Genomic DNA, 57,671 nt, shown 5'->3' on the forward strand with positions numbered 1-57,671 from the left:
CCAGTAAAAACTGAAGAACCAGTAAAAACTGAAGAACCAGTAAAAACTGAAGAACCAGTAAAAACTGAAGAACCAGTGAAAGCTGAAGAACCAGTGAAAGCTGAAGAACCATTGAAAACTGAAGAACCAGTGAAAGCTGAAGAACCAGTGAAAGCTGAAGAGCCAGTGAAAACTGAAGAACCAGTAAAAACTGAAGAACCAGTGAAAACTGAAGAACCAGTGAAAGCTGAAGAACCAGTGAAAGCTGAAGAACCAGTGAAAACTGAGGAACCAGTAAAAACTGAAGAACCAGTAAAAACTGAAGAAGTCGCTGTTGAAGCAGAAACCGCACCGGTTAGTGCTACTGAAACACCTGTAGAAGCTAAAGAAGCGCCTTTAGTTGAAAGTCAGCCTGAGAAAGTGTCGCAAGCTAGCTCAGCTAATGTAAACGCTAAAACAGTGATTACAGCTGGACATGCAAGTGCGCCAATGGCACAGCCAACACCTGTAGCTGATAGCGAAATCAAGCATACATCAGTTGCAATGGCACATGACAAACGTGAGTTAATCCCTGACAGTGGCCTTCGCCCTGGCTCAGTAAAACCTGCAGGTCGTGCTAGCTCAGCAATGACTAAAACACTTAATGCTGAATAAGCACTAAGTTTAGTTAAAAGCTAAAAAAACCGCGTTAATTGATTTTAACGCGGTTTTTTATTGCCTGATATTTATGTAACTCGCAACGGGGTTCGGGTAAAGTCGAAAGTTAGCGGGCTACGGGGATCGGGCTTCGAGCCTGCTCCCTAAACCCTTAGCTCGCAACTTGCTGTGAGCAAGATCTACGTCTACAGCTATTCCTAACACCTAAAACATGCGCGAGGTAAACTCCCGCCTACGGATAAGGTCAACATCGAGGTTTATTGTCGGCGGGGCTTTATGCCGCGCAAAGGAATTATTCACAAAGAGTACTATGAGACGCTGCGCTTTTAGAGGGTAAAGTTACAATCGAAGGTTAACGGACTGTGAGGATCGGGTTACGAGCCTGAGCCCGAAACCCGTAGCTCGCAGCCCGCCGTGAGTTTAATCCTGCTCTTGTTCCATGAAACGTTGTAGTTGGTCTTTAAGGTTTGGCGGAATGCCCTTGATCACTAAGGTATCAGTGGCTTCATTATAAGTCACACGCTCACCTAAATGCTTACGCTCAAAGCTAATGCTCACACCGCCACCTAAGCCTGAAAACTTCACCATACTCGTTACTGTTTTCTTATCGACTGGGAATGACTCTTCTAGGTCATAGCTTTGCTCTTTACAAAAGCTCTCAAACGGGTTGTCGTCGCCTTTAGTCAGCGTTGCTGAAAGTTCACTTACATTAGCCTCTTCTCCAGTAGTGACACAGTCGTTACAATAATCAAATACTTGCTTACGTAAATCGTCTTTTTCAGACTTATCAAATTCTTGCTCTGATAAGTAGTCTTCTACCGCGTTTAGCATTACTTGGCTTTGTTGCTTAGGATCAATGCCCTCTTCACAACCTAAGAAATCTAAAAAGAAGTCAGCCACTTTTCGCCCCGCACGACCTTTAATAAACGAAATATAACGATTGTCGTCTGCTTGGGTATCCCATGCGGTTAAATCAATGCGAGCAGCCAATTGCATACGCGAAATATCTAAATGGCGCGATGCGGCTAAATCAAGCTCTGAAGTCATGGAGTAGTGCTCTTTAATGTTGATCATGGCAATCAACATATAATCAGTAGCCACGTACTGATAATGACAAAATACTAAGTAGCCAGTTTCATTAAAGGCGTATTTATCTAACTCTTCTTTTAATACCGTTGATGCCTGCTCGGTCATATGCCAAAAGCCAAGCTCATTATTACGATAGCTTTGCATAGTAGAGGCAACAATACTGTTTTTTTCACCACTAAAAGCACAAAAACCTTTGCCTGGCTTGCCGTTGTAGGCGTGGTGTAATTGCTCAATGAATACAGCAACTTTGTCGTTGATCATCATTTCGTCGTTGCGAAGGTGAATTTGGGTGTCGTCATCTTTTTTGTCTACATAGTGCACGACTAATTTTTTAACATCTATTGCCATCTTTGTTTTTCACGCCTCTGGTGTTAAAATACGGGAATATAACTATTTTTATTGAACCAACTGATGCCAATCTTATCAAAATACTCTAATGAAGAAGTAGAACAAATCGTCGATCAGCTTATTGATGTTTTATCAAAACACAATGCGCCGGTTGATTTAAGTCTTATGTGTTTAGGAAATTCTATCACGCATATCTTAAAAGAGCATGTACCAACAGGGAAAAGACAAGCTGTTACTGAGAACTTTGCAAAAGCACTCGCTCAGTCGGTTAAATAAACTCTATGAATTTATCGCAGCATAACCAGTTTTCATCGAAAGCAAGTCAATTATTAAGTTGGGGCCATTGGTTTACATTTGCCAATATTGGTTTAGCGCTTTTAATTAGCTTAAGCTATTTATTTGCCGACTCACCGCCCACTACTTATATAGGTATCACTTATATGGTGGTTACGTGGCTAAGCCACACCAGCTTTATTGCCTTTTTAGCGTTTGTGCTGACAGTTTTTCCTTTAAGTTTAGTGTTTCCCTACCCGCAGCATATTCGTGGTATGGCGGCAGTGATAGCAACAATAGGTGCTTCAATACTGACTTTGGACGCTTATGTGTATTTTAACTTGGGCTATCACTTAAATGCCTCGGCGCTGCCTGAAATTATTTCGTTGTTGTGGCACCGCTTAACAAATTCACCTGCGCTTACTACCTTGCTTGCTGGCAGTATTGTGTTACTTATTTTAGGCTTTCAGCTTACGGTTAGTAACTTTACTTGGCACCATTTAGGGCGTTTAAAGCAATTTAAATTTGCTCGTTATGCCGGTTCTTTTTTAGTTATCTGTTTTGCCTTAAGCCACAGTATTCATATTTGGGCTGATGCAAATTTAAAATTTGATATCACAAAACAAGATAACGTATTACCGCTTTCGTACCCGACTACGGCAAAGAGCTTACTCGCTAAAAACGATTTGCTGGATGTTGAAAGCTACGAGCAAGCCCATAATGTTAAAATTAATAACCAAGGTATTAATTACCAAATACCTACCCCATTAGCAAAATGTGAAGATTACAACGCAGCTAAAGTTGATATTTTAGTGTTTGATAATGACGAACAGTTAGCAAAATTTGTTGCTAGCAAAAAAGGCATTTATAAAAATCAGCAGTTTTTACAACCCACAGATCATAGCGACATGCTATTTGGTTTGGTGTATGGCCTGCCTGCATTTTATAAAACCGACATTATTGAGCAACAAACCTTACCTGTTTGGCAAAGCCAACGCCGTAGTGTAGAAGTATTTGGTATTGATGAGCTGAGCTTTATTAACGAGCAAGCACACAAAGATGGCGCAATCAGGGTTATTAAAGCGAATGAAAATACGACTGTACGCGATGACACTACTGAGTTTTTTGCATTTAGTGTGTCTCAAAACAGCAATGAAATAGTGACCACGTCAACCTTGTATAGCTCAGATAAGTTTATTTCTAAAGTGAATGGCTTAATTCAACCTAGTGACATTCTTGCTACTAGCCTTGGCCAATACTTAAACTGTAATACGCTTGCAGAGCAGACAATGTTAGGGAAAAACTTATACAATAAAAGTAATAACATTGGCGTTAATTACTCACAAGGCGTCGTAATTGCTTATAAAAAAGATAGAATTACGCTGATTGATCGTGATGGAAACTTTAGAAATATTTCCGCAGCTGAAGGGTTTTCAATTGAGCAAGGACTTGATATTCCGTTTTTAGTGCACAGTATTAAAAAGCTTAAAACATTTTCTCAATAGCACCTCATAATACGAGCGAGTCATTAAAACTGACTCGCTTAGTTTCTGTTATTACTCCTTTGCACTTGCTATCCCCCCAAGCTAGGTTATAGTTTTTATCATTAAAAATTATTAACTCGATCAGAATATACAAAGGATAATCATTATGTTCAGCGTTATTAATCTGATCATTACTGTCTGTATTTTATGTTTTAGCTCTTTTGCATTAGCTCAAACCACCTATTACAAATGCGTAACCCCAGAAGGGACTACCTTTTCACAATTACCTTGTAGTAACAATGCAACCGTTCATAAAATAACTGCCACCGAGCCAAAACAAGCAGGTGAAGAAATAAACTACACTAAGCAGTTAAACGAACTTGAACGCGACACCATAATTACTAACTTAGAGGCGGAGCTGCGCAGTAACCAGCATAAACTCGCTATACTTTCGCGAGAGAAAGATAGAGCTGATTTTAAACAACAACAACGCTTGAATCATATATTAAGTGCCGATGATAAAAAACGAATTAGAAAAGATATTAAAAAAACGCAAAAAAGCTTAGATAAGCAATATAAAAAAGATAAAACAGTAATTGAAAAACGAATTAAGAAATTACAAAAAAAGATTGATGCCTACCAAGCAGAGTCTAATTAACTTAAATAAATATCATCTTAATTAGCTTGGTTTTAAACATAAAATAACATACCCTTAACAACCGTAGAGTACGAACTCTAATACGTGTTTAGTGATGCAATTTCCTTTGACCCGCTTTTACAAATTAAATGGTATCCACCGGCACTTTGCTAAACACCTAAAGGCGTCAATTAAGGAGTACTGATGCAACCACGCCAAATTGCTGAGTTAATTTTAACCGGATTTAAAAAACATTACCTGCTGTTTCAAAGAACAACAGCAAAAGCACCTTATGCGTTTGCTAAAAGAGATTGGCAAGCAATCAATGATATTAGCCGCCTACGTATTAGCTATTATGATGATCGAGTTAACGAAACCACAAAAACCTTACGTGAACGCCAACAAACAGACCAGCTAAACGAAAGTTTATGGCTTGAAGTAAAAAAAATTTACCAGCATTTTTTATGTTTTCACCCGCAGGCTGAGCTTGCCGAAACATTTTATAACTCTGTATTCTGCCGCTTATACCACCGCCGCTATTTTCATAATGACTTTATTTTTGTTGAAGCGACACTCAAAGATGCGCCATCAGTGCCTGTAGAGGCTGAATATAGAAGTTACTTCCCCGTCGTGGATGGTTTAAAACCAACAATTAAACGCATTATTAACCACTTTGATTTTAAAGCCGATTTTGTCAACCTTGAGCGTGATATTCGTTTATTAGTAAAAGCGTTTTATAAGCAAGCTCCCGATACTCACCACCAGCATTGGCAAATGCGTTTTGATATATTACACACGCCGTTTTACCGCAATAAAGCCGCATACATTGTGGGGCGCGTTGTATCGCAAAGTGGCGTTCAGCCTTTTATTATTGCCGTGTTACACCATGAAGATAAAGGCCTTTATTTAGATGCCTTACTTACAAAGTCGTCGCAAATGCGGGTTATTTTTGGCTTTGCGCGAGCTTACTTTATGGTAGAAACTCATGCTCCTTCAGCGTTAGTGCGGTTTTTAAATCAACTTATGCCGAATAAAACCCTCGCCGAGCTTTACAACGCCATAGGCTTTCATAAACAAGGTAAAACTGAATTTTACCGTGAGTTTTTGAATCATTTAACTCATTCTAATGATCAATTTACCATTGCTCCAGGTACACCGGGTATGGTGATGATGGTATTCACCCTGCCCTCATTTGGTTATGTATTTAAAGTCATCAAAGATAAATTTGGCGAAAGTAAGCCATTTGGTCGCGAAACGGTATTAAAACGCTATCAACTGGTTAAAAGCCACGACCGTGTTGGCCGAATGGCTGACACCATAGAGTATTCAAACGTCGTATTTCCTTTGGCACGATTTGATAGTAACTTGTTAGCACAGTTGCACAAAACCATTGGCTCATCAATGGTAATTGAGGGTGACTGGTTAATTATAAAACACTTATATATTGAAAGACGGATGACACCGCTGAATCTGTTTTTAGAAAATGCAGACGAAAAAAGTGCCGCCGATGCCATTGAAGAGTATGGGCAGGCGCTTAAAGAAATGATTGCCGTGAATATTTTCCCTGGCGATATGCTGTTAAAGAACTTTGGTGTAAGTAAGCACAAACGGATTATTTTTTATGATTACGATGAAGTGCAATATTTAACAGACATGAACTTTAGAGCGCTACCTAAAGCAAAAAGTTATGACGATTATTTAATGGACGAACAAAGTTACTCGGTTGCACCTCAAGATGTATTTCCAGAGCAGCTATGTACCTTTGTAATGCCTAATCCAACATATAAACAATTTTTAACTAGCACGCACCCTGAATTACTTGATGTTAACTTTTGGAAACAAGCACAACAAAATATAAAAAATGGAAAGGTGAGTCATATTTATCCCTATCCTACAGCACAGCGTTTTATCCATTATTGGTAAACGTTAAGGACACACAATGAATATAAGTAAAATAGATTTAAATTTACTGGTTTACCTCGATACATTACTGCGCGAATGTAATGTTACTCGTGCTGCAAACCAGCTTAGCATTACTCAACCGGCAATGAGTAACGGACTTAAACGCCTACGCAACCTTTTTAATGATCCTATTTTAGTGCGTACCAGCGATGGTATGGTACCGACTGAGCGTGCTATTGAGTTGCAGCCTGTGATTCGTGGAATCTTGATGACCCTTGAAGAAACGCTGGCACCTAATCGTGAGTTTGAAGCTAAACAAAGTAAGCGAGTGTTTAGGATCATGGCCAGTGATTACGCGGCCAGTACCATGGCACCGCGTTTATTAGGGAAACTACACGAAGAAGCGCCCGACACCACCTTAGATATTTTAACTCCTAGTGATGTTACCTTTCACGATGTTGAAAACGGTAAAGTTGATATGGCGATTAACCGCTTTGAAAATTTACCACAATCGTTTCACCATAAACGTATTTGGAAAGATAGCTTTTGTTGTTTAGTAAAATCAGATAACCCCATTATTGAAAACTTTAGCCTAGACAGCTATTTAAAAGCTCGCCATATTTGGGTAAGTAAAACAGGCTTTGGTGTTGGTGTGGGGATGGACCCTAAAGATGTGCAAAAGCTGGGCTGGGTTGATGAGGCACTGGCGCATTTTGGTAAACACCGTAATATTGCCACTTTTACTCGTAACTATCATGTGGCTGTTCACTTAGCCAAAGAGAAAAATTTAGTTGCGACTTTGCCCTCAAAAGCGGCCAATATTTATTTAGACGATCCTGGGCTTAAAATACTGGAGCCCCCCTTTCCTATCCCGCCATTTGAACTTGATATGATATGGAGCCCTTTATTACACAGAGATGCTAGTCATATTTGGTTACGCCAAAAAGTAGCTGAAGTAGCGGATGAGCTAAAATAACTTTCTTACATACCTTAATGTAAAATTTGCTTGCTAACGCCTAGTTAGCAAGCATACCAAACTATAAAAAATAATTAAAAACCATCAAATACAAAAGCTTAAAAAACAAAACCTACTTGGAATAGCACTTGCTTGATAATGACTGTATTTTAAATTAACAGAGGTCATTATTATGAGCACCCATCAAGGACAAGAAATAAATCATATTACCGACATTATCCAAGTAATGAATAGCGGCATCGACTTTTACCAAACAGCACAAGATAAAGTACAAGACCCCGCTATAGGAGCCCTATTCCAACGTATGATTGACGCTCGTAAAGTCAGTGTGGAGAGTTTACAACCTTACGCAATTAATCAACAAGGTGAGCGCGAAGATGGCTCGTCGTTTGTTGTAGAAGCACGCCGTGCATTTACTACTTTGATTAGTAAATTTGCTAACGATAACGATCAAACCTACGTTAAAGAGCTTGAGGAAGTAGAAGACAAAACCTTAGAAGAAATTAAAGTAGCGTTGAAAAAGCCTCAGTCTCATGATTGTGAAGCAGCGTTATCAAAAGTATTACTTACTATGCAGAGCTGCCATGCTGAAATGAGTAAAATGCAAAAACATTAAGTTTAAAAACGATAAAAGGGCCTTACGGCCCTTTGGTTGTTAAATAACAATAGGAGAGTTATTCATTAAAAGCGATACTCTGCACCTACGTAGTAGTAAGCACCGTTGAAGCCAAATGGCGCTGAACGACGTGAGTACTTAAATACACCATCGCTGCTGACAATGGTGTTACCTTGAGCATCTACAATTGTGCCTGAACGTGAATTACCTATGGTGTTTTCATCTGGGTAAACATCAAATAAGTTATTTGCGCCAATATTTACTGATAAATCGTCAGTCACAAAGTAATTTACTTTGATGTCAGTTAAAATTTCAGCACCATAAGTCTGGCGGCCGCCATCTTCCACTGTGTATTCACCAAAGCGATTAAGCGATAGGTTTACGGTCCAGTCGTCGCGACGATAAAGTGCACTTAAGTTAATTCGATCTTCTGGTTGCCATTCTTCAATAATAGAAATTTCTTGATCAGAAAACACATCATCAACTGGCACGGTCTCAAGCCCAGAACCTGCAGGTGTAAATAACGACACGACATCGGTTTCTGTAAAGTTAGCCGCTAAAGTAAAATCAAGCGTGCCGCCAAGGCCTTCTGTATTCCATGTAGCCACAAAGTCGATACCTTGTGTCTCAGTGTCAGCGCCATTTAAGAAAAACTGCCCTGCACCCGCACCTGAACTTAATAACGCAGCATCAAGACTGCTTGATAAGCCTTTACCTAAGCGATTACTAATTACAATACGGTCGTCAATATCAATTGAGTAGTAATCTAGGGTTACATTAATATTATCGCTTACGTTATAAACGATACCTAAACTGCGGTTTTGAGATTTCTCTTCTGTGAGCTTAGGAATACCTAAACTTTGCGCAAGGGTTGAATCGTTTCTAAAGGTGCCCACTTCTTCAGCCACTAAGTTACCATTAGGGCCTACAACAAACTGTGTGCTGATGTTGTTAAAATACAACTGCTGCATTGAAGGTGCTCTAAAGCCTGAGCTTAGCGCACCACGAAGTGAAATATCTTCAGTTACTGACCAGTTACCGGCTAGTTTAAAGTTAACTGTATCGCCAAACCCTTTGTAATTGTCGTAACGTAACGCCCCTGAGATAATTACATCTTCAATAACGTAAGCTTCAGCGTCTAAGTAAAACGAGATCACATCACGCGACTCATCAACCGACGACGCTGGGGATGAACCACCAAAGCCTTGTGTGCCACCGGATGCGTTTTCGCTGCCAATACCACCGCTTAGCCCATCGTAAATATTAACACCGTTGTTGGTATCGTAATCGCGATATGCATATTCACTACCCTCTAAAATTCGGTACTCATCGGTACGAATTTCAGCACCCATTGCCAATGAGTAGTCATCAAAATTTTGAGTAAAATCAAGATTGATCGTTTGCAGTGATAGCTCCATGCCATAAGCATAACCTTGACGTGGAATCGTGGCGCGAATATCTGCTGCACTTAGGCCTTGATCATAACGTAAAAAATTCGCGTAAGAGCCGTTAATAGTATCGCTAGTCGTGTAGTCAATACTGTTTTCACCATAGGTGTACGATAAATCTAAGCTTGAGTCGTTATCAAATTCAGTTTTATAACCAAAGTTATATGAAATATCGTCAATCGTGGTGTTTATTTTAGGTAAAAAACCAGCTGGGATAGTTGCATCGCCATCTTGAAGTACCGGGTTACCACCTGCATTGGCATTATGGCGGAAAAATGCTGCTGATTCGTTATCACGAGTTGAATAGGTAATAAAACCGTATAGTTCACCCGCTCCTAATTCGTAGCCGGTGTTAACTGTTAAACCAAATTGTTGTGAATCAGCATCACCAATTCTGAATGTATCACGCGGTGCGGTTAATTCGCGTGGTTCACCTGCAAGCAAGGTACCATCAGAAAGTTCAGTACAGCCATAGAACTGACATGAGCCATGAAGGCCTGCACGGTTAGTTGGTGCACGATCACGGTAGTTAATAGTTGTATTTAAATAACCGTTATCACCTAAAGCAAAGCCTTTATTAAAGTCGATATTAACGGTTTCGCCATCACCTTCAGAGTACTCACCGTAGTTAACGGCCGCTTTACCACCTTCGCTGCCATCTTTTAGCACGATATTAATAACACCGGCAATTGCATCCGAACCATATTGAGCCGCAGCGCCGTCGCGCAGTACTTCAATACGTTTAATAGCTGAGGCTGGAATCGCATTCATGTCAGTACCCGCAGTACCACGACCAACGGAGGTATTAATGTGGATAATACTGGCTTGATGACGACGCTTACCATTGATCAATACCAATGTTTGATCCGGGCCAAGGCCACGTAAGGTTGCGGGTCTTAATGCATCAGTACCATCACTAATAGATGAACTTGAAAAGTTAAAAGAAGGTGCGATAGCTTGAAGCATGCGGCCAACTTCAGTTTGACCGGTATTTTCGAGTGCTTCTGCACTTAAAATATCAACGGGGACAGGTAAGTCTTCAACTGAGCGTCCTGCGACACGACTACCTACAATAGCAATTTTTTCGATGTTTTGTTCTGCGCTTTGTTCAGCGGCATTTATTCCTTGTGAATTAACTGCAAGTAAAGCAGGTAATACAGCAGCACTAACTCCTGAAAGCTTCATCATGTTGTTATCTTTCCTATTGATTTGTTTGAGTTTAATACTCAGTAAACCATTTTGATCAACAACCGCATCGAGCTCAGTCTCAGCTAACAATGCGTTTAACGCATCGAGTTGAGAATAAAATCCATATAACGAATTTGCCTGGTACTGTTTAGCAAGTTCGTACGAAAAAACCACTGTTTGTTCAGTTTGCTTGGCAAATTCAATTAAGGCTTTGTCTGCTCGTTGCGCTTTTATATCAAACTGCATCATTTGCCCCTGGATTTGATTCGCATGCACACTGATACTAAAAAACAGCGGTGCAACGAGTCCCAGCGGACTTAAATAACACGTATGGTTACTGCGCAACTTATATAAACAGTTAGCAAACAAAAATCCTCTATAGGTTTTTATCATTTTTTTAATCTTTAAATTACTTTTTACACCCTTATGAGTAACATTGATTAACAATGGCGTGATTTTCATTACCATTACCTATGATTTTTTTTGATATTTTAAACTAACAACATGCTCGCCTAAACGTTCATGCTCAATTGAAAAATTATTTTGTAAGCTCTCTAACAGCCCTGCAACATCACCTGCTTTGAAGACGCCAGCCACTTTAATGCGCGCTAATTCATCAGATGATAATTCAAACCGCGTGGCGGTATAACGGCTAACCTCGTTTAAGGCATCAACCAACTGTTCACCATTAAAAATCAACATGCCATTTTGCCAAGCTAAATCACGTTGTACGTCATCAACCGATAACTGTGTGATTGGTTTTGTAACGCTTTGTTCAATAACTGCTTTTTCACCTGATATCACAATGTTGGCATTGATTTTGCGGATTTCTTGGTTACTGTTGCTCGCTTGCTGATACGCTTTAAAATCGTCAGCATTAACAGCAACACTGGGATCGGTGATCATCACTTTACCTTCAGTGACTACCAATTCGAGATCAGAAGAGGTATTGCGCTGCACATTAAATACGGTACCAAGAGCGGTAAAGCTTTTATCCCCCGCCATAACACTAAACGGGCGTGATGCATCTTTAGCTACATTAAAACGCCCTTCTCCACGGCTTAGTAATAACTGTCTACGTCCTTGGCTATAAGCGACTTCCAATGAACTATTGGTATTAAGCTGAACTATTGTGCCATCTGGTAAAACATAGGTTGCTTGCTCGCCAACCTTTGTTTTATAAATTTTTGTGTAATTTACTTTAGCTAAATTTTGGTTAAAGTTGCTCCCCATGTTCAGCAAAAAGTAGCTGCACATCATTAAAGCTGCAACAACACTTGCCGCAATACCATATACATAGGAAGGCTTTGTTTTAATGCCTGCAGAGTGCTTATTAGGAAACAATACGCTGAGCTCGTTAAGCACACTTAAGTCATCCCATAATTGTGCTAATTCATATACCGCATTCTGATGAGCCGTGCTTTGTAACATCCAAAGTTTGAATTGCTCTTGCTCTTGTATATTTAAGCCACGATCAATCGCACTTATCCATTGCGATGCTTTTTCTAAGATTAATTCTTTTGAAGTAAATTGATGGATGTTACTCATTTTACTGCCCTCACTATGTTCGCACTTTGTTGGCAATGCTCACTCTCATCTTGCACTTGATCGCGCATATATAGCATGGTGTTTAGTAGCCCCTTAGCAATGTGCTTTTCTACCGTACTTTGACTTAGCTGCATTTGCTGTGCGATCTCTTTTTGGCTCATCCCATATACTTTTTTTAATATAAAACATTTTCTCACTACAGGGCTTAGCTGCTCAGTAGCACGACAAAATAGTAAAAAACGTTCTTTGGAGGTGTATTCATCTTCTAATTGCATTGATTTAAGCAATTTAGGAAGTTCAGTTTCGTGATTTAAAGGAGTACTAAATTTATTATCCCATTTAGCTATATGATTTAGGGCGAGATGTTTAGCTGTTTTCAACATATAGCTGCGGGTGTATTGAATATCTTGTTTTAGCTCTGCTTCATAACTTTTAACAAAGGTTTCTTGAACAATATCATCAACATCGTCAGGTAACACAATTTTAGACACAAAGCGCCGCAGTTGCGTGGATATATCTGAGAATGTACTGGCTAATTTAATTCCTCGAGCCACGTGGGTAGTCCCTTGTTATTATTATTACGGTAAGATTACGAGTTTTATGGTTAATTACAAGGCATTTTGTTAATTATTGGTTATTTATTAGTTGCGAATATACGTACTCAGTATAAATGTATTAATATTTATTATATTCTTAATCATTATGGCTGTATTAAAAGTAGCACCCCTAGCGTTTTTATAGTGAAGCCAAACCCTTATTTAGCTTAATTTTTATTGGGTTGCTGTGTAGTAATTTAATAACCGCAACGCTACTATTAACGGATAGAGGCTAGGAGTTAAAAATGAATAATCAAAAATTAGCTGATTTTGAGCTTTACTTTCAAATTGAAGAGAGCAATCGCGTCAATCTATTTGCCGTAGATGACGCAGTGGTACCAAAAAGTTTGGCTGAACTAGACGCAGATATTCCGCCTTTATTTAAACTTGCTAACGAAGTCAGTAGTTTAGATCAAAGCGCTTTAGGCCCTTTGCGTAACTTAGGAGATATTGCCCAAGAACTGACGACGTTTTTACAAGCCCAGTCGCGTAAGATAGATTTGATCATGAGCCATATTTTAGCTTCAGAACAACCTGAAGATAACTCAATTTATTGCGATAGTTATGGCGGCGGCGGAATTAAGTTTACCAGTGAACATTTGTACACATTAGGTCAGAAATTTCGTACCAAACTGTTTTTACAGCATGAAGCCTCTGCGGTGTATTGTTATAGCGAAGTTGTTGCTATAGAAAAACAAGACAATGAGCATTACCAGTATACCCTGCTATTCGTATCAATAAGAGACAGTGATCAAGAGTTGGTTGTTAGAGCCAGTTTACATGCGCAAACACGCCAACTTAAAAAGCGCCAACAACTTGAAAAAGCGAAAGAGAGTTCAAACGAGTAACACGAGTGTTTATTTACCTGTTTAAATCGCTTTAAATTGTAGTTCAAACGTTTATTTAAAAGTGACTTAGCTGTAATTGAACTGCTAAACTAGCCCCATCTTTATTTGTATTAAAAATCCATGAACTTTAGACTTTTACCTGAATGGGCCGAGCAAGATGCAGTTATGCTTACATGGCCTCATAAAAATACCGATTGGGCTGATAATTTAGCACGTGTTGAACCCGTTTATATTGAACTTGCAAAACATATTACCGCGCAACAAGCCTTAGTGATTGTAGCTCATGATGAAATATTAAAAACCCACATTAACTCATTACTAAATGATGCTGGTATTGAGCAGACCCGTGTATATTTTGTTATTACTCCCACTAACGATACGTGGGCGCGCGACCATGGCCCACTTACGTGCAGCGCTATAGAAAAGCCAGATCAACTAAAAGTCTACGACTTTACCTTTAATGGCTGGGGTAATAAGTTTGAAAGTGCCCTTGATAATCAAATAAATCACATATTAGTTAAACAGCTAAGCAATATAAACAACCAGTATCAAGCCCTCGATATGGTACTTGAAGGCGGTGGTATTGAAATAAATGAACACGGTGTATTGCTAACAACCAGCGAGTGTTTACTGAATAGAAATCGTAACCCTAATTTAACGCCAAGTGACATAGAAGTTCTTTTAAAAGCGCACTTAGGGGCAACACGTTTTTTATGGGTTGATCATGGTTATTTAGCGGGTGACGACACCGATAGCCACATTGATACGCTAGTGCGCTTTGCGCCTAATAACACCCTTGTGTATGTAAAATGTGACGATGAAAGCGATGAGCATTTTAGCGCGCTAGATGCCATGGAAAAACAACTAAAAAGCTTTAAAACAGCTGATAACACCCCATATAAGCTAATTGAGTTACCGTGGCCAAAAGCCGTGTATGATGATGAAAATACGCGTCTACCCGCCACCTATGCAAATTACTTAATTATTAATAATACGGTATTAGTGCCTACTTATGACGATGCAAGCGACCAACGCGCTTTAACGCAAGTTCAAAAGGCATACCCAGAGCACACAATTATTGGTGTAAATTGTTTACCTATTATTGAGCAATTTGGCAGTCTTCACTGCATTACAATGCAATTACCCCGTGGATTTTTAGCTGGAGCAGCACAATGACAAGCCCTGCACATTTATCAGTTGCCTTAGTGCAACAAAGCAACAGTGACAACGCTGAACATAACATTGAAAAGTCAATTGCGGGCATTCGCGATGCAGCAAGTAAAGGCGCGCAACTTGTTGTACTTCAAGAATTACACCGTAGTTTATATTTTTGCCAAACCGAAGACGTTGATGTATTTGATTTGGCCGAAACAATACCAGGCCCAAGTAGTAATATTTTAGGTGAACTCGCCAAAGAGCTTGGTATTGTGATTGTAGCGTCATTATTTGAAAAACGTGCTACGGGCCTTTACCACAATACCGCCGTGGTGCTTGAAAAAGACGGCAGCATTGCAGGTAAATACCGTAAAATGCATATTCCAGACGACCCTGGGTTTTATGAAAAATTTTACTTTACTCCTGGGGACTTAGGCTTTGAGCCTATTCAAACCTCTGTAGGTAAACTAGGTGTACTGGTATGTTGGGATCAATGGTTTCCTGAAGCCGCGCGCTTAATGGCAATGGCCGGTGCTGAGCTTTTAATTTACCCAACAGCTATTGGCTGGGATCCTCGCGATGATAAAGACGAGCAAACCCGCCAAAAAGAAGCTTGGGTTATTTCACAGCGAGCGCATGCGGTTGCTAATGGCGTTCCGGTGATTAGTTGTAACCGGGTTGGTCATGAAAGCGACCCGAGCGGTCAAAGTGACGGTATTCAATTTTGGGGTAACTCGTTTATTGCAGGCCCTCAAGGTGAAATGTTGGCAGAGGCTGATAACCAAAATGAACAAATATTAATGGTAAAACTTGATCAAAAACGCAGCGAGAACGTAAGACGTATCTGGCCGTATTTACGCGACCGTAGAATTGATCATTATCAAGATTTAACAAAAATTTACCGTGACTGAATAATAGTGTGGCTCTTACTCGTTAAGAGCCTAATTTAATGGAGTAATTAATGGCGTTTGAGCAATGGGCAGCCTTGCCTTGGGTAAAATCTCAAAAAGATAAAATTCAATGGGGCGAACTTTTAGGCAGTGGCTTAAGCATTGCTATTGCACAAGGTGTAAAACAGCAAGATAACTTGGTGTTAATTGTTACCCCTGATACACCAAGTGCTCTGCGCCTTGAAACAGAATTAGAGTACTTGCTGCCTGATAACCCAGTAATGGTTTTTCCAGATTGGGAAACATTGCCTTATGATCACTTCTCTCCCCACCAAGATATTATTTCAGCACGTTTAGCAACACTCAATACACTGAAAAAAGAGCAACAAAGCGTGCTCATTGTGCCGGTATCAACCTTGATGCTGCGTACTGCCCCAGCATCATTTATATACGGCTCAACGCTGAACTTTAAAGTAGGCGATAGATTAGACACCCATGCCCTGCGAGAAAATTTAGAGCAAGCGGGTTACTTACATGTGCAACAAGTCATGGAACATGGCGAATATGCCATACGCGGCTCTATTGTTGATTTATACCCCATGGGGAGTAAGCATCCATTTAGGCTCGACTTTTTTGATGATGAGCTAGATACCATCCGTTTATTTGATGTGGAAACTCAGCGCTCAGACGAAAAAGTAGACAAAATTGAGCTACTGCCTGCTCATGAGTTCCCTACTAACGAATCAGATATTGAACGTTTCAGAATAAGCTATCGTGAAAAATTTGGCGCAAGTGCTGAGCAAGACTCAGTCTACATGCAGGTCAGCAAAGGCAATTGGCCAGCAGGTATAGAATATTACATGCCGCTGTTTTTTGAAGGCTTAGCAACCATTTTTGACTACTTGCCTGACTCAACAACGGTCATGCAGTTAGGGGATTTAGAGCATGCAGCGGATAACTTTTGGCACGATGTTAATGTGCGTTATGAGAACCGCCGTGTAGATCCTCTGCGTCCACTATTACCGCCCGATGAATTATATCAGCCAATTAATGAGCTGTTTTCCAATTTAGGCAATTATGGCCGCATTCGCCTATCGCAAGCAAAGCTAGGCACTAAAGCAGGTAATAAAAATCTCGCAGTTAATGAATTGCCCAATGTACGCATCGATCATAAACAACATCAACCCTACGATGCATTTATAAATTATGTGGCAGAACAAAAAAAGAAAAAAGGCCGAGTTGTCATCAGTGTTGAGTCGGACGGTCGACGCGAATCATTACTGAGTATATTAAAACCTAGCGGCTTAAAATTTAAAGAATTTGATAGCTTTGAGCAGTTTACCAACAGCAGTAATGACGTTGGTTTAATTGTCAGTCCGCTTGAGCAAAGTGTGGTGCTTAGCACTAAACCAAGTTTGAGCATTATTACCGAGCAAGAATTGCTTGGGATCAAAGTATCACAACGCAGACGTCGTAAGCACAAGTATGAAGCAAGCCAAGACGCGTTAATTCGTAACTTAGCAGAGCTTAAAGAAGGCCAACCAGTTGTGCACCTTGACCATGGTGTGGGCCGTTATCAAGGGCTGCAAACGATTGATGCCGCCGGTGTGGTGACTGAATTTGTAACTATTACTTATGCAGGTGAAGCAAAGCTTTATGTGCCGGTATCGGCACTTCATATGCTTAGTCGTTATTCTGGAGGTGAAGAGGCCAGTGCGCCACTGCATAAGCTCGGCTCTGATGCCTGGGATAAAGCGAAAAAGCGCGCCGCCGAAAAAGTACGTGATGTAGCCGCAGAGTTACTCGACATATATGCACAACGCCAAGCTAAGCCGGGTAATAAGTTTACGCTTGATGGCCAAGCTTATCGCCAATTTAGCGATAGCTTCCCGTTTGAAGAAACGGATGATCAACGTAACGCCATTGAAGCTGTACTTGGTGACATGCAGTCAAAACAAGCCATGGATCGCTTAGTATGTGGTGATGTAGGTTTTGGTAAGACCGAAGTAGCTATGCGTGCAGCCTTTGTAGCAGTTAACGATAATAAGCAGGTGGCTATTTTAGTCCCTACCACCCTACTTGCTCAGCAACACTACGATAATTTTAAAGACCGCTTTGCTGATTTTCCAATTGAAGTGGGTGTGCTGTCGCGTTTTAATTCGACCAAAGAGCAAAAAGAAACCCTTGAAAGAATGAGTGATGGCAAGCTAGATGTGGTTATTGGCACTCATAAATTGATTCAACAAGATATCAACTTTAAAGATTTAGGCCTGTTAATTGTTGATGAAGAACACCGATTTGGGGTTCGTCAAAAAGAAAAAATTAAAGCCCTGAGAGCTGATGTAGACATACTCACTCTGACCGCTACGCCTATTCCGCGTACATTAAACATGGCGATGAGTGGCATGCGCGATTTATCAATTATTGCCACTCCACCGGCTAAACGTTTAGCGGTTAAGACCTTTGTACGCCAACGCGACGAAGAGCTTATTCGCGAAGCGGTACTGCGTGAAATTAAACGTGGCGGCCAAGTATACTTTTTACATAACAACGTAGAAACCATTGAACGTGTCGCTCAAGAAATTAGCGAATGGGTGCCAGAAGCAACAGTAACCTCTGCACATGGTCAAATGCGAGAGCAAGAGCTTGAGCAAATAATGACTGATTTTTATCATCAAAAATACAATGTTCTTGTGTGTACCACGATTATTGAGACCGGTATTGATGTGCCCACAGCAAACACCATAATTATGGATAGAGCCGATAAACTTGGTCTTGCTCAGCTACACCAATTACGCGGACGTGTAGGTAGAAGCCATCACCAAGCCTATGCTTATTTACTTACCGGCAACCCTAAGGCACTCTCTAAAGATGCGAAAAAACGTTTAGACGCGATTGCATCACTGGAAGATTTAGGTGCAGGCTTTGCCTTAGCAACTCATGATTTAGAAATTCGTGGTGCGGGTGAGTTATTAGGCGATGATCAATCAGGGCAAATGCAAACCATTGGCTTTAATTTATACATGGAAATGCTTGAGCAGGCCGTTAACGCGCTTAAAAATGGTCAAGAGCCAACTCTTGAAAATCTATTACAAAAACAAACAGAAGTAGACTTAAAGTTACCTGCCTTGTTACCTGATGATTATATTCATGATGTTAACGCGCGTTTAGGTATGTACAAGCGAGTAGCAAGTTGTGCTAACCTTGCTGATATTGATGAGCTTCAAGTTGAATTAATAGACCGCTTTGGTTTATTACCCGATGCAGCTAAAAACTTATTTAGTTTACAACAACTAAAGATGCAAGCGAGTAATCTAGGCATAACCAAAATAGAGGCTAACCCGAAAGGGGGCTACTTTGAGTTTAGTCAAAATACTAAGGTTAATCCTAGCTTCATTATTGGTTTGATACAAAGTGCGCAACATATTTATAAGATGGATGGCGCAAATAAATTACGCTTTGCCATTAGCGAGGCGAATGCCCGTGAACGCTTAAAAATGATCACTGCTATGATTGCAGATTTCGAAAAAAAGGTTAGCCATTAATGTTGCTGAAAAAATCGCTGGTTGTTTTATGCTGCTTGTTTAGTAGTACTGCATTTGCAGAGCGTTGGTTTGAAGTAGAAGTGTTGATATTTAAACAACGCCCTGCTCCATACCTACAAGAAGACTTTAGCTTAAAGCACGACGCTATAGAAGATAAAAATACCTTAGATTTACTAAGCCCTGTTTATAAAAAACAAGCAATGGACGCGTGTATAAATGGCGATCCGCGTTTTCAAAAACGTTCCTTTGCTGACACTCTAGTCAACTCAAATCCTCAGTCAGCAGCGTGTAACGACAGCATTGATTATGTAAAAAGTTACGATGTGTTACCAGTAATACCTCAAGCACCTGCACAAGAGACGATGGAGCAAACTTACCTGTTAGCCCCTGAGCAATTGCAGTTTCAATCACAACGCCAAGCTCTAAACCGCAAAGGACTAACTCCTTTATTGCATACCGGGTGGCGTTTTGAGGGTGCGAGCAAGTCACGCTCGCCTAGCATTCATTTGTTTGCAGGCAGCCAATTAAAAAACAATATAAACACTGCGATTAGTTACGCCAATTCTGATTTTATTAGCTTAATAAATAGACCTGAGCCACTATTTGACGAAGCTCAATCTTCCGACATGAAATGGGAGTTAGATGGGCTATTTAAAATACACTTGCGCCATTACTTATTTATTAATGCACACTTTGATATAAGTGAAAAACGTGACAATGGCGATCTAGAGTCAGCCCGTTTTTCACAGTTTAGACGGGTGTTTAGTGAAGATATTCATTATTTTGATCACCCTCGTATGGGGATGATTGTACAAATTCGAAAATTTAACCATTAACAGTATTTAGGGTCTGTTGACCTTTGCAAATTTAACCTTGGAAGATCAACAGACCCCAATCAAAGGAAAATAACAATGAAAAAATTACTTATTATTGCAGCGGCACTGAGTCTTGCTGCTTGTTCAAAAGTAAACTTAGAAAATTATGAAAAGATTAAAATTGGTATGGACAAAACAGAAGTTGAAGCTCTTTTAGGCAGTGCTGATAATTGTGTAGAAAAAACACTGCATACTAGTTGTACTTGGGGTAATGACGCTAAAAACATCGAAATTACCTTAGTATCAGACAAAGTAACGCTATACAGCAAAAAAGGGCTAACGGATAAATAAGGGTAATAAAGGAATAACCGGTGTTATTCCTCTTTTTTAGTGTCACTGGTGTAAATTAGCTCTATATTAACAATTTTACTGCGATTTAAAGTGATTTTATAGCGTTGATACAGCGCATTATCAGATTCGGTTAAAACCAATACCATATTTAATTGGTAGCGTCTTTCCACTCCCTGCTTAGAAATTTTATTATTTTCTAAATGGTAGAGCTTCCCTTCCCCCTTTTTTAAATAACGTGCAAACGGTGCAAGATTAAATTGCAGTGTTTGCTGTAAGCTATCGTAGCCTGGCAAAAATTCTTTAGCACTGACCCGCGTTTCACTAGCAAAATGCAGCCATTGCGCCGCCTGTTTATTTTGCTGACGACGCTTAGAGAAAATTTTCCTCACTTCTTTAGGGATTTTTTTAAACCGCGTGTATTCTAACCAAATAAACTGACTGGCTACTTTATCTTTTGTAATACTGTTTTTAAAAATAAAGCGCCATTTTGGACGTCCCCGCACAATAGCACGCCAAATAATACGGGTAATATCTTCTTTAAATATTTCTCTCAGCCCGTAAATAACCCCTAAAATTAAAATCAATGAAGCGGTTATTTCAGTAAAGGTAGAACGCGCATTGAGTATTACTACCATCACAAAGGCCATTATAACAGCCGTTACAGAGCCTTTTACCAAACGTTTTAAATAACTATTAAGATAGCGTGTTTGGCGCTGTAAAATCACTCCATGCTCTATTAAACGCTGTAATAGGCGCATTTTATTGGTAATTCTGTTGGCATCTTTAAGTGTCGAGTCAGAATTATATTGTTGCTCTGCCCGGTACTCACTCTCTGACTTACAAAAGTTTAATAAGTCATTTCGCTCTTTAGCGTGATCGCTACTACGCGGCCCTTCATCAAGCAGCTTTAAAAACGTTTGTTCAATCTGCCAGCTTAGGTAGTTATCAGCATTGGTATAAAACGGGATCAGCTTTTCGTTATCAGGGGTGTAACGTCTGAGTTTTCGAAGTAGACTTTGGCTTTGCTCGCAAAGCTCCATAGCCCGTTGATAAAACTCATCGCTCTCTTGAATTTTTAACGCATCTTTAATATCAGCATCAATAGCAAGGCGTACTTGGTAACAATATAAATTTAGATTTTGTCGGTAATCTTGTTGCTCCCCTTTGTTTTTACTCACAAAGCGGCTTCGTACCAATGGAAGATGAATATTATTAGCGTTGTAGGCTACAAAAGATTTAAATTGGTTATTAAAGTAAGACTCTTCGCTAAGGGTTTGAGCATTAATACCCATTTCATTTGGGATGGAAAAATAAAGATCGAGACGCTGCTCTGCACGCGGTGATAATTGCGGTTCAATAACAAACGATAAATTTTCGTCTTGCTTTAACAATGATGCCTCCTTTGGTTATCTACCTGAGTTTACGTGCCTCTTTAATTTTGTTCAACAAAAAAGGCCTAGTAAATACTAGGCCTTTTAATGGTTCTAATTAGTTAAAATTAGAATTTAACGTTTACACCTGCGAAGAAACGACGACCTAGTACATCGTATGTGTACGGGTCAGTATTTGAATCGTTATTACCTGTGTAGTAAGGAGGTTGCTTATCAAACAAGTTGTTTACACCTGCAGATAAAGTTACTGTGTCATTCACTAAGTAATTACCGCTGATATCATGGTAAACTACTGTTGGAGTGCTTGGTGCATAACAAGAATCTTCTTTTCCGATACATGCGAAGCTATCCATACCAGCTATGTAACGAGCTTGGTATTGTGCATCCCAGTTATCGCCTGCAACACTTACAGTTAAGTTAGATTTAAAGTCAGCATATCCACCCGTTCCTGATGTAATAATACCTGCATAGTCAACTGGGTCACCAGTAACTTCTACAACATATTCATCTAAGTAAGTTGTGTCTAAGCTTGTTTTCCAGTTCAGGCCAGCCGCTTCAAAGCTGTATGCAAGATTTAAATCAACCCCAGATGTTTTTTCAGAACCAACGTTTTGTAATTGATTATTGAATTTAACACGGCCAGTTGCATCCATAGATACGCCTGCTGACTGACAAAGTGCAGTGCTAGCATTTGCACCATTATTTAAACACTGATCAACAATATATTGGCTATCTACTTTAGTGATTGCATTTTCAATATCGATTTCATAGTAATCAAGCGTCATTGAGAAGCCGTCAAGCCATTGTGGCTCGTATACGACACCAGCAGTTAAAGTATCTGCTTCTTCAGGAGTAAGTGAATCATTACCACCCACAGTTACTTCTGCTTGGTCTTGAGCACCTGGATAATCAATTTGGTCAAACGATGGTGAATTGCCAGAGTACAACTCAGAAACCGTTGGCGCACGGAATGCTGTTGAAACGACGCTACGTAGCATTAGTTCATCATTTACTTTCCAAGTAAGACCTAGTTTCCAAGTCTCATCTGAACCAAATGTGCTGTAATCAAATGCACGAATAGCTGCACTTAATTCAACATTTTGTGCAAGAGGAGCATCTGCTAGTAGAGGTATAGCAAATTCAACATAAGCTTCGTTTACGTCAAAACCGCCGGCTGTTGGCTCAACCATAGGGTCGTTTGCAAGGCCTTGTGCAGTTAAAGAGTCAGGTGTAAACCATGCTTTTTCTTGACGACGCTCTATGCCTGCAGCAAATGCAGAGTAACCTGCTGGTAATTCGAATAACTCACCCGATACAGATGCTGAAAGAATAAACAGCTGGCTTCCGCCGTTATTAACTTCAGTGTACACATTTTTGCGGAAATCTTCAGAAACCCAAGCTGATTGATCAAGTGGGTTAAATTTACCTTCAAGGATTTGATCTTGAATAGCACCCATATTGTGTAAGTTGCTTAGCTTGTCAACAGAGTCATTACGGCCGAAGTTCGCTGACACGTCCCAAGAGTAATCACCAACAAAACCTTCAGCACCAACTACTGCACGAACAGTATCAACTGATTGTTCAAAGTAACGCGCGCCAGTGTCAGACATACGACGGCCGTAAGAAATTGCATCACCATTTACGTAATTCGTTTCTTGTGTGATGTAATTACCATCAGCATCTTTATCTAAATAGCCGTCACCATCTAAATCAACACGCTTATCATAGCTTTGACTTAATAATGAGTTACCCATAGTCGCAGTGTCGTACTCAAAATCAAACCAAACTGGCTGTGGTGCCATCTGTTGCTCTGACCAACGCTTAGTATAAGTAAACTCAGCAAATACGCTCGTGTCATCAGATAGTTCGTATGTAGCGATACCTGTTAAGTTTAAACGCTCCATTGGCGTGTAAAGGTAGCTTGCTGGTGAATAGTTATAAGCATCTTCATTAGTATAACGATGGTAATCGCCACCACGTCCTGTTACACCATTATCATTGATTAGAGATACTTGTATTTCTTCACCTTTAGCATCAAGGATAGTCCCTTTCTCGCTTGTACCATTCCAGATATGACCACCTTCATTGTATGAAGAACCAGTGCAATATAAACCGTTAGCACCTTCAGCAATTGGGCAGTTTGAGAAATCACGATCAGCTTGAGATGCTTTACCACGATCAGTGTATTGCATGCCGATAACAATGTTACCTTTATCGAATGAGCTACCAACAGTGAAATCAATTGAGTTCTCTGTTGCGTCACCTTCACCAGTAATTGCTGAATTAACATTCATGTCTAGGCCTTCAAAATTATCTTTTAGGATAATATTTACTACGCCAGCAACTGCATCAGTACCATAAACTGCAGAAGCGCCATCTTTTAGTACTTCCACTGATTTGATCATAGAAACAGGGATTGTATTTAAGTCAACAGTTGATGCAGCACCAGTACCCGATGCAATCATGCGACGACCGTTTACAAGTACTAGAGTACGACTTGAACCCAGACCGCGAAGGTCTATGCGGGCATTACCACCAGAACCATTATTAACGCCTGGGTTTGTCATTGCACCGCCTGTAGCGGTCATTTTCTGTAATACGCTATCAATACTTGTAGCGCCCATTGCTTTGATGTCGTCTGCACCGATAAGTGTAACAGGGCTTGCGTTTTCCATATCTGAACGCTTGATACGAGAACCCGTTACTTGAATTTTTTCAATTGACTTTGCTGCTTCGTCTGCAGCTAAAACCTGAACACTTGAGAACATTGGGATTGCTGCAATAACAGCTAAACCAAGAGTTGATTTTTTCATGAATGAACCCTACTTGTTGAATTTACCTAAATTGGCAACACTCACTTTTATGAGATTTTTGAGTGAGCGGGAGCAACTTAGGCGCCCTTAACTGAATGAAAACTTAACAACAGAGCAATAAAAGATCACCCTTATTTGAATGTACATAAAAAAGGTACAGTTGTTAACCATTGTTTCATTGTTAATTAATAAAAACACTTAAAAATCAATTGCTAAAGCAATCTTAATCACATAAAAAACACACGTGAAATCAAATATGTTGAGTTTGTAATCAAATGTAATTATCAGGGTAATGTGCCCTAAACAGGAAAATTAACATGTTAATCACAGATCGTTATTAAAACGGTAAAACTAGGTGTTAATTACTAACCATATTTATGCAAGTAGATTGTTTATTTAGTCTGAATAATTTTGCTATATGCTTTAACCAGGTAAATTTTATGCTTATAGTGGATTACGAGCTCACTACACATTAATAAAAAACAGCTGTTAAATCGACGAGGGCTTTATAAATGTATTTGTGAGTAATAAAGGATGGCTATAATCTTTAAAGCAAGTAGATGTGTAAAAGGGATACTTATTTATTAAGTTAAAATACTTACACTAACAGACGTGCTTCAGTTTCAGGTAACTACTACATGTTAGGTAAAGGACAATTGGCTTTGCCACTAGAGTTATACGGAAATAGCGTAGTTGAAAAACTACACCATAGTAAAAACTTTCAATAAGTGACGTTAAAATAGTAATCAACATTACTACTTATGCCAGTATTTTTATTGCTAGTAGTAAGTACAAGCTTCCACACCATATTTTGCTCTGAGCAAATCCCAACCATAGTATCGGCCAACCAAATATTCCCTTGCTCGATAAACTGCAATGGAATGTAACCCATATACATAGTTACCCCCTCCAATTTAGCCGCTGTTATTGTTAGATCATTAGGTAAGTGAGCATAAATTGAAAACGATGTCTCTGGTGATAAGATTTCTTCGCTTAACCAAACCTTAACTTGATTTTCAAAATGACATGGTTTGTTATTTTTACACTCGGTTTGCGATTGGCTTACTTTTGCTGTTGATGTTGATCCAGAAAAGTCACAACCTAGTAAAAATAATAGAAAAGAAAGTAAGCATACTCTATATATATACATGCAGGTTCTCAAATATCTAATGTATGGGCCCAACATTTAGGGCAAGTTGGTTGATTATCGGCTTTAATGAGTGAGTAAGGTACAAATCACCTCAAAAAATAGACAGCAACTCAATAAAGTTTGATTGATGTCATATTATTACGCAATTGACCTATCTTTTTAAGGCCAAAAAATTTATCATTTCAACCGCAAAAAAAACAAGTATTTCTTGAGATTATTATCTTTAACAACCACATATTGTGGGGTTTGGATAGTATACTTTGGAATAATAGTAGGTCCTACTTTAACAAGTAGGTAATTCATTTCTAAACGCATTTATTGCAGCGGAAGCCAGAAAATGAGCCAAACAGTAGCATCACAAACTGAGTACAATTATAAAGTTGTACGCCAATTCGCTATTATGACAGTGATTTGGGGCATCGTTGGCATGGGTATTGGGGTTCTGATTGCTGCCCAACTAGCTTGGCCAGCACTTAACTTTGACACACCATGGTTAACTTACTCTCGACTTCGTCCGTTACACACGAACGCAGTAATTTTCGCATTTGGTACAAGTGCTCTTTTTGCGACGTCTTATTACGTCGTACAACGCACATGTCAAACGCGCCTTCTTTCAGATAAATTAGCCGCCTTCACCTTTTGGGGTTGGCAGTTAGTGATTGTTCTAGCAGCAATTACTCTACCTATGGGTATTTCAAGTTCTAAAGAGTATGCAGAACTTGAGTGGCCTATCGATATCTTAATTGCTGTTGTTTGGGTAACGTACGCTGTTGTATTTATGGGCACTATTGCTAAACGTAAAGTGGCTCATATTTATGTAGCTAACTGGTTCTATGCTGGTTTCATTATTACTGTTGCAGTACTTCATATTGTTAACAGCATGGCTGTTCCTGTCTCACTAACTAAATCATACTCAATTTACGCTGGTGCGGTTGATGCAATGGTTCAGTGGTGGTACGGACACAACGCTGTAGGTTTCCTTCTTACTGCTGGTTTCTTAGGTATGATGTATTACTTTGTACCAAAGCAAGCAGGTCGTCCAGTTTACTCATACCGTTTATCGGTTGTTCACTTTTGGGCTCTTATCTCGCTTTACATTTGGGCAGGCCCTCACCACCTTCACTACACTGCGCTTCCTGATTGGACGCAAAGCTTAGGTATGGTGATGTCTATTATCTTATTTGTACCGTCTTGGGGTGGTATGATCAACGGTATTATGACGCTTTCAGGTGCATGGCATAAGCTACGTACTGACCCGGTACTTCGTTTCTTAGTTGTTTCATTGTCTTTCTACGGTATGTCGACATTTGAAGGCCCAATGATGGCAATTAAATCTGTAAATGCGTTATCGCACTACACAGATTGGACTGTAGGTCACGTACACTCAGGTGCATTAGGTTGGGTTGCAATGATTTCTATCGGTGCTATCTACCACCTTATTCCTGCGTTATTCTCGCAAGGTCGTATGTACAGCATTAAATTAATCAATACACACTTCTGGTTACACACTGTGGGTGTTGTTTTATACATTGTTGCAATGTGGATTTCAGGTGTAATGCAAGGCCTAATGTGGCGTGCAGTTAACTCTGACGGTACATTAATGTACAGCTTTGTTCAGTCGTTAGAAGCCTCTCATCCTTTCTATGTTATGCGTTTCTTAGGCGGTGTATTCATCGTTACAGGTATGCTGGTTATGGCTTATAACGTTTATCGTACAGTTTCAGCGAAAAATAACTCGCTAGAACTTGATGAACAAGCGCAGTTAGCATAACGGAGTCAGATAATGAGCAATAAAAATTCGCAAAATAAACACGAAATTATCGAGAAAAATATCGGCCTTATGGCCATCTTGACTGTTTTCGCAATCAGCTTTGGTGCATTGGTAGAAATTACTCCGCTAATGTTCCAAGACGACACAACTAAACCAGTTGATGGGTTACGCCCGTTAAATGCGCTAGAGTTTGAAGGTCGTGACATTTATGTGCGTGAAGGTTGCGCTAACTGTCACTCACAGATGATCCGTCCATTTCGTGATGAAGTTGAGCGCTATGGTCACTACTCTGTAGCGGGCGAGTCAGTATGGGATCACCCTTTCCTTTGGGGTTCTAAACGTACTGGTCCTGACCTTGCACGTGTAGGTAAGCGTTACTCAGATGATTGGCATTATGCTCACTTAGTTGACCCACGCGCCGTGGTTCCTGAGTCGAATATGCCAGGCTTCCCTTGGTTAGCAGAGAACACGCTTGATACAAGCTTAACTCTGAAAAAGCTACAAATTTTCCGTGACACGTTTGCTATTAACCCAGAAAACCCAAAACACCCGGGTTTAGGTTATGGCAGTGACGAGGAATTAATCGCTGACATTGCTAAAGTTGACGCAATGAATGACGGTAAAGGTGCAACAGAAATGCAAGCCCTTATTGCTTATTTGCAACAACTTGGCACACATTTGAAGTAGATTATTATGGACTACGGGACATACAGAGGCATTTTGACTCTGGTAATTTTAGTATTATTTATTGTGATTGTTGGATGGGCATATAGCAAGCGTAGTAAAAGTCGTTTTAAAGACGCTGCTAATGTCATATTTGAAGATGAAAAAAAACACAACAATACACTCTCTAACGAGGAAAAGGGGTCTGAGAAATGACTAGCTTTTGGAGTATATGGGTTATTGTATTAACCCTTGCATGCTTAATCATTATCTTTGGTCTACTAGTTTGGAACTTAAAAAACTATGTAGGTGTAAAAGAAGGTGAAAGCTGTGGACATGAGTTTGACGGCATTGAAGAATTAAACAATCCACTACCAAAATGGTGGACTTACATGTTCTTCGCAACGTTTGTATGGTCTGTTTATTACTTAGCAGCATACCCAGGTTTAGGTAACTGGGAAGGCTTAGCAAAGTGGACCAGCTCAAACCAAGGTGTTACTTCTTTAACTGAATCGAAAGAAGCAGTCATTGATGCTAAAGAAGATGGCCGCTTTGTAAAGCTAGATGCAGAATATCGCGCTGCTGAAGAGCGTTTTGGCCCAATTTTCAATGAATTGGCACAAATCCCTGTTACTGATTTAGTAGAGTCTAAGTTTGCTGGTGATGCAGCACAACAAGTAGCACTAGAGAACGGTACTAAGCATGAGCAAACGCAAGGTCAACTAGCGGTTGAAATTGGTCAGCGCTTATTTGCTCAAAACTGTGCACAGTGTCATGGCTCTGATGCTCGAGGTGGTACTGGCTTCCCTAACCTAACAGATAAAGATTGGTTATACGGTGGTACACCTGACAAAATCAGAGAAACATTACTTTTAGGCCGTGTTGCAGCAATGCCACCTTGGGGTGATGCATTAGGCGAGCAAGGCGTTAAAGAAATGACAGCTTATGTACTTAGCCTATCTGGTCGTACTGTTAACCAAAAAGATGCAGATGCAGGTAAAGCGAAATTCGCGATGTGTGCAGCATGTCATGGTGCAGATGGTAAAGGTTCAGTTGCACACAACTTACCGTTTGGTGCACCAAATCTAACTGATAACATTTGGTTGTACGGTGGTTCTCAACGTGCAGTTGAAGAAACACTTAACCATGGCCGTGCTGGTGTAATGCCTGCTTGGAAAGAGATTTTAGGCGAAGATAAAATTCACCTATTAACTGCTTACGTTTACAGCTTATCGCAAGATAAATAACGATAAAGTTAACAAAACGTTTCAGTTTTAATCTTTTTATTTCAATAGATTAATACAGATCAAAAAAGCCTCCACTCGGAGGCTTTTTTTTAGTCTTTTCGTTCTATTTATTATAATATAGCCGCACATTAATTAATTTTAGAGCGACTATGCAACCGACTCCGTGGTATAAAAATTTTTGGCCTTGGTTTTTAATCTTCTTTCCATTAGCTGCAATTATTGGCTGCATTAGTTTATTTATTACAGCCATTGGTAACGGCCCAGATATGGTTGTGGACGATTACTATAAAAAAGGCAAAGCAATCAACTTAGAGCTGATCAAGTTTGATAAAGCAAAAGCCTTGTATTTACATGGTGACCTAAATGTATCTGATGAGCGAGTAAGCTTTAAATTTACTAAAGGCGATACCAGTAATATTCACGCGCTAAAATTATCGTTTTTTCATCGCACTATAAAAGCTCATGATTTTGAAGCTACCCTCACTCCAAATGCTAATCAAGAGTTTACTGCATTATTAGAAAGCTACACGCCTGGTGCTTACTCAGTGTTTATTGAGCCTGTTGATGCTAGTTGGAAAATGAAAGAAAGTATTACTTTACCAACCACAGCCACCGTTTTAGTTACTCCTAATTATAAGTAGTATTTAGTATGTCTAAAAATTGCTTTCATTGTCTTGAAAGTGTGCCAGCAGGGTTTGACGCACACGTTATTATAGACAATACCGCTGAGCCAATGTGTTGCATTGGCTGTCAAGCGGTTGCTCAAAACATCATTGACCAAGGAATGACCGACTACTACAAATACCGCACCGTAAGTGCCGGCAAAGTAGAGCAACTTGTCCCTGAACAGCTCGCTTTTATTAAAAGTTATGACAATGAAGATATCCAAGATGAGTTTATTAGTACGCACAACGACAACTCTGAGGTATTACTGAGTGTTGAAGGTATAACCTGCGCCGCCTGTGCCTGGCTAATTGAAAAGCAATTATTGAACCTTAAATCGGTAAAACGCGTTGATGTAAATACCTCAACAAATCGTGCCATGATCCACTGGGATAAAAGTGCCACGCCTTTAAGTGAACTAATCACCTCATTGGCTGAAATAGGCTATAAAGCTTACCCCTTCCAATCAGACTTAGAAGCCCAGCAAAAGCAACAAACAGCCAAAGCATATATTCGTCGTCTTGGTGTTGCAGGTTTGATGACCATGCAAGTAATGATGTTTGCCTTTGCAATGTACTTCGGCATGTTCTCTGGAATGGATAGCAATTTTGAACAGTACTTTAGATGGATCAGTTTAATTCTAGCCACTCCAGTCATTTTATACAGCGCCCTTCCCTTTTTAAGTAACGCAATTAACGGCTTAAAGGCAAAGCAGCTGAATATGGACTTACCAGTATCATTGGCTATTTTTGGCGCTTATGCCGCCAGCTGTTATGCCACCGTAATGGAAGTAGGCGAAGTTTACTTTGAATCTATTTGTATGTTTACCTTTTTACTCTTACTAGGTAAATACTTAGAATTTAGAGCGCGTTTAAAGGCCAGTGAATTCACTGCCAACTTGCAAAAGTTGTTACCACTTACTGCACGTACGCTCGATGAGCAAGGTAATGAGCACATCATTGCCGCCAAAAAACTCAAACTTAACGATATTGTGTTAATAAAGGCTGGCGAAACCATTCCTGCTGATGGCATATTGGTTAAAGGCAGTACCAGTGTTGATGAGTCTATGATGACCGGCGAACATCAACCAGTACGAAAGTATATTGATCATAATGTGTATGCGGGTACGGTGAATCATGATGGTATTATTGAAATAAAAATCAATAAACTAGGCCAAAACACCCTACTTAATCAAATTATTCGCCTGCAACATAATGCCCTAACAAAACGCCCAAGACTGGTTGAAATTACCGACAAAGTGGCGCAGTGGTTTGTTGCTATATTATTGGTGTTTGCCTCTTTAACCGCCATTGGTTGGTACCAGGTAGACCCTGATGTTGCTTTTTGGATCACTATATCGGTGTTAGTGGCCACTTGCCCGTGCGCATTAAGCTTAGCAATTCCCACCGCATTAACGTGTGCTGTAGCAACCTTAACCCGCAAAGGTATACTAATTAAGCAAGCACATGTGCTAGAAACCCTATCAAAGCTCACTTTATTTGCCTTTGACAAAACAGGTACGCTTACACAAGGTAAATTTAGCCTCGACGTGGTTGACATACTTGATGATAACTACAGCAAAGAGCAAATTCTTGATATTGCAGCCCAGCTTGAAAGTTACTCTGAACATCCTATTGCCAGTGCATTTAAGGAGTTTAAAGGGCAACGTAAATTTGACGATGTACAACTGCACCCAGGCATTGGGATAAGCGCTCAGTTCGATAATACCCATTACGCTATTGGTAAAAGTGGCTGGTTTGACACAAAAAAAACCAACGCACAAGCAACGCTTTACATAAACAAGCAAGCCGTTGCACGCTTTTACTTTGTAGATAAAGTTAAAGCTGATGCCGATAAGCTCATTAACTCGTTAAAGGCTGCCAACCTAAATTGCCATATGCTGACTGGTGATGCATCTGATGCCGGTGCCAAAGTCGCTAAAAAATTAAAGCTTGATTCAGTACTTGCAAGCTGCAGTCCAAAAGATAAACAAGTCGCAGTTGAACGCTGGTCATCGCAAGGTGAAATTGTTGCTATGGTTGGTGATGGCGTAAACGACAGCCCAGTATTTGCCAGCGCCCATTTATCTATCGCCATGGAAACCGGTGCCGATATATCTAAAAATAGTGCTGATGTTGTATTGCTAAACAGTGACTTAGCTTCTATCTCGCATTTGTTAACTATTGCTAAACAAACACGACGTATAATTAAGCAAAACTTGGCGCTTTCTTTATTATATAATGGCTCTATATTACCGCTAGCGGCTATGGGCTTAGTTGCGCCATGGATGGCCGTTATTGGTATGTCTGCCAGCTCTATTATTGTGATATGTAATTCACTAAGGCTATTAAAGTTATGAGCATAATTTATATTTTAGTTCCTATCGCTATTTTGTTTGTATTAATTGCTATTGGCGTATTTTTTTGGGCAGTAAAAGGCGAGCAATTCTCTGATTTAAACAAGCAAGGCCATAGTATTTTGTTTGAAGACGACAAAGAGCAGCACAATAAAAGTAATGATTGACCCTGTTTTTGTTAGCGCTTTTTTAATGGGCTTAATTGGCAGTGGCCATTGCATTGCTATGTGTGGCGGTATTGCCAGTTCGTTACAGCTTGCCAGCAACAAACGTCAAACGTGGTTACATTCTCTAGCTTATAACAGCGGTCGAGCTTTGAGTTATATGCTTGCAGGAGCCCTTGTTGCGGGTATTAGTAGCCAGTTTGCCACGCAAAATTCTGCCTTTTCATTATTTTTGTCATTTTTAGCCGGTATTTTTATGTTACTGGTTGGCGTTTATATTATGCGCCTAGCCGCCACCTTACAGTGGCTCGAAAAACTAGGTAAAACCCTCATTTGGCAGCACTTAATTAAACTTAATAAGTATTTAATGCCCATTGATTCGCCTCTAAAAGCGCTTGGTTATGGTGCGTTATGGGGCTGGTTACCGTGCGGTTTAGTATATTCTGCACTTACTTGGGCAATGACCAGTGGCAGTGCCATTAATGGTGCTTTAGTTATGCTGGCATTTGCCCTAGGCACATTTCCTGCCATGATCACCTTAGGCATGGCTGCACAAAAGCTAAATACGCTTTTTAATCACCCATGGACACGAATAACATTAGGCAGTGTTATCATTTGGTATGGTATCTACCTCCTGATCATTGCAACAGATAAGCTAGTGCATTAACATTATAAAATGTCGTGTATAGAAATTTAACGGATTGAACTTATGGATTTTTCTCAAAGTCGTGCTAAAGGTAATTGTGCCATTAGCTGTAATAACTGCAGTATTAGCCAGTTATGTTTACCATTTTCTTTAAATGGCCAAGAAATGGATAAACTTGATGAGATCATTGAGCGAAAAAAACCATTACACAAAGGTGACTACTTATTTGAATCGGGCGCGCCTTTAAATGCAATTTTTGCGGTTCGTTCGGGATCATTTAAATCGTATACCTTGTCTGAGCAAGGCGATGAACAAATTACCGGCTTTCACTTAGCTGGCGACCTTGTTGGGTTTGATGCCATTAATAAAATGCAGCACCAAAGCTTTTCTCAAGCACTAGAAACCTCAATGGTATGTGAAATCCCCTTTGATACACTTGACGAACTCGCTGGTAAACTACCCAAGCTTCGCCAGCAAATTATGCGTTTAATGAGTAGTGAAATAACCTACGACCAAGAAATGCTGCTATTACTTAATAAAAAGTCTGCCGAAGAACGCCTAGCGAGTTTTATTTATAATTTATCAGAGCGTTTTGGTGAGCGTGGTTTTTCACGTAAAGAATTTAGATTTACCATGACCCGCGGTGAGATTGGCAACTACCTCGGTTTAACAGTAGAAACTATTAGTCGTTTGTTAAGTCGTTTCCAAAAAGCTGACTTAATTAAAGTAGAAGGCAAGTTTATTACTATTTTAGATAATGACGCGCTTGCAAAAACAGCTGCGATTGTAAAGCCACGTTAATAATAGCTTCTCATTTTAAAATTAATCTCCCCCTGAATTGGAGCGTAATTATTTGCAATTATGCACTATCTCTACTAACACTTTGGGTAGAGGTATTACCCATTCACTTTTAAGAGTCGATGAATAGAATAATTACTTGTCTGGCTCATTTTTTAATATAAAAGTAACTACGTCCTATTAAACTCTTATATAGAAGGACAATCTTATGCCTAATTCTTTATTTCTATTTATCACTCTTTCTTTAAGTATTTTATTTAGTAGCCAAGCATCGAGCTCAATGATCCCCGATGATGGCATTGATGACTCACAAGCACTAAAAGACTTAATTTTAAACACTGCAGAAAACTCTGAGCTTAAAATAGACAAGCCAGGAGTTTACGATATATGTTCAGCTATTATCGTCAGAAATCTTAACAATATTGTTATTACAGCTAATACTGGCGTTATACTAAAAAAGTGTGACCAATTTGAAGGAGAGTATATTTTATCCTTTTATAATTCACGCTTCATAGAAATTAATGGCTTTATTTTTGAAGGGTTAACTAAAGACACGCTTAACTACGACTGGGGAGAGCAAGGTATCCTCTTTGCAGGTTCTGCAGATATTTCAATACATCACAATCAATTTTTTGATTTTGGCGATGCAGCAATAAGAGCAACTTCCTCAAAGCGTTCATCGTATAATGCCCCTATCAACTCTTTCAGAGTAAAAATTAGTAATAACTATTTTAAAAATGTTACCCAAGTGACCACAACTCACCCATGGAGTGAAAACTATGGTGGTACACATGATATTACAATTGAAAGCAATGTATTTGAAGCTCTAAAAGGTTCCTTAAAACTAGCCACTAGAAAACCTGTTTCTAAAGCTTTAATAAAATATAATACCTTTAAAAAAACTAAAGGCACTGCTATAGAAGTTACTTATTACTCTAACGTAAAAATTATTGCTAATACCTTTATAGACAGTGATAAGTTTATCCTCAATGCTTACCCTAATAAACCAGAAAATGTGACGGAACCTTTTAATTGGGGAAGTATTTATTTTACTCACAATACTATTTTACGTTCTAAGGGAGGCATTAGAATACAGTCAGATGTAACCGACGAGCTAATAGATGATATATACGTAAAAGACATTTATATCAATAACAATCACTTTATTAACGTTGATATGACTGTTTATCCTGAAAAAAAATATTGGTATCTTATTAACTTATTCAGTAGAGGTGGAAAGAGTTATCTGTTTTCTACCATTAAAGATAACGTTTATAACTTACTACCTGAAGTGGGCTTTGTGAAAAAAACGAGTGGATTCACCGTAGAAGACAACACTTTGATAAAACCTGAGAATAATTAAATTTTTATAAAGCCGTACATGCTTTTATACAAGATAAAGAGTTTTAAAATTAGAGAAACTTTATTTCTTGATATAGAACAATAATCTTAGTGCTACCCCCTTTAACTGTTGTGTATTTGCGTTACACTGAATGTATAACTGTTAAGTGAATGGAGTAGCACAATGGAAACGATTAAACGTATTATCGCGGTTATTGACCCAACTAAAGACGATCAAAATGCCCTCGCGCGTTCAATAGATTTAGCCAAAAAATCGGGTGCGAGCATTACCGCCTTTATGACGGTTTACGATTTTTCTTACGAAATGACCACTATGTTATCAGGCGATGAACGTGAAGCAATGCGTCAAGCCGTCCTCAAAGATCGCGAGCTATGGCTTAAAGATCTAATCTCTCCTTATCAAAATATTAATATTGATACTCAAGTTATTTGGCATAATCGCCCATACGAGGCAATAATTAATACCGTTATCAATGATAAATACGACTTGGTTATCAAAGGTACTCATCAACACGGTACGCTTAAAGCGGTCATTTTTACTCCTACAGACTGGCATTTAGTAAGAAAATGCCCAACGCCCGTTTTATTTGTCAAAGATATGCAATGGCCAGCACAGGGGAATATTTTAGCTGCAGTAAATGCAGTCAGTGAAAATGAGCAGCACTTATCACTTAATAAACGCATAATTAAAGATGCACAATTTTTATGTGAACTGGCTAATGCTAAACTTAACTTAGTCAATGCCTACCCTGCTACACCAGTAAATATTGCGATAGAAATCCCAGAATTTAACCCTGGGCTTTACAATGAATCAGTTAAAAAACATCATATTGAATCAACCAATGAACTAGCTAACGAGTTTAACCTAACCTCTGATCAATGCTTTATTGAAGAGGGATTGCCAGAAGATGTGATACCGGATGTTGCAAATCGTTTAAATAGTGAGTTAGTGGTTATTGGCACTGTGGGACGTACCGGCTTAAGTGCTGCATTAGTGGGTAACACCGCTGAGCATGTTATTGACAGCCTCGATTGTGATGTACTTGCATTGAAACCTGACGGCTATGTAAGTCCACTCGCAGAAAGTTAACGTTTGCTGTAGCTGTGATATTACATATGGCATATAATACGCCCCTTTATTTTTAGCAATTAATTTTGCCGTACTGTTTATAAGGGGGCGTAGTGTCTCATTCTGCTCAAGCCAAAGCTCAACACAACTTAAATAAGCTTCAAAAGCGTTTACGCCGCCTCACAGGTCAAGCTGTCATGGATTTTAACATGATAGAAGAAGGTGATCGTATCATGGTGTGCTTATCTGGCGGAAAAGACAGTTACACTATGCTCGATATGCTGCAACATTTACAGCGTGTTGCCCCTATTAAGTTTGACCTTTTTGCGGTTAACCTTGACCAAAAGCAACCAGGCTTTCCTGAGCATGTACTGCCTGAATACCTTGATAATTTAAATATTGAATACAAAATTGTCGAAGAAGATACCTACAGTATTGTTACCGATATTATTCCTGAAGGTAAAACAACGTGCTCACTTTGCTCTCGTCTGCGTCGTGGTATTTTATATCGTACGGCTAAAGAGCTAGGCGCCACAAAAATAGCTTTAGGTCATCACCGCGATGACATGATAGAAACCTTGTTTTTAAATATGTTTTACGGCGGAAAACTCAAAAGTATGCCAGCTAAACTAATGAGTGATAACGGCGAGCACATGGTTATTCGCCCGTTGGCTTATTGTAAAGAAGCCGATATTAGCCAATACGCATTTAGCCAAGGCTACCCTATTATTCCGTGTAACTTATGTGGCTCACAAGAAAACTTACAGCGTAAGCACACTAAAAACATGCTAGAACAATGGAATAAAGAGCACCCAGGGCGTATAGAAAGTATTTTTACTGCCATGCAAAATGTTGTACCTTCGCATTTAGCTGATAACCAATTGTTTGATTTTGCTAATCTGCAAACCGGTGACGTTATTGATGGTGGAGATATCGCGTTAGATAAACCAGATATTCCAAAAGCGCCGGTTAATCCTGAACAAGATGAAACAGACCAAGCCGACGTGGTTACTATTAATTTAAGCTAATTTTTTAAGGGTTTGCAGTAATGCAAACCCTTCACTCTGCTCTATGCTGCTACTTACCGGCAGCTAATCCTTGTAAAAACTCTAAACTCTGCATTTCTTGTTTATTCGCCTGATAAGGCAGCTGCTGTAAGCTATCGTAAGCAAAATCTTCAATAGTAAACTCACTCACTTTACTTTGCCCAAAGCTGTTTCGCTCACCTGGGCTTGGCGACATACGTTCAATAACAAAGTCGCTCAACCGCAAATCATTCGTTTGCTTAGGCAAAACAGACCAATGCGCTTTAAAATCAATTTGTTCGCTGCCCTCATTTAAACGAGCTTTAGCAACTAAATGTGCTAATGGCGAAGTACCACTGTATAAGTTAGCTCTTAGGCGATATAAGCCACTTTTTATCACTGTTAAGTTAGCAGGCACTATCATATTATCATTACGTGGATATGCGTTATCAAAGCTAGTTAGGGTTGCACTAGGCGGCATATATTGTATTTGTGCCACCACAGGGACCATTTTACCCGCAATGTTGGCTTCAACTAATAACTGTAAATTGCGAGGATAGTCTTCCTCACCTTTAAACGTAATTACAAGTTCATTGCCTCGAGCAACACCACTGTGTGTTTTTAACGGCTGTTTAGTATCCGTATCACTGAGTGTTACCTGTGCTTTACCTAAATTTTGTGCGCTTATGGTTAATTCAATTGCTTGCGGATATACATAGCGATATTGAGATAAACTTAAGGTTAACTCCCCGCCTTGCTCTCCTACTGGGCTAGTAACCGGGAAAAACTGATTTGGCTTTAGCCGGTCTTCATCATATACCGTTAAAGGTTGCGAATAAGGCGGGAATACTAAGTTTTGTTGATATTGCTGCGCCACCGCCGATGCTGCTTTAGCTATATCTTCATTAAACTCATGCTGCTCTTTAGGCATTTTTTTTATGCTTGATTTAACTGCTGATGCCTCTTTTTTTACCGGCATAGCAACAAATTCAGGTGTTTTTTTATGCTCTTTAGCTGTTGTTTGCGAAGCTGAATAACTAGCATTGCCTTTACCTAAAAACCACATCAAGCCGGTAACTATTATTACTAAAACAATAACGTAGGATTTTTTCATTGTTATTTATCCTATAAATACTAGGGTCTGTTGACCTTTCAAGGTTGAATTTGCAGCAGTCTGTTTGGTATTTAGGCAAGGCAGAGCCTATGTGGTGTGGTTATTCCCCATAAATAGGCGATAACGCAGCATCAATACCAAACAGGCGCAGCCCTTCGGGTTCTGCCTAGGGGCGATTTACTCTTTGTTGCTCGGTTTTGACTTAGCCCACTAGGTTACAAACCTCGCGCCGCGATTAAACCGCCCCTAGTTTGAACAAATTGTAATCCGCAAAGGTCAACAGACCCTAGCAGTTAATCATTGTTAGAGCGATAACCTGTTGCTATTTGCATTCAGGTTTTCTTACCTAAAAATAAATAACTGCATAAAGCGAATTGGTATCAAAAGCGTGCAGCATATAAAGCCGCACGCACAATCACCTTTATGGGATCACATTATATATGAGCGTTGAAGCACTCAAATTATCAGAGTCTTTTACATAACGGTATTGTTTTTTCCAAAACCAACTACCGGTAGTTTCATCGACAGTTTCATATCCTAATGTATCGCCAGCCACGCTAATATTATTCATTGCCACCGTTACATTACCTTGGTGCTGCGCTTGTTGAATTTCGTTATGGCTGTAATTGTTAGTCATCATTAATGGATAATGGTATGGCATGAAGCTACTAACAGCATCACCTTGTGAAGTTAAACGCCCATTGGTGTCAATATTGGCACTACAACTACCAAATGAGCTTACCGAGCTTGCGCCACATGATGAGTGAGTAGCGACTACCGAATCATCGTTACCACGTAAAAAGCCAGCCGTTAAACCTAAGTAAGCATTACCATCGGCCACAAAACGTAAACGCGGAGTGCGCGCATCAGGTAATGGCGCGATTCTACGTGCATTATTAACTTTTAAATCATGTAAAACACCTACCGCTTCATTAACCTCACTGCCTAGCCACCAAGTTAATGCAGCATCTACAGCAAAATTCCACGATGCGCCGGTTAACGCACTCACCGCTAAGTCGGCTAATTCACTACCGCCACCAGCACCTGCTAAATCAAAGGTAGCAATAATATTAAGCGGTTTTAAACCCGCGTTTTCTAGCCAGTTTTTTTGGTTATCTATAATATATCGGGCTACTAAGTCACCGGTAGAGTGGGTTACAAACACGCAGCCTGGCTCGCATAAATTTGAGCGAGAGATCTGTTGTAGCTTGGGCCATACCCAATCTGTAGTAATTTTTCCTTCTATTCGTTCATACGCAGGCCAGTCAATGCGCTCGTCGGCACGGTTTACCCAATAAGACTGCCAATAGCTTTGGCCATCGTTTACTACATCACTACCTGCTTTATTGGTAAGCTGGGATACTTGCAAACCATGAATTAAAACTACTTTATACTCTTTACTAAGCGCAGAAAAACTCATTAAGAGCCCTATTGCTGCTGCAAATAAAGTCGCGCGTTTAAAAGTGTGTGTGTTGTTCATATTAATCCTTAACTGATTGAATATTTTTATTATGCTTAGCTTGTTACACGCTGTTGTCAGTGCATGGTAAAAGCAGTGCATTGACCAGTATTGGGAACAAATTTAAAAAATGCAACATTTTGTTATCATTTTCACCGTTAAAGCTAAATATTTGCGTTAAAATACGACAAAAGCGCCAAACTATTGTGTTAAACAAAATAGATTTATCCCCTTCTTAAGCAGTATCAATAAACTTTCTTTTAACTGTGGTTAACTATTAAACAACACTACTTTTTATTGATGTAATAGCGTAAGTTAATTACACACGATAAAAACCAAGGAATTAAAATGATAAAAAAAATAATTTTTGGCAGTGTTTTATTTACAGCAATTTCAGCGCCTAGTTTTGCTAGTAGTATTAACACCCAACTTGAACAAGCAACACAAAGTGTAAGTGAAAAAGTCATTACATGGCGTCGCCATTTGCATCAATATCCAGAGCTGAGTAATCGCGAATTTGAAACCGCTAAGTACATTACTAACCATTTAAAATCTTTGGGTCTTGAAGTACAAACCGACGTTGCGCATACCGGTGTTGTGGCTAAATTAAGCGGTGGTAAGAAAGGCCCTTTAATCGCCCTTCGTGCCGATATGGATGCTTTACCCGTTACCGAACAAGTTGATTTACCCTTTGCCTCTAAACAAACCTCAACCTATCGTGGTAATGAAGTAGGCGTTATGCATGCCTGCGGGCACGACACTCATGTTGCTATTCTAATGGCCGTAGCAGAGTCACTGGTAAAAATTAAAGATCAGTTAGCGGGTGACGTACTGTTTGTATTTCAACCGGCTGAAGAAGGTGCCCCCGAAGGAGAAGAAGGAGGCGCAGAGCTAATGCTAAAAGAAGGTTTATTTAAACAAAAACCTGAAGCGGTGTTTGGCTTGCATGTCACCAGCTCACTTAATACTGGTCAAATTGGCTTTAGAGAAGGGCCTCTAATGGCCAGTGAAGACTCTTTCACAATTAACGTAACGGGTCGTCAAACTCATGGCTCACGCCCTTGGAATGGCGTAGATCCCATTGTTGCTTCATCACAAATTATAATGGCAACTCAAACAATTGCCTCTCGCCAGGTAGATGTAACTAAAGCGCCTTCTGTTATTTCATTTGGCGCGATTAACGGCGGCATACGCTCAAATATTATCCCCGATAATGTAGAGCTTATTGGTACAATTAGAACCTTTGATCAAACGATGCGTGCCGATATTAAAAAACGTTTAGCTAAAACCGCTGAACTGGTTGCCGAATCCGCGGGGGCTAAAGCTGATGTGCATATAGATCACGGCTACCCTGTAACAGTAAATAATGTTGCACTGACCCAAAAAATGACCCCTACACTTGCCCGTATTGCAGGTGCTGACAACATTATTACCACAGATTTAATTACCGGTGCAGAAGACTTTAGCTATTATGCATTAGAAACCCCTGGGCTGTTTTACTTTTTAGGTGTTACTCCAAAAGATCAAAACGCTAAAACGGCACCAAGTAATCATTCACCTCAGTTTTATGTTGACGAAAGCGCATTACAACTTGGCGTAGAATCATTATCTCAACTGGTCGTAGACTACTTACAATAAGAACCAGCATAACAAGCACTGGGCTAATAACCTTGTGCTTGTATTATAGACAGTGTTATTCAGCTAATATAAATCCCCAATCACTTACCTTTAATATCTAATATAAATTCTCAACTTGGTAAGGACACCTCAATGACAGCAGAGTATTTTAATTTTTTAAGCCTTATTGGCGTGGCATTCTTTGCAATTTCAGGTGCATTATTAGGCCACGACAAAGATATTGGTGGATTTGGTGTTGTCGTTGTTGGCTCAGTCACTGCGTTAGGCGGAGGCACGCTCAGAGATATTCTTCTTAACCAACCTGTATTTTGGATAGCCAACCCCGATTATTTATATGCCACCTATGGCGCTATTTTTGTCACCGTTATGTTTATTCGCCACTTACCTGATGTGTCTAACTATTACATGTTACTGGTTGATGCCATCGGTATGGCTATTTTTAATGTGGTCGGTATTGAAAAAGCGCTCATTGAAGGCACGACCATGGTGGTTGCGCTTACAATGGGAATGACGACGGGTATATTTGGCGGCTTAATACGTGATGTGATCTGTAGAGAAGTACCACTGGTGATGCGCGAAGAACTTTACTCCACCGCGTGTTTTGCAGGAGGCTTAACCTATGCCGCGCTATTTTTATTGGATGTCCCTTATTTATGGTGCATTATAGGCTCATTATTGGTAACCGTTTTTCTAAGATTAGGCGCACTGCATTTTGGCTGGCAACCCAACCTATTTAGAAAACGAACTCCAAAAATAAGAGATTAGTATAAGTATGGCTTTACACTAATCGCTCATACAAGCCTGACGCCCGTGATACACTTTTACCCATGGCCAGTTGCAGCACTTTTTTATCTGCCACAAGCTCAAAGGTCTGTTTTGCGCGGGTAATTCCCGTGTACACTAATTGCCTATTAATACCGATACTCGCCTGCTTGAGCGGTGGTAATACCATTGCGGTATAACTAAACTCTGAGCCTTGGGATTTATGAATGGTCATTACATACACTTTATCGTGCGCCGGAAGCCGTGCGGGTGAAAATGCCCTTTCATTCCCTTGCTCATCAATGAACAGTGCCTTGAGTTGACCGCTTTCATCGGGCATTAAAATCCCTATATCACCATTAAATAATTTTAGCTGATAGTCGTTTTGACTAACCATTATCGGCATCCCTATATAATGCCGCTGATTAGGATTAACGCTAATTAAACTTTGCTGCTGTAATACCCGTTCAATACGCTGGTTTAAGCTATTAACACCATAATCGCCTTCACGTACCGCAGCAAGTAACTGATAACTGGCAAAAGCTGCATGCACTTGCGCAACACTGGCATCTTGCGCTATCAGGGTTAGGTAATTAGCATAATGACTTGCGGCACTATTTACTAACTTTTCAATCGGTGTGGAAACAAAATCATAGTCTAAAATAATATCGCTAAAATGCCCTTCGCTGCTTTGTTGTTCAACATAGTTTAATACCCCACGGTTGTTGGTATTAACCGCCAGCGCCAATTGACCTATGCCACTTTTTGCATCAAACCGATAGCTATGTTGTAAAAAGGCAATGCAGTCAGCGAGTTTAAACTCACTTTGACTTTGCGCTTTGAGTTTAACAGCGCCATTAAAGCACAGCGTATTCAATTGCTCACAGCGTACTTTTGAATAACGCGGTGTTTGTCCAAGCACTAACCCTTGGCATAAATCACTCATTACACTGCCAGTATCAACCGAAGCAAGTTGGTCTTTATCGCCGAGTAAAATCAATCGTGCATGATCTGGCAAGGCCTCAATTAATTTAGCCATAAGTGATAAGTCGACCATGCTGGCCTCATCAATAATCAATACATCAACATGCAACGGATTGCTTTTATCGTGCCGGAATTTATTGGTAAATGGCTTAACTCCCAACAAACGATGAATGGTTTGCGCGCTTTGCGGGATCAACGAATTAATATCATCTGGTATTTCACTAAGCTTATTTTTAGCCCCTAAAATTGACTCTGTTAGCCGTGCCGCTGCTTTACCTGTGGGTGCTACTAATTTTATGCTCAATGGCGCCGCTTGATATAACGATTGTAAAATCGCTAACAGCTTTGTCACCGTGGTGGTTTTACCGGTGCCAGGCCCGCCCGTGATCACACTAAAACCTTTTGTGGCGGCAATCGCACACGCTACTTTTTGCCAATCAATGTCAATACTCGGATCATCAGGAAAGTAGCGGGTTAATAACTGAGCAAGTACTGCATCATCAATGTTAAGTTGTCGTTCGCTCATTGTCAGTAATCGTTGGGCAAGGGTTTGTTCATAGCCTGCTAAACGAGAAAAATATAACCGGTGATTAAACAATTGCAGCGGCTTTTGCTCCCCAACACTATGATGTGAGAGTAAATAACGTATTGCTGCCTCAGTCGTAAAGTCATTACTAAATGGGCTGAGAGTATCAGGCTGTGTGCCCTCTAGTTTAGTAAAGTCGCTTTGACGTAAATTAAACGGATTAGTCCAATCAACCTCTGTTAGGGTTAAACAGCTATGCTGGCTTTGTTGCGATAAACACAGCATTAAGATTATATAAAAGAGGTCGTCATACCCTTGCTGTGCGTTTGTGCCACTGAGTAATTCAGCCAGTTTTACATCAACCACTCGCACTCTATGTTCGTTTGTTAAATACGCTAGCAACGGCACGACTTTAATACTTTCGCTGGCCTGCATCGTTGGCTGTGCTGTTGTGAGCACAGGTTCATCTAAAGGCGCATCATCTAAGTAATCAAACAAACCCGGTTGTTGATTTAAATCACTCATAGCATGGCTCCTTGGCTAAACAAGCCATCTAAAATAACGACTTGATCTGCACTTAGCTGTTTAAAGTACACTCCCTCACCTGCTGGCATACCGCGTAAAAAAGTATAATAAACACCGCCTAAATGCGTCTCTATTGAATAATCGGGAATTCGCTGTTTAAGCAAGCGATGCAGCGCTACGGTATAAATTAAATACTGTAAATGATATTGGTGGCTGGTCATTGCTTGCTCTAGCTGCTCAGGCACATAATCGGCGGGGGTGCTGCCCAAATAATTCGATTTATAATCTAAAATATAATACTTGCCTTGATAGCAAAAAATTAAATCAATAAAGCCTTTTAGTAACCCTTTAACATGGGCAAACTCAAGTTTACTTTGGTTAAAACCAAAATGTTTAATTAACACTTCATTAAGCTTAGGGGCACTGAGGCTGCTAAGCGGTAAATTAAACTCCATTTCTACTAAACAGTCACTTGGCGCTAATTGGCTCAAACTTAAATTATTCTCGCTGTTTAACGGGCAATTAAGTGCATCGAGTACCCATTGTTCGGTAATTTGCTGCCATTGCTCATCGATATGGTACTTTTCAAAAGCACGCTCAATCACAGCCGTTAAGTTTTGCTCTATATTCGTGGGATGATTTACCGGACTGGTAAAATCAAGCTGCTCAAATATTTCGTGCAAGCAACTCCCTGGTTTAGCGCCCTTTGGAAAGCTATACGGTGAAGGAAGTTCATCTTGCTGCACGGCAAACTCATCTCTTTGATGATCTTCATCGCTGCGCCCTGGAGCAAGTTGATCAGCATGCTTTTTAAAGCTCAAAGCACTAAAGCTAGTTGCTCGCCAGTCACGTTCAATCTGCGCCGTTACTGTATTAATAAGTAAATCGTGCTGTTTAGTGTCACTATTTTTTAAGCGAAGTATGCCCTGCTCATGTAATTCGCCTGAGGTAAATTGCTGGTATTGCATAGCATGATTAGCCTCACAAAATTCACTTAAATGGGTGCGCCACACTTGGCTACTGCTTATCTCTAACCCTGAGAACAACACATGCCCCAGCGCACTACTTTGAATTGCTAAACGGCTACTTTGCCCTTGAGAAATGTTATAAACGCCCAGCGAACAAAAATGCACTGCTCGGGTCAGTGCCACATAAAGCAAACGTAAGTCTTCTGCTAAACGTTCTTGTTCGGCTTTTTGCAGGGCGTCTTCGTCTTTACTTAAATCGTAAATCAACTTGCCATTTTGATGATAAAGCGCGTCTTTAGTTTCACGATAACCACTGGCAAATGGCATAAATACCAATGGGTATTCAAGCCCTTTAGAAGCGTGCATAGTCACAATTTTAACTAAGTTCGCATCACTTTCTAAGCGAACTTGCACTGTTTCGCCATCTTGCTGGCTCACCTTTTGCGCAAACCAACGTAATAAACGAAGTGTCCCTTCAAGCTCTATTTGTTTTTGCTGCAGTATTTCGCCAAGATGTCTAAAATCGGTAAGCCAACGTTCTACGTTATAGCCCAAGCCTTGCCATTTGGCACTGAGCTGATTGTGACTCAGTAAGCGTTCGAGCATTGCCATTGCCCCTTGCTTATGCCAAATATGGCTAAGTTGAGCAAAAAAGTTTAGGTGTTCTTGCCAGCTATTTTCATCATCGGCTAGAGCAAAAATATCGTTATAGCTTAAACAAAATAACGGGCCAGCTAATACACCGCGTAGTAACGCCTCATCGTACTGACCATGCAAAGCCGTTAAAAAATTGAGCAAGTGATGACTCAACTCTTGGCTAAATACACTGTCGCGCGACAAATACACACTGGCAATATTAGCTTTACTCAGCGCTTGCTTCATTATTTGTGCTTCAACGCGGTCGCGCACCAAAATACAAATATCAGCAGCACTGACAGGGTTAGCGCCAATACAAGCAATACCTTGGCTTGCTTGCTCAAGTAAAGTAACTATTTTATTAGCAAAATGGGTGGCTAAATGTGCTTGCCCTACGCCTTTACTGGTCGGCTTATTTTTTTCATCGCCGGCTTCATCTACAAACACATTAAACTCAAACGCGTTGGCAGGTTTACCGTCAATTAAAAACGACTCATCTGCTTTTTTGCCCTTGGCTTTCACTTTATTAAAGGGAATGGCATCGTTATAAATAAAGCTGTTGTCGTATTTACTGAATAAGCTGTTTACGCTATTTACAATATCACTGCTTGAGCGAAAGTTAGTGCCCAATGTAAATTGTTGTGGCTCATCTACCGCTTCTTTTGCGCCAATGTAGGTAAATATATCTGCGCCCCTAAACCCATAAATTGCTTGTTTAGGATCGCCTATCATAGCTAAAGTGGTATTGCTTTGAGCATAAATTTTACTAAAAATACCGTACTGAATCGGATCGGTATCCTGAAACTCATCTATCATTGCCACCGGAAATAACTGCGCTATTTTTTGTGCGAGCACATCACCTTGTTCACTCTTTAGGGCACTGTGTAAATTAGTCAGTAAATCGTCAGGGGTGATCACGCTTTGTTCTTGTTTGCGTTTAACTATGGCCGCTTTTACCCAGCTCGCCGCATATTGCACTATCGCAATTTTTAACCCTTGGTTGATGGTGTTGTTAAGTGCGGCTAAGGCATCGAATTGGCTAATAAGTGGATGCGTCAGTAATGTGCCATTTTTTTTATAATTAGCGGCATTACTTAAGTTCTCGCTACTCCACACCTCAAACGAATACTTACTGGTACCAAATTCAAAAAAGTCATCATTGCCTAAGCAAAATGCTTCAAGTGCAGCAAGGCTGCCCTTTCGCCCAGGTGTTTTTGAACCACTTAAATCGGATGCTTTAACAGCGCCAATAAACTCTTGCTCTAGGCACGCTTTTTTAAAGGCAGGAATACGCGCCAAGTATTCATCTCGCGCTTGCCATACCGCATCTAAACTAACTTGCGGGGTTATCTCTGCGTTCGCCTTATTTAAAATACTACTTACATGACTAAATAGTGATTCGGGCGCGGCAAATACCGCTAAAATCGCATCTGTTTTTTCTTTACTAAGTGGGTATACAAACGCGCGCCAAAAGTCTTTTATGGTTTCAAGCAGAATATCGCGCTCATCTAAAATGAACTCTAAGTTAAATGCCACACCGGATTCAAACGCATGCTGCTTTAGCATTCGCTGACAAAAACCATGAATGGTAAAAATAGCTGCTTCGTCCATTGATTTAGCTGCGGCATCGAGTAAGTCAAATGCACGGTGCTTGTCATCAACGCCCGCTATTACATCCTCAATTAGCTCATCATTGGGTACTTGCCCCAGTAACGCATCACGCGCAGCAATAATACGGCTACGAACACGGTCTTTAATTTCTTGCGTGGCGGCATCGGTAAAGGTTACTACCAAAATTTGCTCAACACTCAATGGCGTATTTAGCTCACCGGGTATTTGCATACCCAATAAATAACGCAAATACAAACCCGTGATCGTGTAGGTTTTACCTGTGCCAGCACTGGCTTCAATTAAGCTTTGCCCTGATAATGGCATAGTGAGTGGATTAAGCGCTTGCATAGTCACTCTCCTTGGCGTGCTCAAATAATGGGGCGAGTAGCTTATCGCTCCAATGTATAAATTCGTCTTGGCAGTCATTAAGTGATTGCACCGTTAAACGAATATAAGGGTTTTCCCCCTCGCCTCGGCCAATATACTGTGGACTAAATTTACTGTTGGCTTTTGCCATATCATCACCGCTTTTCACGTATTCATAACCACTTACCGGAAAAAACGCCACGGGCTTGTTGCGTAATTCTTTATAAAGCGCAAACCAATCTGCAAGCAGTAAATCGGCATCGGCTTTACTCATTGGGGCAAAGCTTATTTGCTTATCTAAACCCAGCAATAAGGTTTCAACCTCTTGTTGCATGCTTTGTGCAGCAAGGTGATAAATAAAGCCTTTAATTAAATCTTTAGCTTTAATACTGGCACTGCGATAAAACACTTGTTTTTGCATATACACATGGTTTAGCCAGCCTTCAATGGTGGTGTTTTCAAGTGATAGTAATACTTCTATCGGTTCGCTTTTACCCGCTTTTATTTGTTGTTTTACTTGCCCTGCAAGCGCATCAACGCGATGTTGCATGCTTTCATAAATTAAGCTACCAACATGAGCTTGCGGCAACTCACCGCGCTGCAGTATTTGTTCGGTACTTAGTGGGATATCGTTAATATTAGCTTCAAGTATTTCATCAAGGTAAAAATAACGGCGCAGCGCATCTAAGCTAAACGGTTCTTCATCTTTGGCTATGTCGTTAAATTGCGGCAAACGTAACCCTAAGCTTTGCTGATAAAAGCTCTCTTGGGCATGGCACACACTGCGAATAAACACATCAAGATCAAGTAGCTCTGGAGGCGTTACATCAAGCGTAGTAATTGCTTTTGGCTCAATGGCCTCGCTAGGCAGCCAAATTGGGTTATAGCTGTGGTTGTTAAGCCCTGCCTGTTCAGCGCTAGCTGGCAGATAATACTGACTATTAAAAGGTTGTAAATGTTGTTGGCTAATAAGACAATCTGGCAAGGATTTATCACTGGGTTCGCTAAGTTTGAAGCTGCGACCTATGTATTCTAACAATTCACTGACAAGCGTTGATGGCATGCGCGGCTGGTTGTCAAAACATGATCGGCCAATGTAGCTCATATATAAATTATCTCGGGCACTGAGAAGTGCTTCTAAAAAGAGGTAACGGTCATCGAGTTTTCGTGAACGATCACCTTTTTGCTTTTTAGAGTAAGGTACTAAGTCAAACCCGATAGGCTGCACGGTACGTGGGTAATCGGCATCGTTCAAGCCTAACATACACACTACCTTAAACGGCACGGCGCGCATTGGCATTAACGTACAAAAATTCACTTGCCCCACTAAAAAACGTTGGCCGACACCTTTTTCTTGTATGCCTTGTTTAATTAAATAGCTAACAATGCGCTGCGACACGGCCTCACTGTAATCACCGTTATCGTGGTGCTTACCAATATCTTCGAGTACTTTTTGCAGCACTAATAAATCCCAACTGTCGTCGCTTTCGCTTTCATAAATAGTATTGAGCAGCTCATTTAAAATTTGGGCTTTATTGGTGAGTGTGTCATCGGGGGTGAGCTTAGCTTTAAAGTCTTGCAGCACATCAATAAAATGTACCAGCTTATTAAGTGTATCGAGTGCCATGCCCTCAACCTCATCGGCACTATAAATACCATTAAATGGGCATTGTTCATCGCGCATGGCAATACCCAGTAGTAACCGGTTTAAGCCATGTTGCCAAGTGTTAAGCTCAATTGCGGGTAAATCAAAGCTACTTTTATGTTCCGCGTTTACACCCCATTTAACGCCAACGCGCTCCAACCAATACTGAATTTGCTCATATTCATGTGCTTCTAAGCCAAATTTTTCAGCAATTTGGGTAACCTGTAATAAATCGAGAATATCCGACACGCCGAAGCGCGAAAACGGTAAGTTAGCCAAACTGGCAAACGAACTCAGTACAGGTTTTTCTTGCTCTATGGCTAAATCAGCTAGCGCATAAGGTATAAATCGACTGCCTTGTGCACCGCCAAAAACCGCTTCAATGTAAGGGCTGTAGGTACCAACATCGGGCATCATCACGATGATGTCTTTCGGGGTAAGCGCTGGATTTTGATTAAATAAATTAAGTAAGTAATCGTGCAAACGCTCTACTTCTCGAAGCGGTGTATGGCAATCGCTAAGTGTAATGCTTGCATCGTTTGCAGTTATGGGCAGCTTGCCCTCGTCGTTAATAAACCATTCTTTATTATCGGTGAGCGACTCACCTTTAAAGGCAAGTTGGTAAATTTCACTTTGCACTTGGCCAAGTAAGCTGTCGTCAAATGCATCTATAAAGCCATCAATCCAGCGGGCATCAAGCTGCACTAGTTGCTCAAAATAGTCACGGCCGAGTTTGCCCCACGACGATAACAGCGGATTACCAATAAAATAGTATTCCTCATCGGGGTTGGTGTGCTTTTTTTGCTGCGCTTCCAGCAGCGGCATTTTTGCGTATTTAGCGGTGATTTTAGCGGCTGTTTTTTCATCAATGATATCGCCCCAGTAATGCTCGCTAGGGTTAAAAAAGAATAAAAATACTTCAGTTTTTTTACTCAAGGCTTCAAACACCTCAAGCTGCGAGCTAGCAATCGCCGATATGCCAAATAAGCTAATACGTTTTGGTAATAAGGCGCTATCCATGCTCTCAAGTGCAATGAGTAACTGCCCTTGCATATTGGCACGGTGAAATTGGCTTTGCCCTAGCTGTTTGCTTAATTTGACGATACGACGCCATAAATCGGGTTGCCAAGGCGCAATCGTTATATCAACATCATCAAGCTCATCGGTGCCACTATCCCATTTGGCTATCCAATGGGGGCGATACATCAAATATTGGTCGTACACATCGGCTATTTTTTCACATAGAGCAAAGGTTTTTTGGCCGTCAATATCGCCCTCTAAATAGGTTTTAAGCGGTAAGTACAGCGGCTCATTTATGCACTGGGGTAAAATGGCAAATAATTTCCAAGCAAGGTTAGGTTTGTTAAAGGCCGACTCTTTAGGCACGTTTGGCAGTAATTGCTGATACAACTGCCAAATAAAACTCGACGGTAGCGGAAAGTCTACCTGTGCAGCTACACCTAAATTTTCACTTAAACCGATTTTAAGCCATTGCGACATACCCGGCGATTGCACTAACACCACTTCTTTATCAAATGGGCTTTGCAATGGGTTTACTTTTAATAGCTGATGAAACTGCGCTTGCAGGGCTTCCATTCGGTTTGATTGAATAATATTGAGCATACGATACCAGCCTTACTTGAGATAAAGCCAGTGTAAGATATTTTCAATTTAAGCGGTAGCGCTAAGGGGACATTGACGTTAATAAATCAGCAAGTTAGCCCGCCGATAGATGAACTTTTAAACGCACAGCTTTAACCGCAGTGCGTTTATTATTTAAATGGTGATGCTATTTATAAGGACTAATACTTGAAAGACTAAAATCACTTTGCATAATAACTTGGCCATCAATGCCTTTAAGTTTTAATGAAATAGCAGGGTCGACTTGTTGCCAGTCTATGCCTAAATCACCATAGTTAACATTATGTGTGTAATTACCCACACGATGCTGGTTAGGGCTAACGTCTTTCCACTTTTCTGTCAGACCTGAGCTGGTCATTTCAATAAGCGGGTAATCAAGGTTATGTTGATACCTTGAAATCTCGCCCCAGTGAGTATCGCCACTAATAATAATCACACCATTTACTTGGTGTTTTTTAATTAGCGCAAATAAACGGTTTCGATCCTCAGGAAAATTTGCCCACGACTCCCAGCCGGTAAAATCTGGCAGTAACTGCAAGCTTGACGCTATTAGCTTTATTGCCGCTGGCTTTTTAAGCTCGGCTTCAAGCCATTGCCACTGTGCTTCCCCTAGCATTGATGCGCCTTTAACTTCAGTTGGACTGTACGGGCCTTGGTTATTTGCTTTACGCTTGGTGTAATACTCAATCTCGCTAACAGAATTAAGTGTGTCACGATTAAAGCGTAAATCTGGCATGATCACCTGCACGGTTTGCTCGCCTTCGCCATACATGTACGAGGTATAAATGCCGTCAGCACGGGTACGGCGTTTTGAGTTTGCCGGTTCTTGCCAAAAATCGAGCATGATTTGCCGCGATGCTTCTTTATGCGGATACTCTTTCCCCGCGTCATTTTGACCATAATCGTGATCATCCCACATAGCTATTATTGGTGTTTGTGCGCGTAGTGCTTTAAAGCCTGGCTTTGCTCCAAGGCGTTGGTATTTATTTTTAAGCACAGTCATGTCGTTAGTATCGCCGTAGATGTTATCCCCTAAAAATATAAATAAATCACTCTGCTCTTTGTTAATGGCGTTAAATATAGGAATGTCTTTATCTTGATGCCCACACGAGCCAAATAATATTTTAGACGGCGCAGCCATTGCTCCACTACTAATCACAATAGTCAGTGACAGTGCAAAATGCTTAAGGGTTTTTAGTAACTGTTTCATTTTAAAATCTCGTTAATAGCCGGTGCCATATTAGGGTTAATTATGTGTGGATTTTGCCCAAGTGCTTTTAAAACGGTGGCGGCAACTTGCGCTTGTTTAAGCTCGTTTTTAGTTTTAATTAAGCCGTTATTTTTAATTGCAGGGCCAATAGCTGCCAGCCAAATATGCTCAGAGCCTACTACGCCGTTAGGAAACACATCTGCACCTAGGTTAAGCTCTAGCAATGCTCGACGAGAGCTGTGATGCTGCCAATCACTGGCATGACTTCCACGGCCATGATCAGTAGTAACAATTAACGTCGTATTATTTTTATAACCTGGGGTACTTTGAATGGTTTGCCATAAATCTTTTAAAAATGCATCGCTTTGTTTGGCCGACTTTAAGTAAGCATCGTAATGGCCATCGTGAGCAAAATCGTCAGTCTCTCCCAAACTAATCACCAATAGTCTTGGTTTTTTCGCCAGCATATACGCCTTGGCAAATCGATAGGTAAAACTATCAAGCCGCACATTGTGCCATGGGCTGGGTATTTCTGTTTGTAGCGCATTAAGTAGCGCTGCGTCAGCAAATAAATCATCAGCAACGGGCATAAACCCCGCATTCACCTGCACCTTACTGCGCTTAGTATTTACAATGTAAGGAAACACATCCCAACTACCAAATAACGCGGTGCTTTTTTTAAATTCAGGCTGGGCGTTTAAACGCTCTAAAATGGTTTTATTTGGGTTGAATACCTTGTCGTTACTGTTGATACTTTCATCCACTTCGCCAGTGAGAATTTCGTTATACCCAGGGTATGAAAAATACCACGGATTACTCACCGACATAGTTGAGCCTTTAGCTCTATCGCCAATAATAACGCCTTGCTTTGCGATAGTTTGAGTTAAAAATGGCATTAGCAATTGTTGACGCTGTTGCGGGTTTTCATGCCAGAACTGGCTCTTTAAATGTGCTGGTTGCTTAACAAATTCTTTATTATTAATCAGCTTGCTATCGGCACCATTAAATACTTCTTGCCAGCGTACCCCATCTAAAGTTACCAACACCACATTTTGCGGTGCTGCCAAAACCGCCTGACTGTTAAGTAAAACCAAACCGATTATTAGTATTGTTACTATTGTTTGCATACACACCTCGTTTAATAAAAAGCCCATCAATGATGGGCTTAATTACGTTTTAAAACGTGGCCGTTAACGTCACGGCTGCTGTGCGTGGGGCGCCAATAAAGTAAGTGCTTCCATTGCCTGTGCCGCCCGCTAGGTAGCTTTCATCAGTAATGTTGTAAACCACAAAAGCAATATCAATTGCTTTGAAGGGGCCAGCATTAACTTCAGCTGCGTAGCCTGCATTTAAATCAACCACGGTGTAGCTATCTACATCGCCACGCTCGCCAGTGTATTTAGCCGATAAACCAAAGCGGAAATCACCGCTGTAATAATCGGTTGAAAGCACAAATAAATCATCTACTGAATCAATTACTTTGCCTCCTGCTTCAAAGCCTGGCGCATCGCCTTTGTATTCAGAGCTATTATTGGTGTATGAGCTATATACATTCCACTCATTATTAAGCATATAACTTGCTGACAGCTCTAAACCTGTCGATTCAATACCGCCCACATTTAGGTACGAGCCGTTAGTACCTATGGTGTAATCAATACCCCCCGTGTCGCTGCCTGGTGCGATAAAGGTAATACGGTTATCAAATTCAATTGAATAGGCCGTTGCCGTTAGCTTAAGTGCATTATTTTGATAGCGTACACCTAGATCAATATTTTCTGCGGTTTCTGGCTCAATAGCTGATAAATCAGAGCTGTCGCGTTCAAGCACACCATCTTTAATGGCAGCAAAGTTTTCGCTGTAGCTGGTAAATAACTCAGTATTACTATTTAGCTGATATAAAATACCGCCACTAAATAGAAGGTCTGAATCACTGTTTACTTTAGCTGTTGTCGCATTTTGATAATGGTCATACTTTTCTATGTCTACTAAGTACTTTTTAACCCCTAGATTAAGGGTTAAGTCGCCAAATGCCATTGAGTCTTGGGCGTACCATTTAAGGGTATCGGTTTCAAAGGTGTTTTTGTATTGCGTCCAGTATGGGGTGTTATCAAAGTGATGATAAATGCGCGCATCTATAACTTTATGCCAATCACGCGACTCATCACGGTCACTTTGCTCATACCAAAAACCCGCTTCAATATCGTGCATGCCAAAGGTCGCTTGATAATTAGCAGTTATCCCTAAACGATCTTTATTATAATGTGTATGACGATAAGACATAACAGGCGTGGCATCAGCATCGTAACATGCAGGATTGAGCTCAGGGCCCGACTCCCACGGCCAGTTTAAGCTTGCTGTGCAACCTGCGTTGGGAGCAAGTGGGTTGCCATTACTATCTGTAAAGCCATAAGAGCCTGCGTTTGTGCCACCTTCTGTGGTTGGGTTACCATTTTCATCTACAGGAGACGTTAAATAAGGAGGGATCCAATCACCTCGGCCTGAGTTTTTATGGTAATACGGGCTAACGGTTAACAATGAGATGGGTGAAATCGCGTATTCAAACTTTAAATACCCTAGAGTGTTTTCACGCAGCGTGCCCCAACCTTCTGCAAACATTTGGTCAAAGTGAGGAACGCCTGTCCAGTTCCATGTTAGTTGATCCCAATCTGGAGTTTGTTCAAATTGTGCCAAGCTCACGCTATTATAATTCGTCTCGCTTACATCATCGTAAGATAAACGCCCTGTTATAGTTAACTCATCAAGGGTGGTGACAAATTTCGCTTCAGCATGTTGGTTATCTTTCCCGCCATTGCTGCCCGAGCCAATCCAGCGGCTAGTATCGGTTTGCGAATAACTCACATACGCTTGAGTATTATCAAAAATGGTGCCAGTTTCGTGTTTAACGTAATAGCGACTTGCGTCATGGCTGCCTGAGGTATATGCAAAAGTGGTGCTTTTTTCAAAGCTAGGCGCTTTACTTACAAAGTTAAAAGTACCACCTAGCGCCTCTAACGAGGCTGATTTAATATCTGAAGTGCCCTGACCTACTTCCACGGTGACAAGATTTTCGCTATCTAGGTAACGATTCGCTTTAGCACCACCGCCATAATTTGAACCGCCATTAGGAATACCGTCTACCGTCATACCTAATTGCTGCTGGTTTGAGTCGATACTAAAACCACGCATGGTAATAGTTGTTGACCAATCGTCGCCGCCAAATGCGTCGCCTTCGTTTATGCTAATGCCAGGTAAGTTATCTATTACTGATAACACACTCGATACCGAGCTTTGTTGCTCAAGCATGGCAGGTTCAATAACGTTGTTTGCATAACTGGTTGGTTTTGCAGTAACGGTTACTTCTTCTATCACGTTATCGTTAGCATAAGCTGAAGTTGATACCGCCATGGCCACAGCCATGCTCAAAATCGATTTATTTTTTAAAGCGTACATTGTTGTCCCGTTTGATTCTAATTATAAAAGGTAATTATGAAAGCGGGCACAGTCTATTTTTTAAATATGACAACGAGGGGGAACTTTATTGACAGCAAGATTAAACAATTATGAGTAAATTATGGCAAATAAATGTATAAAAAAAGACACTCACGGTTGCCCATGAGTGCTATATTATTTTTTAAAAAATTAGCTGCTATTTCAATTCAGCTAGCATGTCATCACTGTAAGCTGTGACTTCTTCGCCGTTTTTAATTTTGCTAATGTAATCTGGGTTAGCTATAAGCGGGCGACCAATAGCAATTAAATCAAATTTATTGTCGTTAATCGCTTCTTTCGCAGTTTCAAAACTATAACTACCTACACCCACTAAGGTACTTGCATAACCAGCTCGTAAAAATTCAGAGGTTGATTTACCTTCTAGTGAATCAAAACGCATGCTGTCGTCAAAAATACCGCCGTGTAAATAAGCTAACTTGCGGTTTTCAAGCTCTGGTAATAAGTAGTCAAATACTGCTTTATCGCGATTGTCTTCGCTCATATTAAAATAAGCACCTGGCGTTAAACGCATAGCGGTACGCTCATTGCCTACAACATCAATAACTGCATCGGTTACTTCCAGTGCAAAACGAGACATGTTTTCTGGTGTTTGCCCGTACTCGTCATCACGTTCATTTGCCGCATAATGTAAAAATTGGTCAATTAAATAACCATTAGCACCGTGAATTTCTACGCCGTCAAAACCCGCTTCCATCGCATTTTCTGCGGCTTTAGCGTAGTCAGCCACTAAGCCTTTAATGTCGTCTGTAGTTACAGGCTTTGGCGTAACATAAGTGAGCTCGCGCATACGCGGTACTGAACCTTCAACCCCTATTGCCGATGGCGCCAAAACATCACCACCAAAAAAGTGAGGGTGTGCTACACGGCCAACATGCCATAGTTGTGCAAACATTTTTCCGCCATTGGCATGTACTGCATCAGTGACTTTTTTCCAACCTTGAATTTGTTCGCTAGTGAAAAGCCCAGGGGTGTTTGGATAACCTTGAGCATCAGCACGGATAATAATGGCTTCACTAATAATTAAGCCTACATCAGCACGGCGAGCGTAGTAATCAACCATGGCTTGTGTTGGCACTAAATTGTCATCTGCCATACAACGGGTCAATGGTGCCATAAGTACGCGGTTTTGCAGTTCTATGCTGTTATTTAATTTAAAAGGTGAAAGTAAGTCAATCGACATAATATTTATCCTTTGTTGAATGTACATTCAAGATAAGGTCACTTGAATGAATATTCAAGTATAATTTTGAAACTTTGTTTAAGATTGCGTAAACTCCACCTAGGCCTAAGAAAAATAAATTTATTCATTACTACTCTCTCCACTAAAAGAGTCATTATGAGAACTGCAGAATTTGATAAAGAGTTTGTACTGCGCCAAGCTATGGCCATGTTTATGCTTCATGGCTATGCAAAAACCAGTATGCAAAAACTGACTCAAGCCACCCATTTACATCCGGGTTCTTTGTATGGGGCATTTGGTAATAAAAAAGGCATTTTTTTAGCCGCTACGGAGCAATACCAAACCGATCGCAATACACAATTTACGGCGCTGTTTGAGCACAGTAATTGTATTTTAGATACGCTGAAACAATACCTTAATATCATTGTGCAAG

General features: G+C 40.3%; 43 protein-coding genes and 1 pseudogene (1 of these 44 only partly in view). 28 read left to right on the plus strand and 16 right to left on the minus strand.

Annotated elements, in window-relative coordinates; genetic code table 11:
- Positions 1 to 633 (plus strand): annotated as a pseudogene (locus tag MTF66_RS12380) (ribonuclease E); the annotation flags it as partial.
- A 423-nt stretch (positions 634 to 1,056) separates the two neighbouring features.
- Here MTF66_RS12380 and yejK read toward each other — a convergent pair.
- On the minus strand, positions 1,057 to 2,073 hold the full coding sequence (gene yejK, locus MTF66_RS12385) for a nucleoid-associated protein YejK (protein WP_010389625.1): 1,017 nt from the start codon (positions 2,071 to 2,073) through the stop codon (positions 1,057 to 1,059).
- A 63-nt stretch (positions 2,074 to 2,136) separates the two neighbouring features.
- On the opposite strand from yejK, the gene MTF66_RS12390 reads away from it, so the two are divergent.
- The 6 genes from MTF66_RS12390 to MTF66_RS12415 all read left to right on the plus strand — a co-directional run bounded on the left by MTF66_RS12390 (position 2,137) and on the right by MTF66_RS12415 (position 7,961).
- The gene (locus tag MTF66_RS12390; RefSeq protein ID WP_008109847.1) at positions 2,137 to 2,349 is read left to right on the plus strand and encodes a DUF1414 domain-containing protein; all 213 of its coding nucleotides are present in this window, start codon (positions 2,137 to 2,139) and stop codon (positions 2,347 to 2,349) included.
- Positions 2,350 to 2,354: 5 nt separating this feature from the next.
- A complete protein-coding gene (locus tag MTF66_RS12395; RefSeq protein WP_055011785.1) occupies positions 2,355 to 3,851 on the plus strand; it encodes a DUF3413 domain-containing protein in 1,497 nt (498 codons plus the stop codon).
- 145 nt (positions 3,852 to 3,996) lie between these two features.
- Positions 3,997 to 4,488, plus strand: coding sequence for a DUF4124 domain-containing protein (locus MTF66_RS12400; RefSeq protein ID WP_138621173.1), 492 nt, complete (start codon positions 3,997 to 3,999; stop codon positions 4,486 to 4,488).
- Between the two features lie 183 nt (positions 4,489 to 4,671).
- Positions 4,672 to 6,390 carry a bifunctional isocitrate dehydrogenase kinase/phosphatase gene (aceK, locus tag MTF66_RS12405; RefSeq protein WP_055011783.1) on the plus strand — a complete coding sequence of 573 codons (1,719 nt, stop codon included), beginning with the start codon at positions 4,672 to 4,674 and terminating at the stop codon, positions 6,388 to 6,390.
- A gap of 16 nt (positions 6,391 to 6,406) precedes the next feature.
- Positions 6,407 to 7,345: a LysR family transcriptional regulator gene (locus tag MTF66_RS12410; protein ID WP_008468187.1), complete on the plus strand. Its 939-nt coding sequence runs from the start codon at positions 6,407 to 6,409 to the stop codon at positions 7,343 to 7,345.
- Between the two features lie 172 nt (positions 7,346 to 7,517).
- Complete coding sequence (locus MTF66_RS12415) at positions 7,518 to 7,961, plus strand: PA2169 family four-helix-bundle protein (RefSeq protein ID WP_008468186.1); 444 nt, start codon at positions 7,518 to 7,520, stop codon at positions 7,959 to 7,961.
- A gap of 65 nt (positions 7,962 to 8,026) precedes the next feature.
- On the opposite strand, the gene MTF66_RS12420 is transcribed toward MTF66_RS12415, so the two are convergent.
- Genes MTF66_RS12420 through MTF66_RS12430 form a run of 3 tightly spaced genes read right to left on the minus strand, consistent with a single transcriptional unit; the run spans position 8,027 to position 12,699 of the window.
- Positions 8,027 to 11,059, minus strand: coding sequence for a TonB-dependent siderophore receptor (locus MTF66_RS12420; RefSeq protein WP_138621175.1), 3,033 nt, complete (start codon positions 11,057 to 11,059; stop codon positions 8,027 to 8,029).
- Between the two features lie 9 nt (positions 11,060 to 11,068).
- A complete protein-coding gene (locus MTF66_RS12425) occupies positions 11,069 to 12,145 on the minus strand; it encodes a FecR family protein (protein ID WP_138621177.1) in 1,077 nt (358 codons plus the stop codon).
- A complete protein-coding gene (locus MTF66_RS12430) occupies positions 12,142 to 12,699 on the minus strand; it encodes an RNA polymerase sigma factor (protein WP_010389615.1) in 558 nt (185 codons plus the stop codon). Before MTF66_RS12430 ends, MTF66_RS12425 begins: the two co-directional genes overlap by 4 nt.
- Before the next feature lie 287 nt (positions 12,700 to 12,986).
- Here MTF66_RS12430 and MTF66_RS12435 point away from each other — a divergent pair, with 287 nt between their 5' ends.
- The 6 genes from MTF66_RS12435 to MTF66_RS12460 all read left to right on the plus strand — a co-directional run bounded on the left by MTF66_RS12435 (position 12,987) and on the right by MTF66_RS12460 (position 20,345).
- Positions 12,987 to 13,589, plus strand: coding sequence for a PilZ domain-containing protein (locus tag MTF66_RS12435; RefSeq protein WP_010389613.1), 603 nt, complete (start codon positions 12,987 to 12,989; stop codon positions 13,587 to 13,589).
- 120 nt (positions 13,590 to 13,709) lie between these two features.
- Positions 13,710 to 14,765, plus strand: coding sequence for an agmatine/peptidylarginine deiminase (locus MTF66_RS12440; protein ID WP_248527321.1), 1,056 nt, complete (start codon positions 13,710 to 13,712; stop codon positions 14,763 to 14,765).
- Entirely contained in the window at positions 14,762 to 15,655 is an 894-nt protein-coding gene (locus tag MTF66_RS12445; RefSeq protein ID WP_131690844.1) for a carbon-nitrogen hydrolase, read from the plus strand. The genes MTF66_RS12440 and MTF66_RS12445 overlap by 4 nt, the downstream gene beginning before the upstream one ends.
- A 50-nt stretch (positions 15,656 to 15,705) precedes the next feature.
- On the plus strand, positions 15,706 to 19,179 hold the full coding sequence (gene mfd / locus MTF66_RS12450) for a transcription-repair coupling factor (RefSeq protein ID WP_138621181.1): 3,474 nt from the start codon (positions 15,706 to 15,708) through the stop codon (positions 19,177 to 19,179).
- A complete protein-coding gene (locus MTF66_RS12455) occupies positions 19,179 to 20,015 on the plus strand; it encodes a peptidoglycan binding protein CsiV (RefSeq protein ID WP_138621183.1) in 837 nt (278 codons plus the stop codon). The genes mfd and MTF66_RS12455 overlap by 1 nt, the downstream gene beginning before the upstream one ends.
- Positions 20,016 to 20,090: 75 nt before the next feature.
- Entirely contained in the window at positions 20,091 to 20,345 is a 255-nt protein-coding gene (locus MTF66_RS12460; protein ID WP_036983007.1) for a lipoprotein, read from the plus strand.
- Between the two features lie 23 nt (positions 20,346 to 20,368).
- Here MTF66_RS12460 and MTF66_RS12465 read toward each other — a convergent pair whose 3' ends face one another.
- The 3 genes from MTF66_RS12465 to MTF66_RS12475 form a co-directional block, all read right to left on the minus strand.
- On the minus strand, positions 20,369 to 21,736 hold the full coding sequence (locus MTF66_RS12465; protein WP_010389605.1) for a hypothetical protein: 1,368 nt from the start codon (positions 21,734 to 21,736) through the stop codon (positions 20,369 to 20,371).
- Between the two features lie 107 nt (positions 21,737 to 21,843).
- Positions 21,844 to 24,549, minus strand: a complete 2,706-nt coding sequence (locus MTF66_RS12470; protein ID WP_138621185.1) for a TonB-dependent receptor — start codon at positions 24,547 to 24,549, stop codon at positions 21,844 to 21,846.
- 721 nt (positions 24,550 to 25,270) lie between these two features.
- Positions 25,271 to 25,699 (minus strand): hypothetical protein, encoded by a 429-nt coding sequence (locus MTF66_RS12475; protein ID WP_138621187.1) that lies wholly within the window; start codon positions 25,697 to 25,699, stop codon positions 25,271 to 25,273.
- 337 nt (positions 25,700 to 26,036) lie between these two features.
- Here MTF66_RS12475 and ccoN point away from each other — a divergent pair, with 337 nt between their 5' ends.
- The 12 genes from ccoN (at position 26,037) to ttcA (ending at position 37,466) form a co-directional block, all read left to right on the plus strand.
- The gene (gene ccoN, locus MTF66_RS12480) at positions 26,037 to 27,470 is read left to right on the plus strand and encodes a cytochrome-c oxidase, cbb3-type subunit I (protein WP_010389600.1); all 1,434 of its coding nucleotides are present in this window, start codon (positions 26,037 to 26,039) and stop codon (positions 27,468 to 27,470) included.
- Positions 27,471 to 27,482: 12 nt separating this feature from the next.
- Positions 27,483 to 28,157, plus strand: a complete 675-nt coding sequence (gene ccoO, locus MTF66_RS12485; protein ID WP_008109817.1) for a cytochrome-c oxidase, cbb3-type subunit II — start codon at positions 27,483 to 27,485, stop codon at positions 28,155 to 28,157.
- Positions 28,158 to 28,163: 6 nt separating this feature from the next.
- A complete protein-coding gene (locus MTF66_RS12490; RefSeq protein WP_010389598.1) occupies positions 28,164 to 28,349 on the plus strand; it encodes a cbb3-type cytochrome c oxidase subunit 3 in 186 nt (61 codons plus the stop codon).
- The gene (gene ccoP / locus MTF66_RS12495) at positions 28,346 to 29,380 is read left to right on the plus strand and encodes a cytochrome-c oxidase, cbb3-type subunit III (RefSeq protein WP_010389597.1); all 1,035 of its coding nucleotides are present in this window, start codon (positions 28,346 to 28,348) and stop codon (positions 29,378 to 29,380) included. Before MTF66_RS12490 ends, ccoP begins: the two co-directional genes overlap by 4 nt.
- A gap of 149 nt (positions 29,381 to 29,529) precedes the next feature.
- Positions 29,530 to 30,021, plus strand: a complete 492-nt coding sequence (locus MTF66_RS12500; RefSeq protein ID WP_010389596.1) for a FixH family protein — start codon at positions 29,530 to 29,532, stop codon at positions 30,019 to 30,021.
- An 8-nt stretch (positions 30,022 to 30,029) separates the two neighbouring features.
- The gene (locus tag MTF66_RS12505) at positions 30,030 to 32,402 is read left to right on the plus strand and encodes a heavy metal translocating P-type ATPase (RefSeq protein ID WP_138621189.1); all 2,373 of its coding nucleotides are present in this window, start codon (positions 30,030 to 30,032) and stop codon (positions 32,400 to 32,402) included.
- A complete protein-coding gene (gene ccoS, locus MTF66_RS12510; protein WP_008109812.1) occupies positions 32,399 to 32,566 on the plus strand; it encodes a cbb3-type cytochrome oxidase assembly protein CcoS in 168 nt (55 codons plus the stop codon). The genes MTF66_RS12505 and ccoS overlap by 4 nt, the downstream gene beginning before the upstream one ends.
- Positions 32,559 to 33,230 (plus strand): sulfite exporter TauE/SafE family protein, encoded by a 672-nt coding sequence (locus MTF66_RS12515; protein WP_138621191.1) that lies wholly within the window; start codon positions 32,559 to 32,561, stop codon positions 33,228 to 33,230. Before ccoS ends, MTF66_RS12515 begins: the two co-directional genes overlap by 8 nt.
- Before the next feature lie 42 nt (positions 33,231 to 33,272).
- Positions 33,273 to 34,010 carry an FNR family transcription factor gene (locus MTF66_RS12520; protein WP_010389589.1) on the plus strand — a complete coding sequence of 246 codons (738 nt, stop codon included), beginning with the start codon at positions 33,273 to 33,275 and terminating at the stop codon, positions 34,008 to 34,010.
- 205 nt (positions 34,011 to 34,215) lie between these two features.
- Positions 34,216 to 35,370 (plus strand): right-handed parallel beta-helix repeat-containing protein, encoded by a 1,155-nt coding sequence (locus tag MTF66_RS12525; protein ID WP_138621193.1) that lies wholly within the window; start codon positions 34,216 to 34,218, stop codon positions 35,368 to 35,370.
- A gap of 162 nt (positions 35,371 to 35,532) precedes the next feature.
- On the plus strand, positions 35,533 to 36,459 hold the full coding sequence (uspE, locus tag MTF66_RS12530) for a universal stress protein UspE (RefSeq protein ID WP_033102686.1): 927 nt from the start codon (positions 35,533 to 35,535) through the stop codon (positions 36,457 to 36,459).
- A 92-nt stretch (positions 36,460 to 36,551) separates the two neighbouring features.
- A complete protein-coding gene (ttcA, locus tag MTF66_RS12535; protein WP_010389587.1) occupies positions 36,552 to 37,466 on the plus strand; it encodes a tRNA 2-thiocytidine(32) synthetase TtcA in 915 nt (304 codons plus the stop codon).
- A gap of 49 nt (positions 37,467 to 37,515) precedes the next feature.
- Here the strand turns inward: ttcA and MTF66_RS12540 are convergent, their stop codons facing one another.
- Both MTF66_RS12540 and MTF66_RS12550 read right to left on the minus strand, forming a co-directional pair.
- Positions 37,516 to 38,577, minus strand: a complete 1,062-nt coding sequence (locus MTF66_RS12540; RefSeq protein ID WP_138621195.1) for a hypothetical protein — start codon at positions 38,575 to 38,577, stop codon at positions 37,516 to 37,518.
- A gap of 421 nt (positions 38,578 to 38,998) precedes the next feature.
- Positions 38,999 to 40,057 carry a hypothetical protein gene (locus tag MTF66_RS12550; protein ID WP_138623015.1) on the minus strand — a complete coding sequence of 353 codons (1,059 nt, stop codon included), beginning with the start codon at positions 40,055 to 40,057 and terminating at the stop codon, positions 38,999 to 39,001.
- Between the two features lie 327 nt (positions 40,058 to 40,384).
- On the opposite strand from MTF66_RS12550, the gene MTF66_RS12555 reads away from it, so the two are divergent.
- On the plus strand, positions 40,385 to 41,674 hold the full coding sequence (locus MTF66_RS12555) for an amidohydrolase (protein ID WP_138596782.1): 1,290 nt from the start codon (positions 40,385 to 40,387) through the stop codon (positions 41,672 to 41,674).
- A 132-nt stretch (positions 41,675 to 41,806) separates the two neighbouring features.
- The gene (locus MTF66_RS12560; RefSeq protein WP_138595260.1) at positions 41,807 to 42,439 is read left to right on the plus strand and encodes a trimeric intracellular cation channel family protein; all 633 of its coding nucleotides are present in this window, start codon (positions 41,807 to 41,809) and stop codon (positions 42,437 to 42,439) included.
- A 13-nt stretch (positions 42,440 to 42,452) separates the two neighbouring features.
- Here the strand turns inward: MTF66_RS12560 and recD are convergent, their stop codons facing one another.
- From recD to MTF66_RS12595, 7 genes are all read right to left on the minus strand, one after another.
- Positions 42,453 to 44,471, minus strand: a complete 2,019-nt coding sequence (gene recD / locus MTF66_RS12565; RefSeq protein ID WP_138623017.1) for an exodeoxyribonuclease V subunit alpha — start codon at positions 44,469 to 44,471, stop codon at positions 42,453 to 42,455.
- A complete protein-coding gene (gene recB, locus MTF66_RS12570; protein ID WP_138623019.1) occupies positions 44,468 to 48,034 on the minus strand; it encodes an exodeoxyribonuclease V subunit beta in 3,567 nt (1,188 codons plus the stop codon). The genes recD and recB overlap by 4 nt, the downstream gene beginning before the upstream one ends.
- Entirely contained in the window at positions 48,021 to 51,320 is a 3,300-nt protein-coding gene (recC, locus tag MTF66_RS12575) for an exodeoxyribonuclease V subunit gamma (RefSeq protein ID WP_138623021.1), read from the minus strand. Before recC ends, recB begins: the two co-directional genes overlap by 14 nt.
- A 166-nt stretch (positions 51,321 to 51,486) precedes the next feature.
- The gene (locus tag MTF66_RS12580; RefSeq protein WP_138623023.1) at positions 51,487 to 52,548 is read right to left on the minus strand and encodes an alkaline phosphatase D family protein; all 1,062 of its coding nucleotides are present in this window, start codon (positions 52,546 to 52,548) and stop codon (positions 51,487 to 51,489) included.
- Entirely contained in the window at positions 52,545 to 53,675 is a 1,131-nt protein-coding gene (locus MTF66_RS12585) for an alkaline phosphatase family protein (protein WP_171043273.1), read from the minus strand. The genes MTF66_RS12580 and MTF66_RS12585 overlap by 4 nt, the downstream gene beginning before the upstream one ends.
- Before the next feature lie 49 nt (positions 53,676 to 53,724).
- Complete coding sequence (locus MTF66_RS12590; RefSeq protein ID WP_248527322.1) at positions 53,725 to 55,998, minus strand: TonB-dependent receptor domain-containing protein; 2,274 nt, start codon at positions 55,996 to 55,998, stop codon at positions 53,725 to 53,727.
- 196 nt (positions 55,999 to 56,194) lie between these two features.
- Positions 56,195 to 57,238, minus strand: coding sequence for an alkene reductase (locus MTF66_RS12595; protein ID WP_109874847.1), 1,044 nt, complete (start codon positions 57,236 to 57,238; stop codon positions 56,195 to 56,197).
- Positions 57,239 to 57,394: 156 nt separating this feature from the next.
- Here MTF66_RS12595 and MTF66_RS12600 point away from each other — a divergent pair, with 156 nt between their 5' ends.
- Positions 57,395 to 57,671, plus strand: partial view of a TetR/AcrR family transcriptional regulator gene (locus MTF66_RS12600; protein ID WP_008109773.1) — the beginning only. The gene runs 302 nt beyond the window's last position; the window shows 277 of its 579 coding nt (coding positions 1–277); the start codon lies at positions 57,395 to 57,397; its stop codon lies beyond the right edge, outside the window.

The organism is Pseudoalteromonas sp. 2CM39R, assembly GCF_023161845.1.

What these genes read in the sequence shown, in the direction of transcription:
- yejK (WP_010389625.1), bottom strand. Translation starts at nt 2,073, where the DNA reads ATGGCAATAGATGTTAAAAAATTAGTCGTGCACTATGTAGACAAAAAA.
- MTF66_RS12390 (WP_008109847.1), top strand. Translation starts at nt 2,137, where the DNA reads ATGCCAATCTTATCAAAATACTCTAATGAAGAAGTAGAACAAATCGTC.
- MTF66_RS12395 (WP_055011785.1), top strand. Translation starts at nt 2,355, where the DNA reads ATGAATTTATCGCAGCATAACCAGTTTTCATCGAAAGCAAGTCAATTA.
- MTF66_RS12400 (WP_138621173.1), top strand. Translation starts at nt 3,997, where the DNA reads ATGTTCAGCGTTATTAATCTGATCATTACTGTCTGTATTTTATGTTTT.
- aceK (WP_055011783.1), top strand. Translation starts at nt 4,672, where the DNA reads ATGCAACCACGCCAAATTGCTGAGTTAATTTTAACCGGATTTAAAAAA.
- MTF66_RS12410 (WP_008468187.1), top strand. Translation starts at nt 6,407, where the DNA reads ATGAATATAAGTAAAATAGATTTAAATTTACTGGTTTACCTCGATACA.
- MTF66_RS12415 (WP_008468186.1), top strand. Translation starts at nt 7,518, where the DNA reads ATGAGCACCCATCAAGGACAAGAAATAAATCATATTACCGACATTATC.
- MTF66_RS12420 (WP_138621175.1), bottom strand. Translation starts at nt 11,059, where the DNA reads ATGAAAATCACGCCATTGTTAATCAATGTTACTCATAAGGGTGTAAAA.
- MTF66_RS12425 (WP_138621177.1), bottom strand. Translation starts at nt 12,145, where the DNA reads ATGAGTAACATCCATCAATTTACTTCAAAAGAATTAATCTTAGAAAAA.
- MTF66_RS12435 (WP_010389613.1), top strand. Translation starts at nt 12,987, where the DNA reads ATGAATAATCAAAAATTAGCTGATTTTGAGCTTTACTTTCAAATTGAA.
- MTF66_RS12440 (WP_248527321.1), top strand. Translation starts at nt 13,710, where the DNA reads ATGAACTTTAGACTTTTACCTGAATGGGCCGAGCAAGATGCAGTTATG.
- MTF66_RS12445 (WP_131690844.1), top strand. Translation starts at nt 14,762, where the DNA reads ATGACAAGCCCTGCACATTTATCAGTTGCCTTAGTGCAACAAAGCAAC.
- mfd (WP_138621181.1), top strand. Translation starts at nt 15,706, where the DNA reads ATGGCGTTTGAGCAATGGGCAGCCTTGCCTTGGGTAAAATCTCAAAAA.
- MTF66_RS12455 (WP_138621183.1), top strand. Translation starts at nt 19,179, where the DNA reads ATGTTGCTGAAAAAATCGCTGGTTGTTTTATGCTGCTTGTTTAGTAGT.
- MTF66_RS12460 (WP_036983007.1), top strand. Translation starts at nt 20,091, where the DNA reads ATGAAAAAATTACTTATTATTGCAGCGGCACTGAGTCTTGCTGCTTGT.
- MTF66_RS12470 (WP_138621185.1), bottom strand. Translation starts at nt 24,549, where the DNA reads ATGAAAAAATCAACTCTTGGTTTAGCTGTTATTGCAGCAATCCCAATG.
- MTF66_RS12475 (WP_138621187.1), bottom strand. Translation starts at nt 25,699, where the DNA reads ATGTATATATATAGAGTATGCTTACTTTCTTTTCTATTATTTTTACTA.
- ccoN (WP_010389600.1), top strand. Translation starts at nt 26,037, where the DNA reads ATGAGCCAAACAGTAGCATCACAAACTGAGTACAATTATAAAGTTGTA.
- ccoO (WP_008109817.1), top strand. Translation starts at nt 27,483, where the DNA reads ATGAGCAATAAAAATTCGCAAAATAAACACGAAATTATCGAGAAAAAT.
- MTF66_RS12490 (WP_010389598.1), top strand. Translation starts at nt 28,164, where the DNA reads ATGGACTACGGGACATACAGAGGCATTTTGACTCTGGTAATTTTAGTA.
- ccoP (WP_010389597.1), top strand. Translation starts at nt 28,346, where the DNA reads ATGACTAGCTTTTGGAGTATATGGGTTATTGTATTAACCCTTGCATGC.
- MTF66_RS12500 (WP_010389596.1), top strand. Translation starts at nt 29,530, where the DNA reads ATGCAACCGACTCCGTGGTATAAAAATTTTTGGCCTTGGTTTTTAATC.
- MTF66_RS12505 (WP_138621189.1), top strand. Translation starts at nt 30,030, where the DNA reads ATGTCTAAAAATTGCTTTCATTGTCTTGAAAGTGTGCCAGCAGGGTTT.
- ccoS (WP_008109812.1), top strand. Translation starts at nt 32,399, where the DNA reads ATGAGCATAATTTATATTTTAGTTCCTATCGCTATTTTGTTTGTATTA.
- MTF66_RS12515 (WP_138621191.1), top strand. Translation starts at nt 32,559, where the DNA reads ATGATTGACCCTGTTTTTGTTAGCGCTTTTTTAATGGGCTTAATTGGC.
- MTF66_RS12520 (WP_010389589.1), top strand. Translation starts at nt 33,273, where the DNA reads ATGGATTTTTCTCAAAGTCGTGCTAAAGGTAATTGTGCCATTAGCTGT.
- MTF66_RS12525 (WP_138621193.1), top strand. Translation starts at nt 34,216, where the DNA reads ATGCCTAATTCTTTATTTCTATTTATCACTCTTTCTTTAAGTATTTTA.
- uspE (WP_033102686.1), top strand. Translation starts at nt 35,533, where the DNA reads ATGGAAACGATTAAACGTATTATCGCGGTTATTGACCCAACTAAAGAC.
- MTF66_RS12540 (WP_138621195.1), bottom strand. Translation starts at nt 38,577, where the DNA reads ATGAAAAAATCCTACGTTATTGTTTTAGTAATAATAGTTACCGGCTTG.
- MTF66_RS12550 (WP_138623015.1), bottom strand. Translation starts at nt 40,057, where the DNA reads ATGAACAACACACACACTTTTAAACGCGCGACTTTATTTGCAGCAGCA.
- MTF66_RS12555 (WP_138596782.1), top strand. Translation starts at nt 40,385, where the DNA reads ATGATAAAAAAAATAATTTTTGGCAGTGTTTTATTTACAGCAATTTCA.
- MTF66_RS12560 (WP_138595260.1), top strand. Translation starts at nt 41,807, where the DNA reads ATGACAGCAGAGTATTTTAATTTTTTAAGCCTTATTGGCGTGGCATTC.
- recD (WP_138623017.1), bottom strand. Translation starts at nt 44,471, where the DNA reads ATGAGTGATTTAAATCAACAACCGGGTTTGTTTGATTACTTAGATGAT.
- recB (WP_138623019.1), bottom strand. Translation starts at nt 48,034, where the DNA reads ATGCAAGCGCTTAATCCACTCACTATGCCATTATCAGGGCAAAGCTTA.
- recC (WP_138623021.1), bottom strand. Translation starts at nt 51,320, where the DNA reads ATGCTCAATATTATTCAATCAAACCGAATGGAAGCCCTGCAAGCGCAG.
- MTF66_RS12580 (WP_138623023.1), bottom strand. Translation starts at nt 52,548, where the DNA reads ATGAAACAGTTACTAAAAACCCTTAAGCATTTTGCACTGTCACTGACT.
- MTF66_RS12585 (WP_171043273.1), bottom strand. Translation starts at nt 53,675, where the DNA reads ATGCAAACAATAGTAACAATACTAATAATCGGTTTGGTTTTACTTAAC.
- MTF66_RS12590 (WP_248527322.1), bottom strand. Translation starts at nt 55,998, where the DNA reads ATGTACGCTTTAAAAAATAAATCGATTTTGAGCATGGCTGTGGCCATG.
- MTF66_RS12595 (WP_109874847.1), bottom strand. Translation starts at nt 57,238, where the DNA reads ATGTCGATTGACTTACTTTCACCTTTTAAATTAAATAACAGCATAGAA.